At 69.5% G+C, this 57,671-nt stretch carries 44 protein-coding genes and 1 tRNA gene (1 of these 45 only partly in view); 14 read left to right on the forward strand and 31 right to left on the reverse strand.

Annotation, left to right across the window (positions count from 1 at the left end):
- The first annotated feature begins 46 nt into the window (after positions 1-46).
- Entirely contained in the window at positions 47-964 is a 918-nt protein-coding gene (locus RBS12_RS13165; protein WP_307966570.1) for a hypothetical protein, read from the forward strand.
- A gap of 70 nt (positions 965-1,034) precedes the next feature.
- Positions 1,035-1,604: an Rv3235 family protein gene (locus tag RBS12_RS13170; protein ID WP_307966571.1), complete on the forward strand. Its 570-nt coding sequence runs from the start codon at positions 1,035-1,037 to the stop codon at positions 1,602-1,604.
- A 45-nt stretch (positions 1,605-1,649) separates the two neighbouring features.
- Here the strand turns inward: RBS12_RS13170 and secA are convergent, their stop codons facing one another.
- From secA to mtrA, 7 genes are all read right to left on the reverse strand, one after another.
- Positions 1,650-4,379, reverse strand: coding sequence for a preprotein translocase subunit SecA (gene secA, locus RBS12_RS13175; RefSeq protein ID WP_307966572.1), 2,730 nt, complete (start codon positions 4,377-4,379; stop codon positions 1,650-1,652).
- Positions 4,380-4,489: 110 nt separating this feature from the next.
- Positions 4,490-5,734 carry a DNA glycosylase AlkZ-like family protein gene (locus RBS12_RS13180; protein ID WP_307966573.1) on the reverse strand — a complete coding sequence of 415 codons (1,245 nt, stop codon included), beginning with the start codon at positions 5,732-5,734 and terminating at the stop codon, positions 4,490-4,492.
- Positions 5,735-5,753: 19 nt separating this feature from the next.
- Positions 5,754-6,482 (reverse strand): ribosome hibernation-promoting factor, HPF/YfiA family, encoded by a 729-nt coding sequence (gene hpf / locus RBS12_RS13185; RefSeq protein WP_307966574.1) that lies wholly within the window; start codon positions 6,480-6,482, stop codon positions 5,754-5,756.
- Between the two features lie 167 nt (positions 6,483-6,649).
- Positions 6,650-7,534 (reverse strand): phosphoribosyltransferase family protein, encoded by an 885-nt coding sequence (locus RBS12_RS13190; protein WP_307966575.1) that lies wholly within the window; start codon positions 7,532-7,534, stop codon positions 6,650-6,652.
- Positions 7,535-7,653: 119 nt separating this feature from the next.
- Entirely contained in the window at positions 7,654-9,438 is a 1,785-nt protein-coding gene (locus tag RBS12_RS13195; RefSeq protein WP_307966576.1) for an LpqB family beta-propeller domain-containing protein, read from the reverse strand.
- Entirely contained in the window at positions 9,435-11,201 is a 1,767-nt protein-coding gene (mtrB, locus tag RBS12_RS13200) for an MtrAB system histidine kinase MtrB (protein ID WP_307966672.1), read from the reverse strand. Before mtrB ends, RBS12_RS13195 begins: the two co-directional genes overlap by 4 nt.
- Positions 11,202-11,321: 120 nt before the next feature.
- Positions 11,322-11,996, reverse strand: a complete 675-nt coding sequence (mtrA, locus tag RBS12_RS13205; RefSeq protein WP_307966577.1) for an MtrAB system response regulator MtrA — start codon at positions 11,994-11,996, stop codon at positions 11,322-11,324.
- Between the two features lie 169 nt (positions 11,997-12,165).
- On the opposite strand from mtrA, the gene RBS12_RS13210 reads away from it, so the two are divergent.
- The gene (locus RBS12_RS13210) at positions 12,166-13,053 is read left to right on the forward strand and encodes a cytochrome c oxidase assembly protein (RefSeq protein WP_307966578.1); all 888 of its coding nucleotides are present in this window, start codon (positions 12,166-12,168) and stop codon (positions 13,051-13,053) included.
- A gap of 2 nt (positions 13,054-13,055) precedes the next feature.
- On the opposite strand, the gene RBS12_RS13215 is transcribed toward RBS12_RS13210, so the two are convergent.
- Both RBS12_RS13215 and RBS12_RS13220 read right to left on the reverse strand, forming a co-directional pair.
- The gene (locus tag RBS12_RS13215) at positions 13,056-14,072 is read right to left on the reverse strand and encodes a hypothetical protein (RefSeq protein WP_307966579.1); all 1,017 of its coding nucleotides are present in this window, start codon (positions 14,070-14,072) and stop codon (positions 13,056-13,058) included.
- A 3-nt stretch (positions 14,073-14,075) separates the two neighbouring features.
- Positions 14,076-14,522: a chorismate mutase gene (locus tag RBS12_RS13220; RefSeq protein ID WP_307966580.1), complete on the reverse strand. Its 447-nt coding sequence runs from the start codon at positions 14,520-14,522 to the stop codon at positions 14,076-14,078.
- 98 nt (positions 14,523-14,620) lie between these two features.
- On the opposite strand from RBS12_RS13220, the gene RBS12_RS13225 reads away from it, so the two are divergent.
- Positions 14,621-15,280 carry an NAD(P)-binding domain-containing protein gene (locus RBS12_RS13225; RefSeq protein WP_307966581.1) on the forward strand — a complete coding sequence of 220 codons (660 nt, stop codon included), beginning with the start codon at positions 14,621-14,623 and terminating at the stop codon, positions 15,278-15,280.
- Between the two features lie 174 nt (positions 15,281-15,454).
- On the opposite strand, the gene RBS12_RS13230 is transcribed toward RBS12_RS13225, so the two are convergent.
- From RBS12_RS13230 to mnmA, 5 genes are all read right to left on the reverse strand, one after another.
- Positions 15,455-17,173: an ABC transporter ATP-binding protein gene (locus tag RBS12_RS13230; protein ID WP_307966582.1), complete on the reverse strand. Its 1,719-nt coding sequence runs from the start codon at positions 17,171-17,173 to the stop codon at positions 15,455-15,457.
- On the reverse strand, positions 17,170-18,201 hold the full coding sequence (locus RBS12_RS13235; RefSeq protein ID WP_307966583.1) for an ABC transporter permease: 1,032 nt from the start codon (positions 18,199-18,201) through the stop codon (positions 17,170-17,172). Before RBS12_RS13235 ends, RBS12_RS13230 begins: the two co-directional genes overlap by 4 nt.
- Positions 18,201-19,292, reverse strand: a complete 1,092-nt coding sequence (locus tag RBS12_RS13240; RefSeq protein WP_307966584.1) for an ABC transporter permease — start codon at positions 19,290-19,292, stop codon at positions 18,201-18,203. The genes RBS12_RS13235 and RBS12_RS13240 overlap by 1 nt, the downstream gene beginning before the upstream one ends.
- Positions 19,293-19,414: 122 nt before the next feature.
- Positions 19,415-21,049: an ABC transporter substrate-binding protein gene (locus RBS12_RS13245; protein ID WP_307966585.1), complete on the reverse strand. Its 1,635-nt coding sequence runs from the start codon at positions 21,047-21,049 to the stop codon at positions 19,415-19,417.
- 317 nt (positions 21,050-21,366) lie between these two features.
- Positions 21,367-22,518, reverse strand: coding sequence for a tRNA 2-thiouridine(34) synthase MnmA (gene mnmA / locus RBS12_RS13250; protein ID WP_307966586.1), 1,152 nt, complete (start codon positions 22,516-22,518; stop codon positions 21,367-21,369).
- An 82-nt stretch (positions 22,519-22,600) separates the two neighbouring features.
- On the opposite strand from mnmA, the gene RBS12_RS13255 reads away from it, so the two are divergent.
- Positions 22,601-23,857, forward strand: a complete 1,257-nt coding sequence (locus tag RBS12_RS13255) for an FAD-dependent oxidoreductase (RefSeq protein ID WP_307966587.1) — start codon at positions 22,601-22,603, stop codon at positions 23,855-23,857.
- Between the two features lie 87 nt (positions 23,858-23,944).
- Here the strand turns inward: RBS12_RS13255 and RBS12_RS13260 are convergent, their stop codons facing one another.
- Both RBS12_RS13260 and RBS12_RS13265 read right to left on the reverse strand, forming a co-directional pair.
- Positions 23,945-25,153: a cysteine desulfurase family protein gene (locus tag RBS12_RS13260; RefSeq protein WP_307966588.1), complete on the reverse strand. Its 1,209-nt coding sequence runs from the start codon at positions 25,151-25,153 to the stop codon at positions 23,945-23,947.
- A gap of 34 nt (positions 25,154-25,187) precedes the next feature.
- Complete coding sequence (locus RBS12_RS13265) at positions 25,188-25,865, reverse strand: transcriptional regulator (RefSeq protein WP_307966589.1); 678 nt, start codon at positions 25,863-25,865, stop codon at positions 25,188-25,190.
- Between the two features lie 93 nt (positions 25,866-25,958).
- On the opposite strand from RBS12_RS13265, the gene RBS12_RS13270 reads away from it, so the two are divergent.
- Entirely contained in the window at positions 25,959-26,390 is a 432-nt protein-coding gene (locus tag RBS12_RS13270; RefSeq protein ID WP_307966590.1) for a hypothetical protein, read from the forward strand.
- Here RBS12_RS13270 and RBS12_RS13275 read toward each other — a convergent pair.
- On the reverse strand, positions 26,362-27,219 hold the full coding sequence (locus RBS12_RS13275; protein ID WP_307966591.1) for a PIG-L family deacetylase: 858 nt from the start codon (positions 27,217-27,219) through the stop codon (positions 26,362-26,364). The two genes, RBS12_RS13270 and RBS12_RS13275, sit on opposite strands and share 29 nt — an antisense overlap.
- 18 nt (positions 27,220-27,237) lie before the next feature.
- Between RBS12_RS13275 and RBS12_RS13280 the strand changes: the two genes are divergently transcribed.
- From RBS12_RS13280 to RBS12_RS13290, 3 genes are all read left to right on the forward strand, one after another.
- Positions 27,238-28,377 carry a glycosyltransferase family 4 protein gene (locus tag RBS12_RS13280; protein ID WP_307966592.1) on the forward strand — a complete coding sequence of 380 codons (1,140 nt, stop codon included), beginning with the start codon at positions 27,238-27,240 and terminating at the stop codon, positions 28,375-28,377.
- Positions 28,378-28,441: 64 nt separating this feature from the next.
- Positions 28,442-29,422 carry a J domain-containing protein gene (locus tag RBS12_RS13285; RefSeq protein WP_307966593.1) on the forward strand — a complete coding sequence of 327 codons (981 nt, stop codon included), beginning with the start codon at positions 28,442-28,444 and terminating at the stop codon, positions 29,420-29,422.
- Positions 29,423-29,486: 64 nt separating this feature from the next.
- A complete protein-coding gene (locus RBS12_RS13290) occupies positions 29,487-29,954 on the forward strand; it encodes a tRNA (cytidine(34)-2'-O)-methyltransferase (RefSeq protein ID WP_307966594.1) in 468 nt (155 codons plus the stop codon).
- A 24-nt stretch (positions 29,955-29,978) separates the two neighbouring features.
- Here RBS12_RS13290 and RBS12_RS13295 read toward each other — a convergent pair whose 3' ends face one another.
- The 4 genes from RBS12_RS13295 to RBS12_RS13310 form a co-directional block, all read right to left on the reverse strand.
- Positions 29,979-30,758 (reverse strand): PIG-L deacetylase family protein, encoded by a 780-nt coding sequence (locus RBS12_RS13295; protein WP_307966595.1) that lies wholly within the window; start codon positions 30,756-30,758, stop codon positions 29,979-29,981.
- Entirely contained in the window at positions 30,758-31,729 is a 972-nt protein-coding gene (locus RBS12_RS13300) for an electron transfer flavoprotein subunit alpha/FixB family protein (RefSeq protein ID WP_307966596.1), read from the reverse strand. The genes RBS12_RS13295 and RBS12_RS13300 overlap by 1 nt, the downstream gene beginning before the upstream one ends.
- Before the next feature lie 14 nt (positions 31,730-31,743).
- Positions 31,744-32,544: an electron transfer flavoprotein subunit beta/FixA family protein gene (locus RBS12_RS13305; RefSeq protein ID WP_307966597.1), complete on the reverse strand. Its 801-nt coding sequence runs from the start codon at positions 32,542-32,544 to the stop codon at positions 31,744-31,746.
- Positions 32,545-32,833: 289 nt separating this feature from the next.
- The gene (locus RBS12_RS13310) at positions 32,834-34,549 is read right to left on the reverse strand and encodes a trypsin-like peptidase domain-containing protein (protein WP_307966598.1); all 1,716 of its coding nucleotides are present in this window, start codon (positions 34,547-34,549) and stop codon (positions 32,834-32,836) included.
- 322 nt (positions 34,550-34,871) lie between these two features.
- Between RBS12_RS13310 and RBS12_RS13315 the strand changes: the two genes are divergently transcribed.
- Complete coding sequence (locus RBS12_RS13315) at positions 34,872-36,923, forward strand: TPM domain-containing protein (protein ID WP_307966599.1); 2,052 nt, start codon at positions 34,872-34,874, stop codon at positions 36,921-36,923.
- Positions 36,924-36,988: 65 nt separating this feature from the next.
- A complete protein-coding gene (locus RBS12_RS13320; protein ID WP_307966600.1) occupies positions 36,989-37,798 on the forward strand; it encodes a PspA/IM30 family protein in 810 nt (269 codons plus the stop codon).
- Between the two features lie 137 nt (positions 37,799-37,935).
- On the opposite strand, the gene RBS12_RS13325 is transcribed toward RBS12_RS13320, so the two are convergent.
- Entirely contained in the window at positions 37,936-39,552 is a 1,617-nt protein-coding gene (locus RBS12_RS13325) for an amidohydrolase (RefSeq protein ID WP_307966601.1), read from the reverse strand.
- 129 nt (positions 39,553-39,681) lie between these two features.
- Between RBS12_RS13325 and RBS12_RS13330 the strand changes: the two genes are divergently transcribed.
- A complete protein-coding gene (locus tag RBS12_RS13330) occupies positions 39,682-40,644 on the forward strand; it encodes an Lrp/AsnC family transcriptional regulator (RefSeq protein WP_307966602.1) in 963 nt (320 codons plus the stop codon).
- A 245-nt stretch (positions 40,645-40,889) separates the two neighbouring features.
- Here the strand turns inward: RBS12_RS13330 and RBS12_RS13335 are convergent.
- The 3 genes from RBS12_RS13335 to RBS12_RS13345 all read right to left on the reverse strand — a co-directional run bounded on the left by RBS12_RS13335 (position 40,890) and on the right by RBS12_RS13345 (position 45,402).
- Positions 40,890-40,963, reverse strand: a tRNA-Met gene (locus RBS12_RS13335).
- 115 nt (positions 40,964-41,078) lie between these two features.
- Positions 41,079-44,084 carry a UPF0182 family protein gene (locus RBS12_RS13340; RefSeq protein ID WP_307966603.1) on the reverse strand — a complete coding sequence of 1,002 codons (3,006 nt, stop codon included), beginning with the start codon at positions 44,082-44,084 and terminating at the stop codon, positions 41,079-41,081.
- Between the two features lie 145 nt (positions 44,085-44,229).
- Positions 44,230-45,402: a S16 family serine protease gene (locus tag RBS12_RS13345; RefSeq protein ID WP_307966604.1), complete on the reverse strand. Its 1,173-nt coding sequence runs from the start codon at positions 45,400-45,402 to the stop codon at positions 44,230-44,232.
- 206 nt (positions 45,403-45,608) lie between these two features.
- Here RBS12_RS13345 and RBS12_RS13350 point away from each other — a divergent pair, with 206 nt between their 5' ends.
- Positions 45,609-47,069 (forward strand): zinc-dependent metalloprotease, encoded by a 1,461-nt coding sequence (locus tag RBS12_RS13350; protein WP_307966605.1) that lies wholly within the window; start codon positions 45,609-45,611, stop codon positions 47,067-47,069.
- An 86-nt stretch (positions 47,070-47,155) separates the two neighbouring features.
- On the opposite strand, the gene RBS12_RS13355 is transcribed toward RBS12_RS13350, so the two are convergent.
- From RBS12_RS13355 to nudC, 4 genes are read right to left on the reverse strand one after another with little or no spacing between them, the layout of a single operon-like run.
- Positions 47,156-47,353 carry a hypothetical protein gene (locus RBS12_RS13355; RefSeq protein WP_307966606.1) on the reverse strand — a complete coding sequence of 66 codons (198 nt, stop codon included), beginning with the start codon at positions 47,351-47,353 and terminating at the stop codon, positions 47,156-47,158.
- A gap of 9 nt (positions 47,354-47,362) precedes the next feature.
- Complete coding sequence (locus tag RBS12_RS13360; RefSeq protein ID WP_307966607.1) at positions 47,363-47,908, reverse strand: M48 family metallopeptidase; 546 nt, start codon at positions 47,906-47,908, stop codon at positions 47,363-47,365.
- The gene (locus tag RBS12_RS13365) at positions 47,898-50,009 is read right to left on the reverse strand and encodes an ATP-dependent DNA helicase UvrD2 (protein WP_307966608.1); all 2,112 of its coding nucleotides are present in this window, start codon (positions 50,007-50,009) and stop codon (positions 47,898-47,900) included. The genes RBS12_RS13360 and RBS12_RS13365 overlap by 11 nt, the downstream gene beginning before the upstream one ends.
- The gene (gene nudC / locus RBS12_RS13370) at positions 50,006-51,109 is read right to left on the reverse strand and encodes an NAD(+) diphosphatase (RefSeq protein WP_307966609.1); all 1,104 of its coding nucleotides are present in this window, start codon (positions 51,107-51,109) and stop codon (positions 50,006-50,008) included. The genes RBS12_RS13365 and nudC overlap by 4 nt, the downstream gene beginning before the upstream one ends.
- Positions 51,110-51,150: 41 nt before the next feature.
- On the opposite strand from nudC, the gene RBS12_RS13375 reads away from it, so the two are divergent.
- Entirely contained in the window at positions 51,151-52,509 is a 1,359-nt protein-coding gene (locus tag RBS12_RS13375) for a macrolide 2'-phosphotransferase (protein ID WP_373886521.1), read from the forward strand.
- Here RBS12_RS13375 and RBS12_RS13380 read toward each other — a convergent pair.
- Together RBS12_RS13380 and RBS12_RS13385 are read right to left on the reverse strand one after the other, a co-directional pair.
- Positions 52,487-55,930 carry an ATP-dependent DNA helicase gene (locus RBS12_RS13380; protein WP_307966610.1) on the reverse strand — a complete coding sequence of 1,148 codons (3,444 nt, stop codon included), beginning with the start codon at positions 55,928-55,930 and terminating at the stop codon, positions 52,487-52,489. The genes RBS12_RS13375 and RBS12_RS13380 overlap by 23 nt on opposite strands.
- Positions 55,927-57,671, reverse strand: partial view of an ATP-dependent DNA helicase gene (locus RBS12_RS13385; RefSeq protein WP_307966611.1) — the 3' portion only. The gene runs 1,531 nt beyond the window's last position; 1,745 of the gene's 3,276 nt are visible here — the last part of the coding sequence; its start codon lies beyond the right edge, outside the window; its stop codon occupies positions 55,927-55,929. Before RBS12_RS13385 ends, RBS12_RS13380 begins: the two co-directional genes overlap by 4 nt.

Below are 57,671 nucleotides of genomic sequence, written 5' to 3' on the forward strand. Positions count from 1 at the left end.
ATCGAGTACCGAAGGCCCTATCGGGCCCGACGTCTGGGGGAGATTCATGAACAGCAGATCGCAACAAGCTGTGGTCGACGCCATCACGGCAACCACCCTTCTGGGAGTCGGTGCCGTCCTCGTCGCGGCGGGCCGACTTCTCGTCGACGCGGCGTCGCCAGGAACCTGGGGCGACCCCGCATCGCTCTTCGCTGGAGCGGCCGACGGCAATGCCCACCTCGACGTGGCCTTGGGCCTCATGGCCTGCGCCGCGGGTCTCGCGGTCGTCTCGTGGTGGCTGGTGGCGATGACGTTCGCCGTGGCTGCGGCCCTGTTCACCGCCGCTGGTCACCATCGCCAGGCCGGGTGGGCCAGTGCGGTCTCCCCCGCGTTCATGCGACGCCTCGCGCTGACAGTTCTCGGCATGACCCTCATGACAGGGACCGCGGCGCACGCCGCACCGGATTCCCCGGACCCGGCTTGGTCTCCGACGGCCGTCAGCGCATCAACGGTCGGTTCTGAACAGGCCGGCCCGCTTGAGCCAATGCAGGAGACCGCCAGCTCCGTGGGTCCCGCTCAGACCGCGGCGTCGCAGGCGCCCCAGCCCGACGCAGCCCAAGCCGGGCCGACCTCGCCGACCTCGACTCCGTCCCCACTGGCACCCGACGCGCCGTCCAGCGATGCGCCGTCGTCCCCGACCACGCACCCGACCGAACCCGCATGGACACCGACGGCGTCTCCGCCCTCGGGCGGTCCGCTGCTTCGGACCGAGACGAGGCCCGTGGCCACCATCAACACGGCAGCGGTCGAGGTCCGACCGGGAGACTCGCTGTGGACCATCGTCGCCCGACAGCTCGGGCCGGGGGCGAGCGAGCTCGATGTCGCCGACGCGTGGCCGCGCTGGTTCGACGCCAATCGAGAGGTCATCGGCGGCAACCCCGACGTCATTCGGCCCGGGCAGCTCCTCTGCCCACCGAACCGATGAGCGCCGCGCCGACGAGCGCTCATCGCGAGCACCGTGCGACTGACCGCGAGAACCGACCGAAGGATTCCACATGAACGTCCCACGCTTGGTCTCGAGCCAAACGAATCGACGCCGGCTTGCGTCCATCGACCAGCCCGGCGACGAGACAGTCGTCCGCCTCCGCACGCACCGCCGAGGCACCATGGCACAGAAGCCGGAACGAGAGCCCAGCACCGATGGGAGCTCCGCCCTCGCGGTCCCATTTGCCGTCGCCGCCCCGCGTCACCTCCACGCCGTCGGATCGGCTGACGAACGGAAATGGGTCGCCCAGCTCGCTGCCCGCATCACCGGGGCCGCCATCGAAGTCCTCGCGGGACTGCGGCCCGTTCATCAGCTCGCGCACGTCGCCCATCGGGACGTTCTGGCCGCCCTCCAGCTGCGGGCATCGCTCAGCCGCAAAGACGCCCCGGGGGCTGCGCCCCAGCTTGCCCTCATCCATCGGGGTGCGACGGTCCTCTCGTCACGGGCAAGCGTGGTGCGGCCCGGGGTGTACGAGGCGAGCGCTGTCGTCTCCGACCGGCTGCGCTGCCGCGCCGTCGCCATGCGGCTCGAACAGATCCGCGACACCGGCTGGCGGGTAACGGCCCTGGAAATCGGCTGACCGGCCGACGCCCCCGGAGGAGCCGACCGGCCGGTCACCGCAGGGTCAGCGCCGGCGGCCCTTCGCGCGACGCGGCGCCTGCTGGCTGGATCCGCGGCTCGCGGGAGCGGTGCGGTCCCCACGGTTCGAGGAGCCGTTCTGCGAAGGCTTCGCCGGTCGGCTCTGCTCGACGTGGGTCTCCGTCGTCCCGTCCTCGGCGGGGGCAGAGTACTCAAGCCGCGCGGGGCGCTCGGGCGCCTCGATCCCGGATGCGGAGGCCTGCTGCCCCTCGTCCGTTGCCTCGACCTGCTGAACCTCGAGGTTGTAGAGGAATCCCACGGACTCCTCGCGGATGCCCTCCATCATGGTCTGGAACATCGAGTAGCCCTCGCGCTGATACTCGACGAGCGGATCACGCTGGGCCATCGCCCGGAGGCCGATGCCCTCCTTGAGGTAATCCATCTCGTAGAGGTGCTCTTGCCACTTGCGTCCGATGACCGAGAGGACGACGCGACGCTCGAGATCGCGCATCGTGTCGGAGCCGATCGTCTCCTCGCGCCGTTCGTAGACGAGCTTCGCGTCGGAGAGGACCTCCTCCTTGAGCATCTCGACCGTGACGCGCGACTTGGCGCCGGCCTCTTCGATGATGTCCTGGGGCGTGATGGTCGCGGGATACACGGTGCGGAGGTTGTTCCACAGACCGTGGAAGTCCCAGTCGTCGCCATTGCCCTCGGCTGTGGCGGACTCGATCATCGCGACGAGTGTGTCCTCGATGAAGAACTGGACCTTCTCGTGGAGATCGTCGCCCTCGAGGATGCGGCGGCGGTCGCCGTAGATTGCCTCGCGCTGGCGGTTGAGGACGTCGTCGTACTTGAGGACGTTCTTGCGCTGCTCGGCGTTGCGGCCCTCGACCTGCCCCTGAGCCGACTGAATGGCGCGCGAGACAAGCTTCGATTCGAGCGGGGTGTCGTCGGGAAGGCTGCTCGCCATGAGCCGCTCGGCGCCACCGGTGCCGAAGAGCCGCATGAGATCATCCGAGAGCGAAAGGTAGAAGCGGGACTCCCCCGGGTCACCCTGGCGACCGGAGCGACCACGGAGCTGGTTGTCGATGCGGCGCGACTCGTGCCGCTCGGTGCCCAGCACGTAGAGGCCGCCGAGGTCGAGAACCTCAAGGTGCTCGTCCTTGACGGCCCGCTGGGCCTCCTTGAGTGCCTCGGGCCACGCGGCCTCGTACGACTCGGAGTCGGCCTCGGGGTCCAAACCGCGCGACGCCAGCTCGGCCACGGCCATGAACTCGGCGTTGCCGCCGAGCATGATGTCGGTACCGCGGCCTGCCATGTTGGTCGCAACCGTCACGGCGGCCTTGCGGCCCGCCTGCGCGACGATCGCTGCCTCGCGCGCGTGGTTCTTCGCGTTGAGCACCTCATGGCGGATGCCCGCCTTCGCGAGGGCCTGCGAGAGGTATTCGCTCTTCTCGACGCTCGTCGTGCCGACGAGGACCGGCTGCCCCTTCGCATGGCGACGCGAGATGTCCTTCACGACAGCGTCGAACTTGGAAACCTCGTTCTTGTACACGAGGTCGGGCTGATCCATGCGGGCCATGGGCTTGTTCGTGGGGATCGGCACGACGCCGAGCTTGTACGTGCTCATGAACTCAGCGGCCTCGGTCTCAGCCGTGCCGGTCATGCCGGAGAGCTTCTCGTAGAGGCGGAAGTAGTTCTGCAGTGTGATCGTGGCGAGCGTCTGGTTCTCGGCCTTGATCTCGACGCCTTCCTTGGCCTCGATTGCCTGGTGCATCCCCTCGTTGTAGCGCCGGCCCGGCAGGATGCGCCCCGTGTGCTCGTCGACGATGAGCACTTCACCGTCGAGGACGACGTAGTCCTTGTCCCGCTTGAAGAGCTCCTTGGCCTTGATGGCGTTGTTGAGGAACCCGATGAGGGGCGTGTTCGCGGACTCGTACAGATTGTGGATGCCGAGGTAGTCCTCGACCTTCTCGATGCCAGGCTCAAGGACGCCGACCGTGCGCTTCTTCTCGTCGACCTCGTAGTCGCCATCGCCGAGGCGCAGCGAGATCTTCGCGAACTCCGAGTACCAGCGGTTCGCGTCGCCTTGCGCGGGGCCCGAGATGATGAGCGGCGTACGGGCCTCGTCGATGAGGATCGAGTCGACCTCGTCGACGATCGCGAAGTGATGGCCTCGCTGGACAAGTTCGTTCTGGTCCCACGCCATGTTGTCGCGCAGGTAGTCGAAGCCGAACTCGTTGTTCGTGCCATAGGTGATGTCGGCGTCGTACTGCTTCTTGCGCTGCGCCGGGTCCATCGTTGCAAGAATGCAGCCGCTCGAGACGCCGAGGAAGCGGTAGACGCGTCCCATGAGCTCGGACTGGTACTCGGCGAGGTAGTCGTTGACCGTGACGACATGGACGCCCTTGCCCGTGAGCGCGTTGAGGTAGGCCGGGGCCGTCGCGACGAGCGTCTTGCCCTCCCCGGTCTTCATCTCGGCGATGTTGCCGAGGTGCAGGGCCGCGCCACCCATGAGCTGAACATCGAAGTGCCGCATGCCGAGCGTGCGGCGCGAGGCCTCGCGGACGGCGGCAAAGGCTTCGGGCAGCAGATCGTCGAGCTGCTCGCCGTCTTCGTAACGGGCCTTGAGCCGGTCGGTCTCCTCGCGCACCTCGGCGTCGCTGAATCCCTCGAATTCTTCCTCGAGCGCGTTGATCGCGTCGGCGTAGACGCGCAGCTGCTTCAGGACCCGGCGGTCGCCGGACCGGAGGAGTGTCTCGAGAAGGTTTGCCACGTGGCTTTCGCTCCCTCGTCAATGGCCTGTGCGGCCTACATGGGTTCCTGCCGCGGCCTGCGTGCGCAGCGGGCGTGTTTCAGTCTACGGGAGACACGCGCGGCGGCGAATCAGGGTTCCCGGGTCTGCCGCTCGCCGAGGGAGCGGGCGACGGCGGCGGAGAGGCTTCCGTTGTCGGCGATCCGGACGTCGTCGAGGCCAAGCCAGTCGGCCAGCAGGCGCAGCTCGGCGGCGAGTTCGACGGCGGTCTCGGGAGGTGCGACTGCCTCTCCATGCACGGCGTGGACGAGGAGCGCACGGCCGGGCCTGTCTGCTTTGACGTCCACGCGCGCCGCCATCGTCTCGCCGAGGAGGAACGGCAGGACGTAGTAGCCGAAGCGGCGCCGGTGCGACGGGGTGTAGATCTCGATGCGGTAGTGGAAATCGAAAAGCTCCTCGAGCCGGCGCCGCTCGAAGACGAGCGAATCGAACGGGCTCAGGAGCGCGCGCCCCTTCGCTGACCGCGGAATGGCTGCCGCCGGATCCTTGTAGAGGCGGTTGCCCCAGCCGGCCACCGCGACCGGCTCGGCGTCGCCGGTGCGGACGAGGTCGCCGAGCGCCCGTTCCGTCGCCTTGACGGGAAGCCGGAAATAGTCGGCGATAGATCGCGGCGTTCCGATGCCGTGGGCGGCGAGCGCAGCTCGCGTGAGGACGAGCGCGGCCTCTTCACGGTCCAGCACTCGGCCGAACGCGTTGGCGGCGGATGCCCCGTTCGCCCGCGGAAGCACGGCGGACGTGAGCGCGTAGCGCCTCTCGAACGACGGCGTGCGCCCCGCCGAGCTCACGACGCCCTGCTCGAAGAGATCGCCCAGCACGCGCTTGACCGCGTTCCAGTTCCAGCCCCAGTTGTCGGTACGGCGCTCCTCGACGTGGCCGAGCCGTTCGGTGAGCTGCGCGGACGTGAGCGGCCTGCTTCGGGCGAGCGCCTCCAGGATCCGAGAGGCGAGATCGTCGCGGACTGCGGGGTCGAGGCTCGCCGCGCCGACCCACGAGCGCTTCTGCCAGAGCCGGAGCGCCTCGAAATGCTCCGGCTTGATGAAACTCGCCTCGTGGGCCCAGTATTCGACCATGCGTCGCGGGCTGCGGTCCCCGAGCCGGTCGAGCGCCTCGCGGTCGTAGGGCCCGAGGCGGGAGAAGAACGGCAGATAGTGGCTCCGGACCAGGACGTTGACCGAATCGATCTGGACGAGCTGGAGCCGATCGAACGTGCGGCCCACGGCCCTCGCTGTCGCGGGAGCCGTGGGCCGCCGGCCGATGAGTCCTTGTGCGGAGAGGGCGATGCGTCGCGCCTGCGAGAGGCTCAAGGCACCGCCCATGTGATCTCCCTTCCTGCCGTCAGAAGACGACTGCCCCCTCGTCGTCGGAGCGGTACGCGAGGATACGATCCTCGACGGCGCTCGCGCCCGGCTCGCAGGCCTGGTCGAGGCTGATGACGCCGTAGGTCCATCCGCGACGACGGTACACGACGGACGGCGTATTGGTCTCGGCGTCGATGAACAGGTAGAAGTCGTGTCCGATGAGCTCCATGTTGTCCACGGCGTCATCGAGCGAAAGGGTTGCCGCGGGGAAGACCTTGCGGCGGATCAGAACGGGCGAATCTCCGGCGGGGATGTCGTTGTCGATGTCGTACGGGGACGGAGCCGGCACGGACGAGTTGGCCGGCAGATCCATCGCGTGCTCGGCATAGATCGGTGTCCCGCCGCTGACGACCGGGAGCGAGGCCGTCGCGGTGTTCACGGCCACGGGAGTGTGCTTGCCGTGATGCACCTTTCTGCGGTCCTTGGCCCGCCTGAGCCGTTCAAGCAGTTTCCCGTACGCGAGATCGAAGGCAGCGAACTTGTCCGGCGCGGTCGCTTCTGCGCGAATCACCGGTCCGCGGCCCGTAACGGTCAGCTCGACGGTGAGCTGGTCGCCCCCCGACCTTGAGCTGGTCTGCTTGGAGCACTTGGCATCCACCCGCTGCACCTTGTCCGCGAGCTGCTCGATCTTCTCGAGCTTCTCAGTGGCGTACTCGCGGAATCGGTCCGACACAGTCAGGTTGCGCCCGCTGATCTTGAACTCCATGGTGCCCTCCAGAGTTTGCTTCGGTCAGCCCGACGACGGCTCTGAGGGCCACTGGTTGACAGTCGAGCCCCTTTCCGAGCCGCTATCGAGAGGTTCCCCTCAACCTGGAACCCATTACTGACGTTAGTTGATCGTCACCGATTGCACACCCCCTCTTGGCTTGTAATTCACTTCGTGTCCGCCAAACGCGTATCCGGGCGTGTCGTATCGGTCGGACGCGGCACGTGTGCGATGACAGCCGCGCCGAGGACGACGGCGCCCGCGGCTTCGAGCACCCGCGCGGCCTCCCGGATGGTGGCGCCGGTCGTGAGAACGTCGTCGACGATGATCACCCGGTGGCCGGCGGGCGGTGGTTGCCGGCCGAAGGGCAGGCCGCTTGACCGCGTCCTTGCAACGAAGGCGCCCGCAACGCGGCCGCGACGTTGCCCGCGCCTGAGGCCCTTCTGCCCTCCTTGCGCCCCGGAGAGCGCCCCGGGGAGGCCCCGCGCCGTTCGCGGGAGCCCGCGGGGACGCCTCGCGAGGGCGCGCACGCACACCGCTCCCGTCGGAAGCCGCCGGCTTCGTTGGAGATTGGACATCAGAAGGCCAACGGGGTCGAATCCGCGACGCACGTAGGCGCGCGTGCTCGTGGGGACGGGAACGAGCCAGACTGGGCTGCCCGCGCGTCGCTCGCCGACCGCCGCGCGGAGCGAGCGCGCGAGGGCGGAGGCGAGTTCGGCTTCGAGACGCGGCGTCCCATGGCGCTTGAACGCCAGGAGGCACTGCGCAAGCTCGGCACCGTACGGCCCCGCGGCGACCGCCGCGGTGAGGACCCCGCCGTCATACTCGACGAGCGCTGGCGCGTGCTCCTCGACGCGGCGAGGCCGGGCCGTCGCGGACCTCAGGCTGCGCGCGCACGCGGCACACAGCGCGACGTCTGGCGCGCCGCATCCTGCACATTCGACCGGAACCATGAGCGAGAGCAATCCGGCGCCCGCGGCGAGCACGGCGCCCGTGATGCGGCGCCACGGCGCCGCCGCCATCGCAGCGTGCCGCGCCAGCGATTCCCCCATGCCCCCAGCGTTGCAGAGCGACGGGCGCGGTCTGGGTGAGCGGCCGAACCATGTGGACGACCCGCCGGCACGAAGTCTGTGGACGCCGAGTGCCCCGCGAGAGGGTGAAGCGGTTCCGCTCAGCCCGCAAACGCGAGCTGCGACGCTCCCTTGCCCTGCTCCGTCCACGATGTGCGCATGAGGAGGAAGATCCCGTCGCGCGTCACGGCATAGATCGACTGGTCCCCGTTGCCAGCGGAGATCGACTGGATTCCGTTCAGCGGTGACAGCTGACGCGGATCGCCGCCCTGAAGGCTCACGAGCTCAGGCGCAACCGGATCCGCGGTCGAGGTGCCGGAAACGACGATCGTCACCTCGTCGACCCACAGCGCGAGTTCGGGGTTCTTGACCGTCACCGGCAGCGTGAGGGGACCGGTGAGGGCCTTCGGAGTGCCGTCCTGGGCCCTGACGACGCCGGCAACCTGGAGCTGCGACTGGCCATTCGCCTCGGACAGCACGAGGACCCGTACGCCATCGCGCGCGACGCGCAGCGATTTGACGACGCGTCCCGAAAGCCATGGTGCGGAGACGGTCGCGCGCGGAATGTCGGAGCCGGCCGGCGTCCCCACTGGCCGGAAGGCCACGACCTCGGTCGCACCGTTCGCGCCCGGCCCGGCGGTCCATACCCATTCGCTCGGGCTGACGGAGGGCGGGCTCAGATGCTGGCGCGAGTCGAGCAGCCGCGCGGATTGGCCCGGAAGCACGGAGTAGAGCGCCTTGCCGTCCGCGCCCAGGAACGCGTACAGGTGCTGGGAGGCGGCCGTCGCAGGATACTCCGGCCCGAAGGATCCGGCGGAGCCGAGCCCGTCGATCTTTGCGGTCTGCTTTGAGCCGTATTGGACGATCTGGCCGTCGGCAATGCCGACCTGCCACGAGGGAACCTTCGGATCCACGATCGGCTCCGGGGCCTTTCCGCTCGCGGGGTCCTCGATCGCCACCTCGGTCTGATTCGTGCGCAGCGCGACCCCGCCGACCGTCGGGAGTGCTGACAGGGTGCGCATGAGCTGGCTGTGCATGCGCTGCCGGTCGGTGAAGGATGTGTCACGGAGCTCCGCCGTGAGGTCGACCTGCGCGAGGTTCCCGACGATCGGCACCGATTCGCGCTCGAGCTTGATCCCCACGGGGAAGGCCGTCCCGACCGCGGTCTTGAGATACGGGGCCGGACCCCCGATGAGGGCGCTCACGAGGGATTTCGCGACCCCCGAATTGTCGATGAACCACCGCACGTCCGGAACGAGCACAGAGAAGTCCGTGTCGAAGAAGTAGACGGAGAACGGGCGGTAGAGGTTCTTGAAAGTCTCTTCGGGGATGACCGTTCCGTCCGGAAGCTTCGAGAGCCTCCATTGGCCGTCGACCTGGGCTGCCTCGACCTCGACGGACTGCTTCGTGCCGGGAGGGAACTGGGTCATGTTCCCGTCCTGGTCGACGGAGTAGGAGACGTCGAGCTCGTACCGGTAGGTGTTGGGGCGGTCGGACGGCACGACGCTCGCGCTCCCCCGGTACACGAGCGTCCGCTGGCTTGGCTTCCACGAGACCGCCGTCGCCGGCGCGAGGAACTGCCGCGCGACCGTGAAGTCGTTCTGATAGCCCGACCCGGCGTTGAAGAAGCCCTCGATGATCGCCTGCGGGCCCGCGCCGGGCAGCGGCCCCGGGGGAATGTACTGCGGGGCGTTGCCGATGACGGATCCGCCGTCCTTGCTCGTGCCCACCGCGCTCGCCGTCGGGATCTGGGCGCAGCCCGCCGTCGCGACGAGCCCGACGACCGCGACCAGCGCGGCAAGCACCGCAAGCACAGAGCGTGCGACGGCGGCGGGCCGGCCGCGTCTCGCGACTCGCCTCCGCGGGGTCCACGCGCCCGGCTTCACGCGCCGTCGTCCTCCGCGCTGCGAGCCGGTGCCGAGGCGAGCAGCGCAGACGTGCCCACGACGATGCCGCGCGTGACCCCGCTCGGAAGCGGAAGGGCGGCGCGCGCGGGTTCGAGAGCGACGGGCGATTCAGTGATCGTCCCGCCGGCGTGGAGCGGGAGGGTGAGCCGGAAGCACGATCCGTCGCGCGGGCGGCCCCACGCCTGGAGCCAGCCGCTGTGGAGCTTGACATCCTCGGTCGCGATCGAGAGCCCGAGACCCGAACCGCCCGTCTTGCGGGCTCTCGCCGGATCGGCGCGCCAGAAGCGGTCGAAGACGCGGGCCGCCTCGGACGGCGACATGCCGATGCCGTGATCGCGCACCGCGACGCCCACGGCATCGGCGTTCGCCGCGACGAAGACGTCGACGGGCTTCCCCTCGCCGTGTTCAAGCGCGTTGAGCAGGAGGTTCCGCAGGACGCGCTCGATGCGCCGCGCGTCCATGTCGACCACGATGGCCGCCGAGCGCGTGTAGAGGTGAACTTCGGAGCCGCACGCAGCGGCGATCGGCTCCGCGATGTCGACGACATTGCGGACGACGGCGACGATGTCCTGGGGCTCGACGTCGAGCCGTGCGACTCCGGCGTCGAAGCGGGAGATCTCGAGAAGGTCGTTGAGGAGGGCCTGGAAGCGCTCGACCTGGTTGTACAGGAGCTCAGCCGAGCGCTTGTTCACCGGGTCGAACTGTTCGCGCGCGTCGAAGAGGACCTCGGCGGCCATGCGGACGGTCGTGAGCGGCGTCCTGAGCTCGTGGGAGACGTCGGAGACGAAACGCTGCTGCATCTGCGAGAGCGCCGCGAGCTGGGTGATCTGCTCCTGGAGGCTCGTGGCCATGTGGTTGAACGACTTCGCGAGCCTCGCGACCTCGTCTTCGCCGTCGACCGCCATGCGCTCCTCGAGCTGCCCCGAAGCGAGCTTCTCGGACACGGAGGCCGCGTGGCTCACGGGACTCACGACGCTCCGGGTCACAATCCACACGATCGCCCCGATGAGCAGGATGAGGAAGACGCCGCCGAACCACAGGACGCCCTGCATCTCGTCGAGCGTGTCCTGAGCCGATTTGATGTCGTACAGGAGGTAGAGCTCGTACACCGTTCCGCCGAAGCTGACCCTGTTGCCCACGGCGATCGCGGGGTGCACCGTGTTGTCGACCGTGAGCGGAATCGACTCCCAGAACTGCTGGGGCTGCTGCGAGCCCTCGACGGCCTGGCGGAGCGACTGCGGGATGTCGTTCTCGGTCCGCAGGTACGACGCGCGGCTGTCGACCCACCGGTTGCGCGGCTGCTCCTGATTCGGCACGGCGAGGAACACGTATTGGCGCGGGGTTCCCGAATCCCGGGCCTCGAGGGTCGCGAGCGTGTCGTTGACGAGCTTGAGCACGCCCTGCTGATCGGTGACCTGCGCGCCGTCGAACGTCTCCTGGACCTGGCTCACGCTCTGGCGCGTCTGAAGCTCCGCCTGCGTGAGGCGCTCCTGGAAGAGGCTGTTCGCGATCTGGTTGGAGAGGTAGACGCCGACCCCGAGGATCGACACGCACGAGAGCACGAGCGTGATGAGCACCGTGCGGAACTGGAGCGAGCGCCGCCAGCGGCGCACGAACGCCCGGCGGACCCGCCCCGGGACACGGAGGAGGCCAGCCAGCGTCCGCACCCCGAACCGGCGAAGCCTCGCGAGGGCGATCCAAAGGCGCCGGGCCACGATGTGCCGCGGCCTCCACGCGAACATGCGACGCACCCGGCGAACGAGCCGCGCGGCCAGAATCCGGCGGCGGCGGGCCCGGAAGTATGCACCCGCGTCCTGGCGCGCCGTGCGCACGCCCTCCTCATGGTCCATCGATGCCTCGGTCTAGCTCCCGGCCTTGTATCCGACGCCGCGGACGGTCAGGACGATCTCGGGGGCCTCGGGATCGCGCTCGATCTTCGAGCGGAGACGCTGGACGTGCACGTTGACGAGGCGCGTATCCGCAGCGTGCCGGTAGCCCCACACCTGCTCGAGAAGGAGCTCTCGCGTGAACACCTGCCACGGCTTCCGCGCGAGCGCGACGAGGAGGTCGAATTCGAGCGGCGTGAGGGCGATGGGGGCCTCACCGCGCCTCACGGTGTGACCCGCGACGTCGATCGAGACATCGCCGATCCGCAGCGTCTCGGGCGTCTTGGCCTCGCCCGGACGGAGCCGAGCGCGCACGCGTGCCACGAGCTCGGCGGGCTTGAAGGGCTTGGGCACGTAGTCGTCGGCGCCCGATTCGAGGCCGCGCACGACATCGGACGTATCCGACTTGGCGGTGAGCATGACGATCGGGACGTCCGACTCGGAGCGGATCCTGCGGCACACCTCGATCCCGTCGAGTCCGGGCAGCATGAGGTCGAGGAGCACGAGGTCCGGCTTCTGCGAGCGGTACACGTCGAGGGCGTCGGCCCCGTCCGCGCAGAAAACGGGATCGAAGCCGTCATTGCGCAGGACGATGCCGATCATCTCGGCGAGCGCCTCGTCGTCGTCCACTACCAGAATGCGTGCCTTCATGCCTTCCACTCTCCCCCACGTCCGCCTGCCGGGTGCTGACGGCACGCCAGTCAATGCGTTGTTCCATTCTATTCGCCGCCTGTTGGGGGGCACCGATTGCCCGTCCGCCGAGCGCCGGACGGGACGGACGATTCAGCCGCCGCCCAGCCGCATAGCCTAAAATTCGTTCGTGCCACCCATCTCCACCGTCCTGGCCGCCGTCGTCGTCGATCCCGCCGCGCTCGCGCTCGCGCTCGGTGCCGCGATCGCCTACGGCTTCGGGCTGCGGGCGGCGCGGCGGAACGGCGAAACCTGGCCCGTGTGGCGGACGCTGTGCTTCTACGTCCTCGGCGTCCTTCCCTATCTCGTCCTCACCTGCGGCTTCACGGGCGCGTACGGCAGCCAGCTGCGCTGGGCCTTCACGCTCAAGCTCGCCCTGCTGTTCTTCGTCGTGCCCCTTCTTGCGGGGCTCGGTCGGCCGCTCGGCCTCGCGCGGGCCGCGCTCGGGGAAGGCGGACGACGTCGGCTCGACGGAATCATGGGCAGTCGCCCGATGCGGGTGCTCGGCAACGCGTTCGTGGCCCCCGTGATCGGCCTCGTCCTCTTCGCGACGTTCCTCACGCCGCTCCTGCACGTGTACCGCGCGAACCCCGTCGCGAGCGGGGCCCTGAGCATCCTCGTTCCGCTCATCGGCCTCCTTCTCGCCCTGCCGATCGTCGAGGCGGACGACTTCCACCGCTCGTCGAGCTTCATCCTGCTCGAGTTCGTCTACGTGTTCATCGAGCTGCTCGCCGACGCGATCCCCGGCATCGCGCTCCGGCTCAACGGGACCGTCCTGGACGGAGTGACCTCGTGGGCCGCCGGCTCGCCCTCGTGGTTCCCGTCGGCGCTGCGTGATCAGCAGCTCGCGGGGGACATCCTGTGGTTCATCGCGGAAATCGTCGACCTTCCGCTCATCATCCTCATGTTCGTGCGCTTCAGCCGGAACGACCGCCACGAGGCGCGGAGCTACGACGAGTTGAGCGACGAGGAGATGGAGGCGCTCGCGGAGGCCCACCTGCGGCAGCGCGGGGACTAGTTTCAGCCGAACGCGAGCTGATTGACGGCGTCGGCAAGCTTGACGAGACGGGTGAGCGCCGCCGTCGCCCGTTCCGGAGAGAGGCCGGCGAGGCTCCCGGCCGGGGTGATCCGGACGGCGCCGAGCGACGTGGCCGGGAGGCCGAGCTGGCGCCACGGCCGCAGGAGGCGTTCAGCGAGGTCGCCCGTCCGATCCACCGCCGAGGCCTCGAGCGGCAGGAGGCCGAGCCACACGCGGGCGCCGTCTTCGACGGCCCCTGCGATCGTCTCCCACTGCGGAACGCTCAGACCGCCGAGCGGGAGGGACACGCCGTCGGCCCCCGCCTCGAGAATCCCCTCAATGGGTGCCTCCCACGCGTCCACGTCGACGATCACGTGCTCGGCGCCGCCGCCACGCAGCGCGTCCAGGAGCTCTGACCACCCGACCTGTGCCTCTGCCGCGGGGAGCGAACGGATCGTGCGGTAGCCGCTTGCGGTCGGGATGAGGCCCGCGAGGACGCGTGCGGCGTCCGGCTCCGCGAGCTGGACGGTGAGGCTCGCGCCGGGAGCCGCGGCCCGGAGCCGCTCGAGGAAGCCGCCCACGCCTGCCGCGTACGACTGCACGATGTCCCGGCGGGCGCCGGCGTCCACGAGGGCCCGCTCGCCGTGGTGGAGGTAGAGGCCAGCCACGAGGCTCAGGGGCCCCAGCAGGCGGACCTGGAGGTCCTCGGGGTGCCGTTCTTCGGATCCGTAGACGTCGGCCAGCACATTGAGGTCCGTCGAAAGCGCCGAGGCGGCGCGGAGCGCGTCACGCCCCGGCCGCTCGACGACCCGCCAACCGTGGGGCTGGACATCGGCGTGCAGGTCGACAAGGAGGGCCGCGGCGCGGCCTACCGGGTCAGAGCCGACCCCTCGCCCCGGAAGCTCCGGGAGGAAGGGCAGATGGGGTGAGCCGAGCTCGCCCCGGACCGCCTTCTCAGCCTCGACGGGATCGGTGCCCGGCCACTCGGCGAGGGCCGTAGCGGTAACCTGATCCGCCACGTTCTACCCCTGGTTTGCGGTGGGAGCCTCGCGAGGCGCCTCAATCGATCCGTCGCCTTGGCGGGCCTGGTGGTCCTCGGAGATGGCCTGATGGTGGCGGATGACCTCGCTGATGATGAAGTTCAGGAACTTCTCCGCGAAGGCCGGATCAAGGTTCGCCTCCTCGGCGAGGCGGCGCAGCCGGGCGATCTGGGCCGCTTCGCGCGCCGGGTCGGCAGGCGGAAGCTGGTGCTTGGCCTTGAGCCAGCCGACACGCTGGGTGACCTTGAAGCGCTCGGCGAGCAGGTAGACGAGCGTCGCATCGAAGTTGTCGATGCTCGAACGGATCGAGAGAAGCTCCTCCATGACAGCCGGATCCACAGCGCCCTTGAGCGAGCTCGCGGTCGGATCGTACTCGTTCTCTTCCTCGAGGGCGGCGGGATCGGCGTCGGGGCGGTGCTGCTCGGTCATGGTGCAAGTCTATGGGCCACCCCGGGCGTTGACTTGCCCGCCCGGGCGCGATAGGCGTTGAGGTTGAAAGGCACATCGGGTCCTCGCAGGGAGCACACATGGAGATTGGAATCCTCGGAAGCGGAACCGTTGGACGGACCCTCGGAGCCAAGTTCCTCGAACTCGGGCATCGGGTCACGATCGGCTCCCGGGACGCGGCGAAGCCCGAGGCCATCGAATGGGCAGACGCGCACGGAGCCGACGCGACCGACTTCGCCGAGGCGGCCGAGGCGGGAGAGCTCCTCGTCAACGCGACCGCGGGCGCCGCGTCGCTCGACGTGCTCCTCTCCGTCGGCGCCGAAGCGCTCGGCGGCAAGGTGCTGATCGACGTCGCCAACCGCCTCGATTTCTCGGCGGGCTTCCCGCCGTTCGTCACAGTTTCCAACCACAGGAGCCTCGGCGAGGAGCTCCAGCACGCGTTCCCGTCGCTCCGCGTCGTCAAGGCCCTCAACACCGTGAACGCCGCGGTCATGATTGCCCCCGAGCGGATTGGCGGCGGCGTGCACGACGTGTTCGTGGCCGGTGACGACGCCGAGGCGAAGCGCGACGTCGTCGAACTCCTCGCGGCCTTCGGCTGGCGCCGGGACCGAATCCGAGACCTGGGCGGGATCAAGGCCGCGCGAGGGCTCGAGACGTATCTCCCGCTGTGGCTCGAGCTCATGGGCCTGCTCGGAACGGCGGAGTTCAACATCCGTATCGTCGGGACCGACGGGTCCTGACGCCTCAGAGTGTCCCTTCGTGTACGCGTTCGTCCCGTCCAGTACGCGTACTGCCCGGCCGCCGGCGTCGGAACCCCGGAATTTCCGCGGGATTTCCGACCGCCGGAACCCGGTTCCTTCCAGTACGCGTACTGGAAGGAACCGGGCCGCCCGGCTGCCGCAGCCCGACGGGGTTCAGCCGCCGAGGAGCGCCCGGTGGGCCTTGCGCCGCTCGGCCTGCTCGACGGGGTCCGGCACGGGCAGCGAGGCGATGAGCCGCTTCGTGTACTCGTCCTGCGGTGCGTTCATGACCCTGCTCCCGATGCCCTGCTCGACGAGCCGCCCCTTGTAGAGCACGCCCACCCAGTGGCTGAGCTGGTCCACGACGGCGAGGTCGTGGCTGATGAACAGGGCGGCGAAGCCGAGTTCGGCCTGGATCTCGCGGAACAGCTCGAGGACCTTGGCCTGGACCGAGACGTCGAGCGCGGAGGTCGGCTCGTCCGCGATGAGCAGGCGGGGCTCGAGGGCAAGCGCCCGCGCGAGCGACGCGCGCTGGCGCTGGCCGCCCGAGAGCTCGTGCGGGTAGCGCGACGCGTACGACGCCGGCAGCTGCACCGATTCGAGCAGCTCGCCGACGCGGCGGCGCAGCTGGGCCGGCTCGAGGTCGAGGTGCACCACGAGAGGCTCGGCCACACACTCGCCAATGGTCAGCTGCGGGTTGAATGACGCCGCCGGGTCCTGGAACACGAAGCCGATGTCCTTGCGGAGCGGCCGGAACGCCCGCTCGCTGAACCCGACCATCTCGTGTCCGAGGACGCTGAGGCTCCCGCCCGTGGCCCGGTTGAGCCCCGCGATCGCGCGGCCGATCGTCGTCTTGCCCGAACCGGATTCGCCCACGAGGCCGAACACCTCCCCCGCCGAGACGGTGAACGAGACGCCGTCGACCGCGCGGAAGGCCGGGGACCCCAGTCGGCCCGGGTACACGATCTCGAGCTCCTTCGCTTCGACGAGCACCTCGCCGCCCTGATGGAGCCGCTCGGTCGCGCCCTCCGACGCCGAATCGCGCCCCAGGTGGGGGACGGCGGCGAGCAGCCTGCGCGTGTAGTCGTCCCGCGGCTCGGCGAAGAGCGTCCGGACGGGCGCCTCCTCGACGACCTCGCCCTGGTACATGACGACGACGCGGTCCGCGAGGTCCGCGACGACGCCCATGTTGTGGGTGATGAGCACGATCGAGGTCCCGTAGAGATCCCGGAGGTCCCGCAGGAGCTCGAGGATCTCGGCCTGGACGGTGACGTCCAGGGCGGTCGTGGGCTCGTCGGCGACGATGAGCTCGGGGTCGAGCGCGAGGGCCGCAGCGATCACGACGCGCTGCTTCTGCCCGCCGGAGAACTGGTGCGGGTAGTAGTCCACACGCTTCTCGGGATCCGGGATGCCGACCTTGCGCAGCGCCTCGACGGCCCGCTCGCGTGCCTCCTTGCGGCCGACGCGCCTACCGCCCTTGCCCCCTCCCCCCCGCGCCCTATGCGCCCGGAGGCCCTCCATGATCTGCCAGCCCACCGTGAAGACGGGGTTGAGCGCCGTCGAGGGCTCTTGGAACACCATCGCAACGTCCCGTCCGCGCAGCTCGCGGAGCTTCGCGGGCGTGAGGGCGACGACGTTCTGGCCCTTGATCACGACGGCGCCCGAGCTCGTGGCCGTCTCGGGGAGGAGCCCGAGGATCGTCTTGGCAGTCACCGTCTTGCCCGAGCCGGATTCGCCGACGACGGCGACAACCTCGCCAGCGCGGACATCGAGGCTCACGCCGCGGACGGCGCGCACCTCCCCGGTGTCCGTCGCGAAGGAAACTTCGAGGTCGTCGATGTCGAGAACGGTCTCGGCCGGAGCCGAAGAACGCACATCAAGCTGCTCGCTCATGCCTTCCCTCCTTCCGATTCGGGCGAGGAGACCCCTTGCGGAGCCGCCGTTCGCGCGCCCTTGGCCCCCGCCGTCGTCGTCCGCTTCCGCCCGCGGGCCCGCAGCTTCGCATCGGAAAGGTCATTCATGCTCTCGCCCACGAGCGTGAGCCCGAGGACGGTGAGCACGATCGCGAGGCCCGGGAACACGCCGGTCCACCAGATTCCGGCCGTGACGTCGGAGATGGCCTTGTTGAGGTCGAAGCCCCACTCGGACGCGCTCGTGGGCTCGATGCCGAAGCCGAGGAAGCCGAGGCCCGCGAGCGTGAGGATCGCCTCCGAGGCGTTGAGCGTGAAGATGAGCGGGATGCTCCGGGTCGCGTTGCGGAAGATGTGCCGCGCCATGATGCGCCAGCTCGAGGCCCCGATGACCTTCGCGGATTCGACGAACGGCTCCGCCTTGAGACGGATCGCTTCGGCGCGGACGACGCGGAAGTACTGAGGGATGAACACGACCGTGATCGAGATCGCGGCCGCGAATATCCCGCCCCACAGGCTCGACTGCCCGTGGCTGATCACGATCGACATGACGATCGCGACGAGGAGCGACGGGAACGCATACACCGCGTCCGCGATGACGACGAGGATCCGGTCGAGCCAGCCACCGATGTAGCCGGACGCGAGGCCGAGGGCGACGCCCGCGAAGATCGACAGGGCGACGGCGACGACGATGACGAGGACCGCCGTCTGCGCGCCCCACACGACGCGGGAGAACACGTCGAAGCCGCCGACGGTCGTGCCCCAGAGGTGCTTGGCGCTCGGCGGATCCTGGGTCGGGAAGCCGCCGCTCGCATCGGCGATCTGGGAGTACCCGAAGGGCGCCATGAGCGGAGCGAAGACCGCGAGCACGAGGAAGATGCCCGTGAGGGACAGGCCGACGACGAGCATGACGCGCTGGACGCCGACGCTCATGCGGACGTGGGTCAGCACGGGGATGCGCGTCCACAGGGGTTCGCGCCGCTCGAGCTGGGGAACTGCTTGAGTCGCCATCAGTACCTCACCCTCGGGTCGATGAGCGCGGCCACGACGTCCACGATGAAGTTGGTCACCGCGACGATCACCGCGAGCAGGACGACGATGCCCTGGACCGCGACGAAGTCGCGCGCCGTGAGGTATTGGGCAAGCTGGAAGCCGAGTCCCTTCCACTCGAACGTCGTCTCGGTCAGGACGGCGCCGCCGAGCAGCAGCGCGATCTGGAGGCCCATGATCGTGATGATCGGGATGAGCGCGGGCTTGTACGCGTGCTTCGTCACGAGCCGGAACTCGCTCACGCCGCGCGAGCGCCCGGCCTCGACGTAGTCCTTGCCGAGCGTGCCGATGAGGTTGGTCCGCACGAGCCGCAGGAACACGCCCGCGGTGAGCAGGCCGAGGGCGAGGGCGGGAAGGACCGCGTGGCGCTCGACGTCCCAGAACGCCGTCAGATTGCCGCTTCGGAGCGCGTCGAGCCAATAGACTCCGGTGGGCGCGGCGAGGCTGCCGAGCGAGAGCTCGGTCGACGTCGAGGCCCGGCCGTCGACGGGAAGCCAGGCGAGCCACACGGAGAACACCAGCTTGAGCAGGAGCCCCGCGAAGAAGACGGGGGTCGCGTAGCTCAGGATCGCGAAGACCCGCAGGCCCGCGTCCGTGCCCTTGTCCCGGCGGTGCGCTGCGATCATGCCGAGCGGGATGCCGACGATGAACGCGACGATGAGGGCGTTGATCGCGAGCTCGAGCGTCGCGGTTCCGAAGGTCGTGAGCATCTCGGTCACCGCGCGGTTGTCCGAGATCGTGCGGCCGAAGTTGCCCGTGAAGACCTGGCCTAGGTACTCGAAATACTGCACGAGGAGCGGCCGGTCGTAGCCGGCCTCGTGGATCCTGATCTCGAGCTGGTCGGCGGGGAGACGGCCGCCGAGCGCGGCCGTGATCGGATCGCCCGTGATCCTCATGAGGAAGAACACGAGCGTCACGAGGATGAGGATGGTCGGGAAGATGAGCAGGAAGCGGATCACGAGGTAGGTCGCGAGCCCGCCGCCGCCCTTGCGCTTGGCGGTCGGGGTAGGAAGTCCGGCCGCCTCTGGGGGTGTCTCGGTCAGTGCAGTCATTGTGGATGTTTCCTTCGCGGGGTTTCCTCCGCAGTGCAGCGGCGGGACGCGATCGCATCCCGCCGCTGCACTATGGGCCTTTCCTTGTGGGTCGGTGCTACGGTGCGGTCAATCCGTTCCGGCTACTTGCTGATGACGCCGAGCCGGAACTTGAAGGCCGGATCGAGAGTGGTCTCGACGCCCTTCACGCCCGTCCCGACGACGGCGATCTGCGAGCCCTGGAGAAGCGGCAGGGTCGAGAGGTCCTTCGCGACCGCGTCCTGGACCTGGCCGATCTGCTTCTCACGGGCCGACTTGTCCGGGTTCGTCGCTTCCTTCGCGATGAGGTCCTGCACCGTCGGGTTGCTGTAGTGGTTCTTGAGGAAGTTGTTCGCGGTGAAGAACGGCGTGAGGTAGTTGTCCGGGTCCGAGAAGTCCGGGAACCAGCCGAGCTGGTACATCGGGTACACGTCCTTCGTGCGGTCCTTCGAGTACGTGACCCATTCCGTGGACTGGAGGTTCACCTTGAACAGGCCCGAGGACTCGAGCTGCTGCTTGACCATCGCGTACTCGTCGCCCGAGGACTTCCCGTAGTGATCCGGGTTGTACTGGAGGTTGATGGCGACCGGCGTCTGGACGCCTGCGTCGGAGAGGGCCTTCTTGGCCTTGTCGGCGCTCGGCTTGCCAGAGCCGTCTCCGTAGAGCGACTTGAGCGACGTCGTGGCGCCGGGGAAGCCGTCCGGGACGTAGGAGTAGAGCGGCGTGTACGTGCCCTTGTAGACCTGCGTCGCGATCGCGTCGCGGTCGACGAGGTCAGCCATCGCCTGGCGGACGGCGAGCGACTTCGCCGGATCTGCGTTGGCTGCCTTGGCGCCATAGGGCATCGTGTCGAAGTTGAACACGATGTAGCGCATCTCCCCGCCCGGCCCCTTGAGGACCTTGACCTTCGAGTCCTTCGCGAGGCTGTCCACGTCGGTCGCCGTCAGGGAGCGCCACGCGACGTCGATGTTGCCCTGCTGGACGTCGAGCTTGAGGTTGCTCGAATCGGCGTAGTACTTGACGTTGACGGTGTCAGTCGCCGGCTTGCCGAGGAGCCCCTGGTAGTCAGGGTTCGACTTGAACGAGACGAGCTGGTTCTTCTGGTACGTCGAGATCGTGTACGGTCCGGCGAAGGCCTTCTTGGAGATGATGTCGTCGTCGGCCAAGACCTTGTCGGCCGGGAAGACCTTGTGGTCCACGATCGGACCGACAGGACCCGTGAGGACCTGCGGGAAGGTCTGGTCGTTGCCCTGCTTGAGGTGGAACACGACGGTGGTCGGATCCGGGGCGTCGGTGCTCGCGAGGTTGTCGAGGAGGGACGCCGGGCCGTTCGGATCGTTGATCTTGAGCTGGCGGTCGAAGGAGAACTTGACGTCCGCCGAATCGAGGGTATCGCCGTTGGCCCATTTGAGCCCGCTCTTGAGCTTCACGGTGTACTCGGTCGGGGCCGTGAAGGACGCCGACGTCGCGATGTCCGGCTGGGGATCTGCGCTCCCGGGCTTCGAGTTCAGGAGGAACGGGTAGATCTGGTTCATGACCATGAACGACCCGTTGTCGTAGGAGCCCGCGGGGTCCAGGAACGTGACCTTGTCGGTCGTGCCGACGGTGATCGGACCGCCTCCCGCCGGGCTGCTCTGGCCGGCGCCGCCCCCGGACGGGCCGGTGCAGGCGGTGAGCGCCAGCGCGGAAAGGCCGAGGAGCGCGATGGCGCTCCGAACGGCCATGGTCGTCTTTGCCATGAGGGGTGACCTTCTGTCTCTGAAGAGTTCGAGGACATCTGATGCATGTGTGATGGATCACATGTCCCGTGCACTAAGCATTGAACCACGATTCGAGAGACATGAAAGCCTTGTTTGAGGGAATGGAACGAAACCTTGACATTTCCTCCCCAACGGGGGCACAGCGACGCGGAGAACGCACACTCAACTCCGCGCGGACTTGACGCCGCGCCTCGGGTTACTCCGCGAACGGGACGTTCTCCCAGCTCAGCACTGGGCTGCCCGCCGGGAAATCAGTTGCCCAACGACCAAGGGAAGGCTCCGGGGAGGGTCTGCGGTCAGAGGGCGGGACGCGCGAGCGACCGGGCGGCGTCGATCGTCGCCTGGCCGAGCACGCGGGTTCCCCGGTACAGCACGATGGTCTGCCCGGGGGCGACCCCACGGAGGGGAGCTTCGAGCGTCACGACGAGTTCGCCGTCGTCCGCCACGTGCCCATCGCTCGCCTGGCGACCGCCGACGACGACGCGCGCCCGCGCGGGAAGCGCATCCCCGTGCGCGCGAACCTGCGCGTGGCACTCGAACTGCTCGCCCGCGGCGGCCTCGGCGAGCGGCAGCCCGGCCCACGAAAGGCGGATGCCGCGGATCTCGTCGACCGCGAGGAGCTTCTCGGGACCGACAACAACCGTGTTGTCCTTGGGCCGCACCTCGAGGACGAAGCGCGGCTTGCCGTCCGGGGCGGGGCGCCCGAGCCGGAGGCCCCGGCGCTGCCCGACGGTGAACGCGTTCGCGCCCCCGTGCTGGCCGACCTTCTGCCCCGACTCGTCGACGATGTCCCCCGGCGTCATCTCGATCTTCTCGGCAAGCCAGCCGCGCGTGTCCCCGTCGGAGATGAAGCAGATGTCGTGGCTGTCCGGCTTTTTCGCGACCGAGAGCCCGCGGCGCTCGGCTTCGGCACGGACCTCGGCCTTCGACGGGGTGTCCGCGAGCGGAAACAGGCAGTGCTCGAGCTGCTCGGCGGTCAGCACGCCGAGGACGTACGACTGGTCCTTGGCCCAGTCGGCCGCGCGGTGCAGCTCTGCATTGCCGTCGGTGTCCCGGACGATCTTGGCGTAGTGCCCGGTGCACACCGCGTCGAAGCCGAGCGCAAGAGCCTTCTCGAGGAGGGCCGCGAACTTGATGCGCTCATTGCAGCGCATGCACGGGTTCGGCGTGCGCCCGGCCGCATATTCGGCGACAAAATCGTCGACGACGTCTGCCTTGAAGCGCTCGGAGAAGTCCCACACATAGAACGGGATGCCGAGCTTGTCGCATGCCCGCCACGCGTCGTTCGAGTCTTCGATCGTGCAGCAGCCGCGGCTTCCCGTGCGCAGCGTCCCCGGCATCCGGGACAGCGCGAGGTGGACGCCGACGACGTCGTGCCCGGCCTCGACGGCCCGGGCAGCGGCGACCGCGGAATCCACTCCTCCGCTCATGGCTGCCAGAACTCGCACCGGTCTATTCTAGCGGCGGAGCCAGCACAGCCGCGCGGCCCGGGGCCGGCCGCCGACAGGTCAAGCGACGATAGGGGCTGACGTGGACGAACAGGGCATGGTCATCGCGGGAGGCGGCCTCGCCGCGGGCAGCGCGGCGAAGACGCTGCGGGCCGAGGGCTGGGAGGGCCCCATCACGATCGTCGGGGCCGAGCACCGCGCGCCCTACCTGAGGCCTCCCCTGTCGAAGGAATTCCTGCTGGGCAAAGCGCCCGAAGAGGACCTCGAGGTCAACCCCGCGGGGTGGTACGCCGAGAACGACGTCGAACTCCGCCTCGGCGAGAACGTCGCCCAGATCGTGCCGGCCTCGCGCGTCGTGAGGCTTGAGAGCGGGCAGCTCCTCGCGTATCGGGCGCTGCTCCTCGCGACGGGCGCCCAGCCGCGGACCCTCGACCTGCCGGGGGCCCAGTACGAGGGCATCGTGACCCTGCGCCGCTTCGAAGATTCGCTCGCGCTCCGCTCGGAGCTCGAGGGCGGAGGGCGCCGCGTCGTGCTCATCGGCTCGGGGTGGATCGGGATGGAGGTCGCGGCTGCGGCTCGCACGTACGGCAACGAGGTCACGGTCGTGGGACGCGAGGCACAGCCCCTCGGGCAGCTCGAACCCGAGCTCGGCGACTACTTCCGGCGGCTCCACGAGTCCCATGGGGTGGAATTCCGCCTCGGCGAGCATCCGGTCGAGTTCAAGGCGTCCGACGACGACGGCGCCGTCTCGTGCGTCGTGACGAACACCGGCGAGCGCCTCGGCGCGGATCTCGTCGTCGTCGCGGTCGGGGTCACGCCCAACGTCGGGCTTGCCCGGGACGCCAAGCTCGTCGTCGGGAACGGCGTCGTCGTCGACGCGTCCCTTCGCACGTCCGCCGAGGGCATCTTCGCCGCGGGCGACGTCGCGAACTCGCTCCAGCCGTTCACGGGCGACCACGTGCGCAGCGAGCACTGGTCGAACGCGCTCAACGGCGGAAAGGTCGCCGCGAAGTCGATGCTCGGCGTCGGCGCGGCGCTCGACATCGCGCCATACTTCTACACCGACCAATTCGAGGTGAGCCTCGAGTACTCGGGCTACGGGCAGCGGGCGCGCGGGGCCCAGCTCGTCATGCGCGGATCGATCGACACGGTCGACGACGGGCTCGCGGGCTTCGTCGCGTTCTGGCTCCAGCACGGGCAGGTCGTCGCGGCGATGAACGTCAACGCGCCACGGTCGCAGAAGGCGCTCAAGGCGATCATCGCCTCGCGCGCCGTCGTCGATCCGGCTCGCCTTGCGGACCCGGCGGTACCGCTCGCGGAGCTCGTGCCGGCGGTCTAGGGTCTCCAAAGACACAATTCGGAGCTCCTGAGCGAAGAAAATCAGGCCATCAGCCTCTGACTTGTGGCGTTCCGAACCGACCCTGCGCTAGCGGCTCGAGGCGGTGCGGATCGAACTCTCGTGCCCGGCCATCCCGGCCTGGCGCGCCTGCTGGTAGGCGCGGCCGACGACGGCGAGGAAGGCGTCGACGTCGTCCTCTGTCGTCGTCCAGCCGAGGCTCAGGCGCTGCGCACCCCGCGCCTGGTCCTCCGTGAGGCCCGTCGCGAGGAGGACGTGCGACGGACGCGGGACGCCCGCCGTGCACGCCGAGCCCGTCGATGCTTCGACGCCCATCATGTCGAGGAGGAACAGCAGCGAATCGCCCTCGCAGCCGGGGAACGTGAAATGCGCGATCCCGGGAAGTCGCCGCGTGGGGTCGTGCGGCCCGCTCAGGCGCGCTTCGGGGACTTCCCGGAGCACGCCGTCGACCAGCCGATCACGCAGCGCGCCGACGCGTGCGGCCTCTTCGTCCAGGCCGACGACGGCGTCGCCCGCCGCTGCGGCGAACGCGGCGGCGGCCGCGGCGTCGAGAGTTCCCGAACGCAGGCCGCGCTGTTGGCCTCCGCCGTGCTGTACCGGGGTCACGACGGCGTCGCGGCGGACGACGAGAGCTCCGACGCCGACGGGCGCCCCGAGTTTGTGGCCGCTCACGGCCATCGTCGCGAGGCCGGACGCGGCGAAGTCGAGCGGCACGTGCCCGAAAGCCTGGACGGCATCGGAATGCGTGGGAATGCCATGTTTGCCTGCGAGCGCGGCGATCTCCGCGACCGGCTGGATCGCGCCGATCTCGTTGTTGGCCCACATGACGGCGACGAGGGCGATCGACTCCGGGTCGCGGTCGAGCTCGAGGCGGACCGCGTCGACGCTCGTGACGCCCTCCGCATCGCACGGAAGCCACACGACCTCGGCGCCCTCCTGCTGCCCGAGCCATTCGACCGTGTCCATGACGGCGTGGTGCTCGACGCTCGAGCACAGGATGCGCGTGCGCCGGGGATCGGCGGCTCGGCGCGCCCAGAAGAGGCCCTTGACCGCGAGATTGTCGGCCTCGGTCCCGCCCGACGTGAAGATCAGCTCCGAGGGATGGGCGCCGAGAAGGCCCGCAAGAGACTCTCGGGCGTCCTCAAGGGCACGCCGGGCCCGCTGGCCCGCGGCGTGGAGCGACGAGGGGTTGCCGCCGAGCGCGGCCTGCTCGGTGAAGACGCTCAGGGCGTGGGGCCGGACGGAGGTCGTCGCGGCGTGGTCGAGATACACGGGCACGATTCCACTGTAGGACGGGATCAGACGCTGGGTCTCACCCTTTCCGGAGCATGATCCTCGCGCAGCACTCCCCCGCGCCGTGGCCGGGCTCGATCGGCTCGAGGCTCCGCCGGGCATCGCCGCAGCCTTCGAGCGCGCCCTCGAGGAGCGCCGCGCTCAGCGCGCACACGACGGCGCGATGTCCCTGCGCGAGCCGATGGAACGGGCAGTTGGCGAGTTCGATCGTTCCCTCGGGGACCCGCGCGACCGGCGAGTACCCGGCCGCCTCGAGGACCGCCTCGATGCTTCCGTGCTCGCGTCCGAGCGCGTTCCCGGTCTCTCGCCCGACGGCGTCAAGGCACTCCTCGATCGGCACCGATTGGGTCATCGACCGTTCGGCGGCCTCGGCCATGAGTTCTCCCGCGAGCTCGTAGTTCCGTTCGGGGACCGAGGCCACGACCTCACGGACAGCAAGGGCGTAGAACTTCGAGGGTCGCCCCGTGCCGGGCCCCCCTGCCCCCGGCTTCACGAACGTGACGGCGAGGATCCCGTCTGACGCGAGGCGATCGAGCTGTGCGGCGGCCGCCCCTCGCGTCATCCCGAGGGCATCTGCCGCCTCGTCCCGACCCACTGGCCTCGCAGCGGCGCGGACGTAATCGAAGATCGCGCGTCGGCTCCTGTCTCCGAGCGACGAGACCGCCTGGACGCGCCGTGACCACGGGCTTTCAGCCATGTGCTCCAGTGTAAGTCCAAAAAGCACAATCGTTGTTTTAGATGCCCTTTGAGGTCTAAAATCGCAATCACTAGTTTTGGAAAGGAGCACCACATGTCTTCCACCTCAACCCATGGAGAAGCGCGTTTCCCGGCAAAGCGGGCCAAGGCCGCCGCCGCAGCATCCGGCGCCGATCAGGCATTCGCCATGCTCAGGACGATCTACACCGTCGCGCCGATCCTCTTCGGGCTCGACAAGTTCTTCAACATCCTCACCAATTGGCCCGCCTATCTCGCCCCTGCGGCCACGCAGGTCGTCCCGGTCACCCCATCGGCGTTCATGTACGGCGTGGGCGTCGTCGAAATCGTCGCGGGCCTCATCGTTGCGTGGAAGCCTCGCTGGGGATCGCTCATCGTCGCACTGTGGCTCCTGGGGATCATCGTGAATCTCCTGATCCTCGGACACTTCTACGACGTCGCGCTGCGCGACTTTGGGCTCCTGGTCGGCGCCCTCGCGCTCAACCGCCTCGCGACGAGGCGCGCGTGAGGAGCCAGAAGCGCTCGCGCGCGGGCAGGTGCGCGGGGCCGATGAGCCGGCCGGCGGGATCCAGCGGTCCGAGCTGGCTCGCGTAGGACGCCAGGGCTTCGGCCTTGCGCGCCGTGTCGACCGGACGCTCGGCGGCGAGGGCCTCGGCGCCCAGGCGCCTCGACACGGCGAGCACCGCGCGGTCGGCGGGCTGCGACCACAGGTACGGCAGCTCCTCGTACAGCGCCACGTCGGCCCGCCCGCTGCCCCAGAGCACGTCGAGGGCGAGATTCCGGGCGGCGCGGTGGTCGCTATGGCTCAGGAGGCCCGTCGCGCGGAGGCTCGCGGTGCGCCGCAGGTAGAGGCGGTGCTTGAGCGAGCGCGCCCAGGCGAGACCGTCTCCGCCGCGGCCCTTCGGCTTCCCCGGGGCCGCGGCCGGATCGGCGGCGTTGAGGCCGGCCCCGGCTGGCAGGAGGACGAGGAGCCGTGACCGGTCTGCGTGCGCCTCGACCCAGCCCGTGAGGCAGTCGCGGAGGATGGCCCTGCGTTCCCCGCTGCCCTCGCCGCCCGAGTAGGCGGCCTCGAGGATCGGCAGGCAGCGGAAGCTCCCGACCCTGCCCGCGAGGGCCCGCGCTTCCTCGTTGCGCCGCGCCGCCGCCGCTTCGCCCCCGGACGAGAATCCGCAGGTATCGTCCCAGTCGCTCAATCCGTCGTCGGGCGCGCCCCCGCACATCGTCACGACGTCGACGGCCTCGCCGAAGTCCTGGATCACCGACCAGCACGAGAGGACGGCGTCGTCGAAATGAGGCGAGAGAACCAGGATTCGCTCGTACGAGGACAGCGGAAGCATGCAGGTAACATACCCGGCATGCGAATTCTGGGGGGACGCATCGCCATGGCGGCGATCGGCAACGCGGCTGATCCCGGACTCTGGTCCGGGACGCCCAGCAATCTGTTCAGGGGACTCGAAAGGCTCGGCGCGGACGTTGTCGCGCTCGACGTCACGCCGCCGGCCCGCCGCGCGATCGTTGACGCGGTCGCGGCACCGTGGGTGCTCGCGCGGATTCCGCGCCTCGGCCTCCGATCTGCGGTCGATCGCAGCCGGCGCGCTGCGCTTCAGTCCATGGCGTATTCCGCCGCATGTTCGGCGCGAGCCAAGCAGCTTTTGTCCCAGCTCGGCCCCTTCGACGCCGTCATCCAGATCGGGACCGGCTATCGGATCGACCATCCGCGGGTGGTCTCCTACGAGGACATGACCATCAGGCAGGCGCTCCGCTGGCCCGAGACCTGCTGGGGCGACGTTCCGCGCTGGACGGTCACGAGACGCCTCCGCTTCCAGAGCGAGCGCTACAGAGCGAACGCGGCAGCCGCCTTCGCCACGCCGTGGGCGGCGGCCTCTGCCGTCGCGGACTTGGGCTGCCCTCCTGAGAAGGCCCACGCGGTCGGCATCGGCGCGAACCACGCCGTCGCCCGCGAGACGCCGCGGCGCTGGACCACGCCCCGGTTCCTGTTCCCCGCGCGGGCCTGGGAGGCCAAGGGAGGTCCCGACGTCGTCGAGGCCTTCGCCCGGGTCCGGGAGGCCCACCCCGAGGCCGAGCTCCACCTCGCGGGCGTCCATCCTCCCGTCGCGGAGCCCGGCGTCGTCAGCCACGGCAACCTCGACCTTCGCAGTCCGGCGGATCGGCAGCGCATGGCGGACCTCTGGGCCATGGCGACGTGCTGCGTGGTCCCTTCGCGCTACGAGGCGGCGGGCATCGTCTACGTCGAGGCCCTGCACGCGGGAGTCCCGAGCGTCGGCACGACCGAGGGCGGTGCCGGATGCGTCATCGGCGACGGCGGGATCGTCGTCCGGCCGGGTCGAGTGGACGAGCTGACGTCCGCCATGCTGCGGTTCGCCGATCCGGCCACGGCCCAGGCTGTCGGGCGCCTCGGCAGAAGGCGCGCGCCCGAATTCACGTGGGCCTCCGTGTGCACAAAGCTCGCCGAGATCATCGACGGCGCCCCGTAAGAGCGCGTCGCCGTCGGGCGCCGTCGCGCGGCGACCGCCCAGCCCGCGCACCTAGGATTGATCCATGACGTCGCGCCTCCCCTCTCATTACGAGGTCCTGGGCGTCCCCGTCACGGCCAGCGCCCAAGAGGTCAAGGCCGCCTACCGCCGCGCGGCGCGAGTCCATCATCCCGATCACGGCGGGGACCCGGCCGAGTTCCGCCGGGTGACGCTCGCGTACGAGGTCCTCTCCGATCCCAAGCGCCGTGAGGCCTACGATCGCAGCTACTTCACGTCCTCCCCGCAGCGGGAGCCCGCCGGGACGCCGTGGGGCCCGGCCGCCGGCACAACGGACGACGGCGGCACTCGCCCGCCGTCGTCGGGGCCCCACGGCGACGACCGCGGGTTCGCGGCGCGGCGCGCCCCGGGCGCAGGGCCGCAGCGCAATCCCGCGGGCGAGCCGGCCGTCTACGAGCCTCCGTTCGCCGACGTCGCCGTGCCCCTCATTCCGCCCCAGACCGCGGCCCGACGCGAGTACGGAGAGCCGCGGCGTCGCGGCATCTTCGGCGCCGCGGCCCGCATCGAGCGCGAGCAGCGGACGGCAGCCCTCATCCGCAAGTACGTTCTGTCCGAGATCCCTTCGGCGCGCCTCGTCAGCGGCCTCCACTCCCCCGCGGGCGGCGCGTACGTCGCGCACGCCGTGCTCGCGGGCTACCGGCTCGCCCTTGTCGATTCGATGCTCGTACCCGTGGGCAACTACGCGTGGGACGGCGCGCACCTCCTCCAGGGCGGCCGGGCGGCGGCTCCGCCGCTCCTCGCGAACCACGTCCGCATGTTCCAAGAGGTGTTCCCGGAGCTCAACGTGCAGGGATTCGTCCTCGTGCAGACGCCGGACTCGAGCCTGCATCAGCCCGTGATCGACGTCCATCGCAGCGTCATGGGCGGCATCGAGCCCCTCAACGCTTCCAAGTTCGTGCGCGAGCTCAAGTTCTTCCTCGCGTCGGGCCCCCAGCCGAACACCGTGTACGTCCCGGCCCTCGCGCGGCTGCTGACGGGCCTCCACTGACCGGTTCCGCACCGTCCGGGAGCTTCGCCGAGCCGGCCCGGTGAGGCGCCTTAGGATGGAGGGCGTGTTCCGCATCCTCTTCTACACGCCGGAAATCCCGGGCAACACCGGCAATGCCATCCGGCTCGCGGCCGTGACCGGGTCCGAACTGCACCTCGTCGAGCCCCTCGGATTCGACTTCGAGGATTCCAAGCTGCGGCGCGCGGGGCTCGACTACCACGACCTCGCCGTCGTGACGGTGCACAAGACGCTAGAGGATGCGTTCGCGGCGCTGCTCCCCGCCCGGGTCTTCGCGTTCACGTCGCACGGCGAGTCGAGCTTCGCCGATATCGCGTATGCGCCGGGCGACGTCCTGTTCTTCGGCCCGGAATCGGTCGGGCTGCCCGAGGCTGTCCTCGCGGACCCGCGTGTGACGGCGCGCGTGAGGCTCCCGATGCTCCCCGCGCGTCGTTCGCTCAACCTCGCGAATTCGGCGTCGATCGCCGTCTACGAGGCGTGGCGCCAGAACGGCTACGCGGGCGCGCAGGCCTGACGGCGGGCCATCCCCGCCGGAGCCTCAGAAGCCTGCGATCGTGTCCTTCGCGTTCACGGCGACGACGTGGAACCCCTCCCCTGAGGCGCCCTCCGCGAACCCGGCCGACGCCGCCGTCGCGAGGAGCCTCGCGCGGACGTAGCGCTCCGTCGCCTCGAAGTCGGAGTGCTGGCTCAGGTGCACGCGGATGGCCTCGAGCTTCGCTTCGACATGGGCCGTGACGTCGACAGTGTGGTTGATCCGCCCCTCGGGGGCCCCATAGAGCCAGAGCCACGGAACGCGGTACGCTCCGAGCCCACCATCCGCGAGCTCGGGATACGCGAAGGGATTCTCTGCCGCGGGGTACACGGCCCGCGTGACGGCCTCACCGCATGCGAGATGGTCTGGATGGGACATATGGAGGCTCGCCCAGTTCCGCTCGGGATGCATCGAGAGGACGACGTCGGGCCGCACCGTGCGGATGAGCCGGACGACGTCACGGCGCACTTCGTGCGACGGCTCGAGGTACCCGTCGCGGTACCCGAGGAAATGGACCTCGCGCGCGCCGACGCGCGCCGCGGCCGAGCGCTGCTCATCGCGGCGCGTGGCCACGATCTCATCCCTTTGGTCCGGATCGAAGCCGCCCGCGTCGCCGTCGGTCATGATGCCGTAATGGATCTCGGCCCCGGCCGCTGCCCACGCTGCGATCGTTCCGGCGGCGCCGAAGTCGAGATCGTCGGGATGGGCGCCGAAGGCGAGGACCCGGCGCACCACGGCCCCATCGGGCGTGCGCGCCGAGTCCGGAATCTGCTGAACGTCGGCCACTAGCCGCGACGCCTCTTGATCTCCTCCGCGGCCTGCGGGAGCACCTTGAAGAGGTCTCCGACCACGCCGAAGTCCGCGATCTCGAAGACGGGCGATTCCGGGTCCGAGTTGATCGCGACGATCACCTTGGAGGTCTGCATGCCGGCCTTCTGCTGGATCGCGCCCGAGATGCCCGCCGAGATGTACAGCTGCGGCGAGACGGTCTTGCCCGTCTGGCCGACCTGGAAGTCATGGCCGATCCAGCCCGCATCGGTCGCGGCACGCGACGCGCCGACGGCCGCCCCGAGCACGTCCGCAAGCTCCTCAATCGGACCGAAGTCGCCGTCTGTCCCACGCCCGCCGGCGACGACGATGCTCGCCTCGGTGAGCTCGGGGCGGCCGGTCTTGGGCCGTTCGACGCGCGCCGTGACGCGGGCCGCGTTCGCGAGCGCATCCGCGGGAACGTCGACGGCGCGAAGGTCCGCGGCGCCGCGCACCGGCTCGGGGGCACCTTCGGCGGCGTTGCCCTTGATGGCAAGCACCGCCGTCGCGCTCGTCGCCTTCGCGCGCACCTCGTACGAGCCCGCCAGGACGGACTTGTGGGCAGTCCCGTCCGCTTCGAGGGCGACGACGTCCGTGATGACGCCCGCATTGAGGCGCACGCCGACCCGCGCCGCAATCTCCTTGCCCCCTGCCGAGTTGTCGACGACGACGGCGGACGGCGCCGTTCCCGCCTCGGCGGCGGCCCCGGCCACCGCAGCCAGCCACGCGGCCGTGGGAGCGACGAGATAGCCCGAGAGGTCGGCGGGGCCCGTGTACACGGTCTCAACGCCGCTCTCGGCGAGCTGGGCGAGGGCCGCCTCGCTCGGCGTGCCCGTCACGGCGGCGGAAACCGGGCCGAGGATGCGCCCCGCGGCGAGCAGCTCCCGCTGGGCCTTGCGCAGGCCATCGGCGTGGACGGCGTCGAGGTAGACGAGGACAGATGCAGTCATGGTCTTCGCTTCCGCTAGATGAGCTTCTGGGCGGCCAGGAAATCGACAAGCTTGACGCCGGCGTCGCCCTCGTCCGTGATGATCGTGCCCGCGGAGCGGGCCGGGCGGGGATCGGCCTGCTCGACGCGCGTGAGCGAGCCCGCGGCGCCGACCTGGCCCGCCTCGAGGCCGAGGTCCGCGAGGCCGAGCGTCGCGATCTTCTTCTTCTTCGCGGCGAGGATGCCTTTGAAGTTCGGGTAGCGGGGCTCGTTGATCTGGTCCGTGACGGAGACGACGGCCGGGAGGCTGGCCTCGACAGTGTCCGAGGTCGAGTCGCCATCGCGGCGGATCAGCGCGGTGCGCCCCGTGACCTCGAGATCCGAGGCGAACGTGAGCTGGGGGACCCCGAGGCGCTCCGAGAGCTGGGCCGGGACGATCGACGTCTCGCCGTCCGTCGAGGACATGCCCGCGAGGACGAGGTCGACGTCGCCGAGGCTGCGCACCGCCGCGGCGAGGACGAGGGACGTCACCGAGGCGTCGGAGCCGGCGAGCGAGCCGTCCGTGATGTGGACGCCGCTCGAAGCGCCGATCTGAAGGGCCTTCTTGAGGGCGTTGGCGGCGTCGGGGGTGCCCATCGTGACGGCGATGACCTGGTTGCCGGCCTTCTCGCCGCCGCGCGCCTCGCTCAGCTGGAGGGCCGCCTCGAGGGCGTATTCGTCGAGCTCGGACAGGATGCTCTCCGAGCGCTCGAGCGTTCGGTCGGGGCCGATGTGCCGGTCGAACTGCGCGTCCGGGACGTGCTTGACCAGCACGACGATCTTGAGGGTGTCTCCCACGGTTGAGGGCCTTCCGTAGTCTGTGCGTTGCGCCTATCGCGTCCGTCGCTGGCGGCGGGCCTGAACCGCACGCGCATGCCGCCGCGAACTTTAGCTAACCATACGCGGCCCCTGGCGCGTTCGAGGCCCGGCAAAAGGGGCCCGAGCGCCGCTTCGCGTCACGGAACGCCACGAAAAGTCATGAATCTTCGCGATTCGCCGGCGAGCTCGGGGCGGAAGAGCGGCAGACAGTTCCGCCCGCGGCCCGTGGGGGTCGCGGGCGGAACTGCGCGCTGGCGGACTGAGGCCGTCAGGAGGCCGAGCCGACGGTCACGTCAACGCTCGTGCTCTGGCCGTTGCGCAGGAGGGTCACCTTGACGGTCGTCCCAGGCGCCTGCTGGCGCACGGCCGCGGTGAGCTCGCTCGCGTCGCCGATAGCAAAGTCGCCGAAGTGGGTGATGACGTCGCCCTTCTTGATGCCTGCCTTGTCCGCGGGAGATCCGCTCGTGACGTCGGCCACCTGGGCGCCGACCGAGAACGCCGAGTTCGAGCTGCCGCTCGGCGCCGCGGGCTGGACCGACACGCCGAGCTGGCCGTGCGTCGCCTTGCCCTTTGAGATGAGCTCCTGCGCGATCCGGTGGGCGTAGTTCGCCGGGATGCTGAAGCCCACGCCGATGTTGCCGCTCTGGCCCGACGAGCTCGAGCCGCTGCCCGTCGACGCGATCGCGACGTTGATCCCCACGAGCTCGCCCTTGGCGTTCACGAGCGCGCCTCCCGAGTTGCCGGGGTTGATCGCCGCGTCCGTCTGGATCACGTCGAGGCTCACGGTGCTCTGCGCCTGCGAGCGCTGGGACTGGCCGTTCGGCGGGGCGAACTGGAAGCCCTGGCCCCCGCCGCCCTGCTGCTGGTCGCCGCCCTGGGGCGCGGCGGACGACGCGACCGAGATGGTCCGGTTGAGCGTCGAGACGATGCCTTCCGTGACCGTGCTGTCGAGCCCGAGCGGCGCGCCGATCGCGATGGCGGTGTCGCCGACGTTGAGCTTGCCCGAGTCGCCGAACGTAATCGGAGTGAGATTGGCGCCCTTGACCTGGACGACGGCGAGGTCGGACAGCGGGTCGGTGCCGACCACGGTCGCCGAGTACACGCTGCCGTCGCTTGTACGGACCTGGATCGTCGGGCTGGCGACCGAGCCGTCGAGCGTGACGACGTGCGTGTTGGTCAGGATGTGCCCGCTGTCGTCGAGGACGACGCCGGACCCGGTCCCCGACGAGTTCCCCGAGGTGACGCCGATCGTCACGACACTCGGCGAGGCCTTCGCCGCGGCGGCCGTCACCGCGTTGACGCTCTCCTGGTTGTTGACGATCACGGGGCTGTTCTGCGCGGTCCCGACGGCCGACGTGCGCGGGCTCAGGAGCGAATAGCCGCCGACGGCCACCCCGCCGCCGATGAGGCCCGCGACGAGCATGCCGCCGACGACGACTCCCGTGCCCCAGCGCTTGGGATCGCGCGGCCGGGCAGAGGTCGGCGGCGCGAACGAGGTGCCGGCCTGAGGGTGCTGGCTGTACGGGTATTGCTGGCCCGGAACGTGCTGGCCATAGGAACCCGGCTGGCCGTACTGCGGAGCGCTCTGGCCATATTGCTGCGCGTTCTGGCCGTACTGCGGCGCCTGGCCGTACTGCGGCGGCCGCTGCGGCTGGCTGGGCTGGGCGTACTGGCCGTAGCGGGGCTGCTGCTGAGTCTGAGGCTGCGTCTGGGGCTGTGTCGGCGGAGTCTGCCCCTGAGCCTGAGCTTGGGGCTGCGCCTGCGTCTGGGCCTCGGGTTCGGACTGCGACGGGGACGACGGCGACGCGGCCTGCGCGGGCCCCTGGATCGGCGCCGTGGGCGTCGCGTCGACGGTGGCTGAGCTCGGGGTGGGCTGCGTGGGTGTCGGTTCGACGCGCGGAGCGACGGTCGGCCGCTCGGGGCTGTTCGCACCCTCGTGGGCCTGGCCGCGGTCCGGGGCCGGGCTCTCTGGGGTTTCGCTCATGGCTCCTCTTTCCGTCCTTCTCTGCTCTTCTTTGCTTTTCTCTGCACTCAACTATGGACCGCGATCCTGTGCACGGCTCCTTTGTTTCCTGAGAGGTTTCTGGAAGCCAGCCGAACGTCGGGGTGCCGCCATATCGCCCAACGGACGGGCGCCGTCGTCCGTTCTCTGTGTTCGCTGGGGGCGCACAGGCTCCGGTGGACCCCCGCTCGGACCGGCCCCTAGAATCAAAACGACATGCCACAGCGTCCCGCGGCAGTGGCTGCCATTTGGGGGGTTGGGGCGTTCCGGGGAAATGCCCCGGAGCCGAGCGAAGGGCTGTGAAGTGCGATCCACGCTGAAGACTCTCCTGACGGCTGTCGGTGCCCTCGGGCTGGCGCTGCTCCCCGCGGCCTCACCCGCGTGGGCCACTGATCCCGTGAACATCCAGTCCGGGACGAATATCGTCGACCCGACCAACGCTCTCGGCGGCCGGAAGGGCGACGTCCAGAAGGCCATCGGCGACCTCCTGAACGAGCGTCGGGAAAACCTCTACGTCGTGATCGTCGACAGCTTCACGAACCCGCCCGACGCGAAGGGGTGGGCATCGGCAGTAGCGACGAAGAAGAACATCGGTCCGACGGACGTCCTGCTCACGATCTCGACCTCGAATGGGCAGTACTACCTCGGCACGAAGTCCGGGAACGCGAAGGTCTACCCCAAGATCGACAACATCATCAAGAACGCGATCACCCCCAACCTCGCGGGCGGCAAGCAGGACTACGCCCAGGCAGCGATCGACACGGCCAAGGCCGTCGGCGACGCCGCGGGCGGCGGGAACGGCGACGTCTCGACGTTCAACCCGGCCCCGCTCCTCGTGGGCGGAGGAGTCGTCGTTGCGGCCGGCGCGGCCGGTGCCTACGTGCTGTCGCGGCGGCGCAGGAACCGCGTCATCACGCAGGCCGTCAGCGCAGACGGCACCCCGGATCCGCTCGCTGGGCTCAGCATCGACGAGCTCCGCAAGCGCGCGGGCGGGCTCCTCGTCCAGGCCGACGACGCAATCAAGTCGAGCGAACAGGAGCTTGGCTTCGCCGAGGCCTCCTACGGAACTGAGGCGGTGGGCAATTTCTCGAAGGCCCTCGCCGACGCGAAGGCACAGCTGAGCGAGTCCTTCAAACTCCAGCAGCAGCTCGACGACCACATCCCGGACACGCCCGCACAGCAGCGGGCTTGGCTCACCGAGATCATCCAGCGCACGGACGGCGCAATCCGCTCCCTCGCGGACCAGAAGACCGACTTCGACGCGCTCCGCGAGCTCGAGCGCAACGCGCCCGCGGCGCTCGACAACGTCGCGGCCGGTGTCGGAAGCGCGACGGCGCGGCTCACCGGGGCGGAACAGACTCTCGCTGCGCTCGGGGCCGAGTACGCGCCGTCGGCCGTCAAGCACGTCGCCGACAACATCACCCAGGCCAAGGATCGGCTCACGTTCGTCGAGTCCGCGTCGGGTCAGGCCCGTCAGCAGCTCGGCGCGGGAGAGACCGGGGCGGCCGCGGTGTCGGTCCGCGCGGCCGAAGAGGCCCTCCACCAGAGCGTCGTGCTGCTCGACGCGATCGACAAGGCGTCGGCGTCGATCAGCTCGGCCCGCACGAACCTCGACTCCGCCCTCGCCGACACCGAGAGCGATCTCGCCCAGGCCAAGGCCATGGTCCAGGGCGGGCAGAACGCCGAGCTCGCGGGCCCGATCGCCGGGGTCGAATCGGTGCTCGCGCAGGCCAGGCAAGAGCTAGCGGGAGGCAAGATCGATCCGGTGGCCCTGCTCTCGCGCATCGAGAAGTCCCATCAGCAGCTCGACGACGTCCTCGCCGGCGTGCGCGACAAGGAACAGCAGGCCAAGCGCGCCGCCGCATCGCTCCAGCAGGCGATCCGCACGGCGCAGGACGCGATCAGCGCGACGAACGACTACATCGCGGCGCGGCGCGGCGGCGTCGGCACTGAAGCCCGCACGCGTCTCGCCGAGGCGCAGCGAAACCTCGACTACGCCCTCTCCATCGCCCAGAGCGACCCAACCTCGGCCCTCGCCTATGCCGAGCAGGCCAACTCACTCGCCCAGCAGGCTGCCCAGCTCGCCGAGCAGGACGTCAACCAGTTCGCAGGCTTCGGCGGCTTCGGCATGGGCGGCGGCCGGAACTACGGCGGCGGACTCGGCGGGGCGATCCTCGGCGGGATCCTGATCGACAACATCCTCAACGCCGGGCATCACCGCGACGATTCGTGGGGCGGCGGAGGCTGGGGTGGCGGCGGAGGCTGGGGCGACGGCGGTGGCGGATTCGGCGGCGACGGCGGCGGATTTGGCGGTGGCGACGGCGGCGGATTCGGCGGCGACGGCGGAAGCTTCTGACCCCGAAAAGTACAGACCAATCAGCGCCTCGGCCTGTGGCCGGGCACAGAAGGGAGCACCACACCATGGCAAAGCAGTCGATCTTCGGGCGCATCGGACAGCTGGCGAAGGCCAACATCAACGCGCTGCTCGACCAGGCGGAGGACCCCCAGAAGATGCTGGACCAGATGGTCCGGGACTACAGCAACAACATCGCGGAGGCAGAGTCGGCTATCGCGCAGACGATCGGCAATCTGCGCATGCTCCAAGACGACCATGCCGAGGACGTCAAGGCCGCCCAGGACTGGGGCAACAAGGCTCTCGCGGCCTCGCGCAAGGCCGACGAGTTCCGCTCGGGCGGCAATGCGATCGACGCCCAGAAGTTCGACAACCTGGCCAAGGTCGCCCTGCAGCGCCAGATCTCCGCGGAGAACGAGGCCAAGGCCGCCGAGCCCACGATCGCGTCCCAGAGCGAGGTCGTTGACCGGCTCAAGACCGGCCTCGACCAGATGAAGGGCAAGCTCAACGAGCTCACGTCCAAGCGCAACGAGCTCGTGGCCCGGAGCCGCACGGCCGCCGCCCAGAGCCAGGTTAACGACGCGCTCAAGAGCATCGACATCATGGACCCCACGAGCGACGTGAGCCGCTTCGAGCAAAAGGTCCGCCGCGAGGAGGCGAAGGTCCGCGGGCAGCAGGAGCTCGCCGCGAGCAGCCTCGACGCCCAGTTCAACCAGCTCGAGGACCTCGGCGAGCAGACCGAGGTCGAAGCCCGGCTCGCCGCGCTCAAGCAGGGCTCGGCGCCCGCCGCCCTGTCGGCGGGCAAGGGCCAGGGAGCCGGCGCGTCGTCGGCCCCCGAGCTCCCCATCGTCGACGAGGCAGACTTCGACAAGCTCTGACCCGCGCGCCCGCCGGCAGACCGCGGCGAGCACGCGCGAGGCCCCGGATCCGATGGATCCGGGGCCTCGTCGTTTCGTTGCGGGGACACAACCGGCCTGCGGACCAGAGAACCGACCACCGGTGTTTCGATCGCCGCTTAATTCTCCGCTGTGTGTACGACGACGCCACCAACCACTGTGTGTGTGGGCATGAGGTCGCGCAATAGTTCGGGTGGGCAGAGGGCGGGGTCACGATCCCAGATGGTGAGGTCGGCGAGTCGCCCGATTGCGAGTGTCCCTCGTACGTCCTCTTCGTCGGTGAGACGGGCGGCGTTTGTCGTGTGCAGCGCGACGGCTTCGTCGTAGCTGATGGCATGTTCGGGGCCCTTGATGCCGATGACGGTCTCGCGGGTTGTCATGCCCCAAACGGACCGCATGGCGCCGAACTGGCCGACCGGGAAGTCCGAGCCGGCACTGACCTGTGCGCCGCGGTCGATCCAGCCGCGTGCGGGGAAGAGCCGGGCGACCCGTTCCGGGCCCCAGTAGTACTCCTCTACCTCGGCAGTGTCGTGCAGCAGCGGCTGCTGGATGGTCACCGGCACCCCTAGCGCGACGGCTCGCGCCTGCTGTTCGGGGCTGGCGAGTCCTCCGTGTTCCATCACCAGGGTGCCTGCGGGTAGACCGGGGTTGCCAGTGAGGATCCGCTCGTAGATATCGAGGAGGGTGCGCACTGCGCGGTCGCCGTAGGCATGGGTGCCAACGCGCCATCCGCGGCGTACGACCGCCTCGATCTGGGCGGCTAGCGTGTCGGGGTCGGCGATGATGGCTCCGGAGAAGCTGTGATCGCAGGCGTATGGATCTTCGGTGGCTCCTGCCTCCAGGCCGCCGTCAAGGCCGAACTTGACGCCCCAGACCGACAGCCACGGATCGTTTGCTCCGCGCCATTCCTCCATCTGGTCGAGGAGGTCCTCGACCTGGTCGACGGTCGTGAGAGCGAGTGCAGCGATCATTGCTCGCACACGGACTTTGAGGGCGCCTGCCTCGCGGGCCGATCGCAGGACCGCGAACTCTGCGGGGAAGACGGCCGCGTCTCGGACGGTGCCGATGCCGGTGGCGGCGTAGTCCTGGCTGGCCAGTCGCAGCCCGTCAATCCGCTCGGCACCTTCCGGGGTCGGGACCAGGCGCTCGACGAGGTACATGGCGGAGTCGATAAGGCGTCCATCGAGGGTGCCGTCGGCGTTTCGTCCGATGGTGCCCCCTGGCGGCACGGGGGTGTCTGCGGTGATGCCGGCGAGGCGGAGGGCATAGGTGTTGACGACGTCGTTGTGGCCACCGCGCTTGACCAATACCGGGTGCCGATCGGTGGCCGTGTCGAGCTCTGCCGCGGTCGGCATGCGTCGTTCGACGAGGTTGAGTTCCTGCCAGTTCGTGGTGGTCCGGATCCACTCGCCGTTGGGGGTGATGGCGGCGCGTTGGCGGATCAGTTGCAGGAACTCGGGGATGTCCTTGGCGAGGTGTACCGGGACGTCATGCGCGCCGAGCCCCGCGAAGATCAGATGAGTATGGGTGTCGTCGAAGGCAGGCAAGACCGTGCTGTCCGGAAGATCGAGCACCTGGGTCTTCGGGCCGATCAGATGATCGAGGTCGTGGGCTCCAGGCGCCGACGCGATGATCCGGTCGCCGCGCACCGCAAGTACCTGCTGGGGCGCTTGATCCGGCACGAGCGTGTGGGCCGCTCCAGCCCGGATCAGTGAGTCTGCGAAGTGGTTGGACATTGGCTCTCTCCTTGATCTTCTAGGGGTGTACCTGATGCATGTATCTCTATCTGTGTTCCGCTGGTAGCACGTCAGAGTTCGCGCAAATTCGCATGATCACTGTCGAATCGAGGAGTAAATTTTCTGAATATGCGACATTCACTCGATGAAAAAGATCGTCGGATCGCGGCCGCCCTGGTCGCGTCCCCGCGGATCTCCTGGCGTGAGTTGGGGCGGGTTCTGGATCTATCGGAGCGGACCGTTATTCGCCGCGCGACGACGCTGTACGCCGATGGGACCCTGCGGGCCACCGCCGTACGTAACCCAGCCCTGGTCGCTGGCATGGTCCCGATCGCGCTTCGGATCGGTTGCCGTCCCACCAAGATCCGTCAGATCGCGCAGGCACTGTCCCAAAGAGGTGACACGGTCTGGGTTGACATCCTGGCCAGCGGCAACGAGATCTCCGCCGTCTTCTTCCTCGACAATCCTGAGTCGCGCAACAACCTGCTTCTGCGCGACCTCCCCGCCACCGAGGCGGTCGAGTCGTGGACCGTCCACACACTGCTGCGGGTGTTTCCGACCGCCTTCCGTTGGACCGCAGGATTGTTGACAGCCCACGAGTACGCCGAACTCGTGCCCGTGCACCCGGCCACTGAGCCTGCGGCCTACCGGGCGCACAGCCTGGACATGGCCTTGACCGACGAGCTCGTGGCCGACGGACGCGCCTCGTACGTCGAACTCGCCGACCGCGTCGGCACCACGCCTCTCACAGTCCGGCGCCGGTTGGAAGCCATGCTCGATGCCCAGATACTGCGCCTGGCGACCGAAGTCGACTTGGCGCTGCTGGGTGCTCAGGCAGAAGCGCTGCTCTGGATCGCAATGCCGCCCGCGACATTGAACCCCGTGGCCGAGCAACTCAGCGGCCATCCCTTGGTCCGGTTCTGTGCCGCGACCACCGGCCCGGCGAACCTCCTGGTCGCCGTAGCCACGGCCGATCTCGACGCTCTCTACACCTTCCTCACCGACACTGCAGGGCCGCTGGAGTCGGCACGCTCGATCGACATCACTCCACTCTTGGCGTCGGTGAAGAGGACCGGACTCATCCGCCACTGACCCTGGCCCGACATCCCAGGTGTCAATCGCGAGGCGCCGGTGCGCTGGGCCATGGCGTGCTGGGCAGGCGGCGGGATCATCCGATCGTCGGTGGCGATCAAGTACCAGCTGGGCTTGGTGCGCCACGCAGGTTCGCTGATGGTGCCGTTGAGCGCTTCGACTCCCCAGGGCCGGTTTCTGCCAGTCGTATCAAATCTCAAAAACGTTCAGGCTCGGAGATCCACGATCTCCGAGCCTGAACTTTGTTGCGGGGACAGGATTTGAACCTGCGACCTCTGGGTTATGAGCCCAGCGAGCTACCGAACTGCTCCACCCCGCGGCGCACTCAAGAGGTTACCAACGAGTGAACGCGGAGCCAAATCGGCCAGCGCCCGGCCGCACTCCCCCGAGCACGGCCGGGCCCTCGCGCAGCGCTTCTCCCTGCCTTCTGGTGACTACTTGCTCGGCGACGGCGACGGGGTGGCGGACGAGCTCGGCGACGGCGTCGACGATCCGGACGACGCGCCGCCCTGCCCCTGCTGCGCCGCTGCAATCTTCGCCTCGGCGTCGAGGGCGCGCGTCACCGCGTCGGAGAGCCGCTTCTGCGCCGCGCCGTACGCCGCGAAGTCTCCGCTCGTCAGGGCGGACTGGCTGTCCTTGAGCGCCTGCTGGGCGTCCTTGAGGGCCTGGTTGAGCTGATCCGTGGCGCCGCTCGCGGCCGGCGGTGGTGTCTGCTGCGGCGGGTTCTGCGGGTTGGTGCCCGCATCGCCCGCGGACGCGCCCGAGTTTCCGCCGAAGAGGCTCTTGAGGGCATCGTCGAGCGTGGGGGCGAATCCGACCTTGTCGCCGAACGCGACGAGGACCCGCTGCAGCGTCGGGTATGAGGTCGAGCCCGTCGACTGGACGTAGACCGGCTCGACGTACAGGAGCCCGCCGCCCACGGGAAGGGTGAGCAGGTTGCCGTTCTGGACCTTCGACGCGCCCTGGCGGAGCAGGTTGAGCGATGTCGAGACAGAAGGATCCGAGTCGAAGCGCGACTGCACCTGGCCGGGGCCCGGCACGGTCGTATCGGTGGGAAGCCTCAGGAGCCTCAGCTTGCCGTACTCGGGGCCCTTGACCCCCGTCTTGCTGCCGGCGTCGGAATCCGCCGCGAGGAAGCCGTACATGACCTCACGCGACTTGCCCGGCTCGACCGTCTGGGGAATGTAGCTCGACGTGAGCTGGAACGCCGGCGTCTTCTGGTCCGGCATCTGAAGAGACATGTAGTACGGCGGCTGCTTGCTGCTCGACTTGTCTGGCGCCGGGTCGTTCGGGACGCTCCACACGTCGTCGTTCTGGTAGAAGCTCGCGGGATCCGTCACGTGGTAGCGGGCCAAGAGCTCGCGCTGGACCTTGAAGAGGTCCTCGGGGTAGCGCACGTGGCTCATGAGGGAACCGGACATCTCGGAGAGGGGCTTGACCGTGGAGGGGAAGACCTTCTCCCAGGTCTTGAGCACGGGGTCCTGGTCGTCCCACGCGTACAGCGTCACGGAACCGTCGAACGCATCGACAGTCGCCTTGACCGAGTTGCGGATGTAGTTGACCGACGAGGGCGGAAGCGCCGTGTTCCGGCCAGCGCCGGTCTGCGAATCAGTCGTGACCTGCTGGAGCTGCTGCTGCTGCGAGTAGGGGAAGTACTGGCTCGTCGTGTAGCCGTCCACGATCCACTTGACCTTGCCGTCCACGATCGCGGGGTACACCGTGCCGTCGAGTGTGAGGTACGGCGCGACCTTCTGCACGCGGTCACGCGGTTCCCGGTTGTAGAGGATCTGCGACTTGTCGTTCACGCCGTCGGAGAACAGGAGGTCCGTGCTCTGGAACTTGAGGGCGTAGATGAGGCGGTTGAAGAGATTGCCGACGTTGGGACCGCCGTTGCCCGTGTACGTGTACAGGGTGTCGCCCTGGCTGCCCTGCGGCTTGTCCTGCTCGCGCGGCTGCGCGCCGGACGACGCACCGACGACCGAGTAGTCGGGCGAATACTGGCCGAAGTAGATGCGGGGCTGGTACGTGTCCTCGGAGCCGAGGACACCGGTCGTGGGGATGCCGGACTGAAGGAACTGCGGCTTTCCATCGGCGGTCGCCTTGTTGCCGTACGCCGCGACCACTCCGTAGCCGTGCGTGTAGACGATGTGCGTGTTGTACCACGACTGCTGGTTCGGGCTCAGGCCGCTCAGGTTGAGCTCGCGCACGGCGATCACGGTGTCCTGGTTCGCGTTGTTCACGCTGTAGCGGTCCACGTTGAGCATCGGCGAGAACTGGTAGTACGGGCGATACTGCTCAAGCTGCTGGAACGTCGACGAGATGAGCGTCGGGTCGAGAAGCCGGATGTTCTGCGTTGTCTGCGCGTCCGGCTGGAGCGCCCCGGGTGCCGCCGTCGTGGTCGCGTTGTACGCGCTGACTTCGACGCTGTCGAGGCCGTAGGCCTCGCGCGTGAGCTTGATGGTCCGGTCGATATACGGCGCTTCGAGGGTCTTCTCCGACGGCGTCACCTGGAACTGCTGGATGACCCAGGGGTAGACCCCGCCCGCGAAGATCCCCGTGATGACGAGCATCGCGGTGCCGATGAGCGGCAGCCGCCACCGCCCGATGACCGCGGCGACGATGAACAGGATCGCGACGATGCCTGCCGCGATCGCGAGGATCGCCTTGGTCGGGATGACCGCGTTGACATCCGTGTACATCGCGCCGGCCCAGCGCGTGTACGAGTTCTGAAGCGTTCCGTACCTGTCGAGCCAGAAGTTCACGGCGATGAGGAGGACCAGCAGGGCGCCGCTCACAGCAAGGTGCAGCTGGGCCACGCGCGCCGTGTAGATACCGCGTTCGCTGATGCGGATCGAACCGTACAGGTAGTGGGTCAGGAGCCCCGCGATCCCGGAAATGACGACGACGCCAAGCAGATAGCCGACGAGCGTGCCGAGGAACGGCAGGGTGAAGAGATAGAAGCTCAGATCCAGCCCGAACTGGGGATCCGTCTGACCGAACGGGACCTGGCTGAAGAAGAGCGCGGCCTTCTGCCACTGGCTCGCCGCGGCGGCGCCCGCGAAGAGCCCGAAGACGATCGGAACCCCCGCCATGACGATCCGGCGGATCGGCTCGAGCTGCGCCTGGTAGCGGCTCAGCGCGTCCGGCGGGCCCCCGTTCGGGGCGTAGACCGGGCGCGCACGGTACGCGAGCTTGATCGACGCATAGATGGCCAGACCCATCCCGAGCGCCCCGACGAGGAACACGGCGCCGCGGGCGAGGTTCTGCGTCACGAAGACCTGGATGAAGCCGAGCTGCTGGTACCACAGCACGTCGGACCACACTTGGGCGAAGAAGACGAAGCCGACCACGAGCACGATCGCAATGACGATCGTCGGAAGAAGGGGCCCGCGCCTCTTCCTCAGGGGGCGTGGACTGGTGCCTTCGGGACGGGATGTCACGGCTACCTCTTCACTCGGATCTTGAATTCATCAGGTGTGCGCGATGGCGCGGGGCGCTCCCCGCGCTCCGCCTAAGTCAAGCACGGTCCGCTCGCATCGGGAGTTCCCTCGTCAAGCTCCGCTCCCGGTAACGATTCGGAGACGGTCAGCCCTTGGTACATTGCGGGAGGCTTGCCGGATCCGCACCGTGCGCATACGAATCGACGGCTCGGCGCGCACCGTCGAGTGTGTCGACCCGGACGACGGCGAGCCCGTCGGGGATGCGCCCGACCACCTCGCCGCAGTTGCCGGCCGGAGCGAGGAAGAGCGTCGCCCCCTCGCGCCGGGCTCCGTTCATCTTTTGGACGATCCCCCCGATCTCGCCGACCGAGCCGGTCGGATCGATAGTCCCCGTGCCCGCGATCTGCTTGCCGCCCGTGAGGTCCCCGGGCGTGAGCTTGTCGATGATCCCGAGGGCGAACATCATGCCGGCGCTTGGGCCGCCGACCTTGTCGAGGGCGAAGTCGACCGTGAAGGGGAACGTGAATGCGTAGGTCACCGTGAAGCCGAGCAGGTACTTCCCCTGGCCCGCATCCCGCGGCGTGATCGAGACCGTGTGCTGGGTGCCGTCGCGCTCGAAGCCGACGTCGAGGGGCTTGCCCTGGGACGCCGCGACGAGCTTCTGGATCGTGCTGAGCGAATCGACGGTCTGCCCTGCGACCGTCACGATCGTATCGTGGGGCTCGAGCTTGCCTGCCGAGGCCGAGTTGGTGACGAGCCCCGCCACCTTGATCCGCTGCGTGAACGGGATGGCGAGCTCCTTGAGCGCCGCCGCGACTGCATTGTCCTGAGAACTCTGCATTTCGACGGTGTTCTCCTGGGCGACCTGCTGGCGCGTGACGCCCTTCGGATAGAGCGTGTCGACGGGAGTGATGGACTCGGTGGGATCGAAGGCCGCCCGCACGAGCCCGAGAAGGCTGACGTCTGAGTTGGGTCCGCCCTCGACGTAGACGGTCGTGAGATCGAGGGCCCCGTGCGCGGGGTACGTCTCGTGGCCCTGGATGGAGATGACGTCCTTGCCGCCCGCGGACCCCAGCGTGTTGTACACCGGCCCGGGACGCTCGACGACGTACGGAACCGGCATGGCCCACACCACGGCGACCAGCGCAAGCGCGACCGTCCCCGAGACGATGGCGACCACTCCACGCCCCGTGGAGGGCCCCCTCCGCGCACGCCGAAGCCGCGGGAGCCCGCCGTCGTCCGCTGGTTCTCCCCCGCCCAGGCCCTCCAAAGGCAGGCTCTCGGGGGCGCGCTCGGGAGGGGTGACGCTGCTGCTCACGCGGCGCCTTTCCGCGGCGGAGGCCGCTCGTGCTCGACATAGGTGGCTCGCATCCAGCGTAGTCTCCACGGGCACCTCCGGCGCCCCGGCACCCGCCCGCGCCGAGGGCGATGTGCCGACAGCGAAAGGGGCAGGCGCCGCCGAGACAGCCACGCGCCGCCGAGGTACCGTGAGGTTGACTGTTCCATCCAGTGATCGGCGGCATCATGACCACTCCGGACAAGCCCCAAGGCCACGGCGAGGAACCCCAGGATCCCCTCGCCGAGCTCTTCGCCAAGCTCATGGGCGGGGAAGGACTCGAGGGCGTCGACCCAGCCGAGATCGCGAAGGCGGCCGGGCTTCCGGACGACCCCGCGCTCCTCCAGCAGATGTTCGAACAGGTCCAGTCGATGATGGCGTCGTCTGCCGGAGACGGCCCCGTCAACTGGCAGCTCGCCCACGAGCATGCGCGCCGGACCGCGGCATCGACGTCCGACCCGTCCGTCTCGGCCGTCCAGAACCGTGGCGTCGACGAGGCGCTGCGCCTCGCCGAGCTGTGGCTCGACAACGTGACCGACTTCCCGTCCACAGGCCTCATCGGCCGCGGCTGGTCTCGCGCGGAATGGATCGAGGCGACCATGGGCACGTGGCGGCGCCTCACCGAACCCGTCGCCAACAGCGTGGCGTCCGCCCTCTCGACGGCGATCACCGAGCAGCTGCCCGAGGAGATGAAGGGCATGCTCGGCGGCGCGACGTCGATGCTGCAGAACATGGGCGGCGCGATCTTCGGCATGCAGCTCGGCGCCGCGATCGGCGCCCTCTCGGGCGAAGTCGTGAGCGCGTCCGACGTCGGCGTGCCCCTCGTCGACCTCGAGATGGCGCTCCTGCCCGCGAACGTCGCGAAGTTCGGCGAGGGCCTCGGCCTCCCCGAGGGAGACGTGCGTCTGTACCTCGCCGTCCGCGAGGCCGCGCACGCGCGCCTCTTCATGCACGTGCCGTGGCTGCGCGGCCACCTCCTCGGCGCCGTCGAGGATTACGCGCGCGGCATCCACATCGACGTCTCACGCATCGAGGAAGTCGCCCGCGAGGTCGACCCCCGGAACCCCGAGTCGATCCAGGAAGCACTCCAGGGCGGCGTCTTCATGCCCGAGCGGACGCCCCAGCAGGACGCCGCACTCGCCAAGCTCGAGACGGCGCTCGCGCTCGTCGAGGGCTGGGTCGACGAACTCACCGCAGCGGCGACGAGCGGCGTCCTCCCCTCGGCGCCGGCACTCCGCGAAGCCGTGAGGCGGCGGCGAGCGACGGGCGGCCCCGCCGAGCATGCGTTCGCCTCGCTCGTCGGGCTTGAGCTGCGCCCCCGCAGGCTCCGCGACGCGGCCGAGCTGTGGGCCTCCCTCCAGGACGAACGCGGGATCAGCGGCCGGGACGCCATCTGGCGGCACCCCGATCTCCTCCCCACCGCCGATGACCTCGATGATCCGGCCGGTTTCAGCGCGCGACGCAAGGCCGCGGAGGCACAGGAAACCGAGGTGGACGCGGCCCTCGAGAAGCTCCTCTCGGGCGGTTTCGACGCGCCGTCCGATGGTGCTGCCGGCGAGGCCGGGCCCGAGGAAACCGGCGAAGGTCCGGCGCCCGGCACGGGACCGAAGACCGACGACGGCGGCGACGAGCCGACGGCGGGACACTAGCCCGCCGTCGCGCCTTTCTGGGACGGAACCGCCCCGGTGCCCGCTGCGAGCGGGCGCCGGGGCGGTTCCGTCAGACGACAGTTCCGTCAGTCGATGTCTTCGATGATCTGGCCATACGGTATGTGCTCGTCGAGATGCGCCTGCAGGACGTGCGGGTCGATGACGACGCGCACGCCCATTTCGGCCTCGGCGGCGGACTGGAGCAGAACGGGCCGGATCGTCTCGACGAACGACTCGTCGCGGCCTTCGAGGTACTTCTTGTAACTGGCAGGAAGCTCGCTCATGGCGAGATTCTAGGCCGGAGCCGTCCCGCCGGTAAGGCCCCGCGACGTAGCGAAGGACACCCCGGCGAGGAACGCCTTCGCCTCGGCGCTTCGGGGATAGCCGTCGACGAGCGCCCAGAAGTCCGCGGTGTGCCCGTGGACGAGGAGATGCGCAAGCTCGTGGACGAGGACGTAGTCGATGACCCACTGCGGCATCTCCTGAAGCTCGTGGGAGAGCCTGATGCTGCGTTCCGCCGGCGTGCACGAGCCCCACCGCGAATTCTGGTTCGTGACCCACCTGACCGTCGCGGGCTGGGCTCGGCCCGCGAGATAGCGCGCCGACAGCTCAGCGGCCTTGGCCATGAGCTCGGTGTCAGTCCGTTGCCCCGAGCGGCGCGCGGCATCCTTCTCGAGCCGCTCCACCATGCGCCGCACCCAGTGTTCCTCTTCGCTCTTGCTGAATCGTGCGGGGATCGCGACGACGGCGGTGCCGCCCTCCCAGAACGCGCTCACGGTCTTCCGGCGCCGGGCAGAGCGGCGGACTTCGATGGGCGGGCCAGACCCCTCACGCGCCACGGAGCAGCTCCAGGACCGCGTCGCCGTAGCGCTCGAGCTTGGCCTTGCCGACGCCAGCGACCTTGGCGAGATCCGCGAGGCTCTCGGGCTTCGCTTCCGCGATCGCCGTGAGGGTCGCGTCCGTGAAGACGACGAAGGCCGGGACGTCCGCCTCCCTCGCCCGCTCGAGCCGCCAGGCACGAAGGGATTCGAACGTCGACTCGTCGTAGGTCGGCGGGCAGTTGGCGCATCGGCCGAGCTTCCGCTCGGCTCCGGTGTCAAGCACCGTCCCGCACACGCGGCACGTCGCGGGACCCTGGTATTCGCGACGGCGCCGCGTTGATGCGCCGCCCCCGGGCGCCGTCGTCGTCCGCATTGTCCCCGGACGCAGGCCGTCAAGGAACCGCGACGGGCGCCGGTGCGCGCGGCCTCCCGGCGTCCGCGAGAGCGACCATGAGAGGTGCAGGAAATGCCGCGCGCGCGTGATGCCGACGTAGAGGAGGCGACGCTCTTCGTCGACGGTCGCCGGGGTGTCCGCGAACGAAATCGGCACGAGCCCTTCACTGAGGCCGACGAGGAACACGGCGTCCCATTCGAGGCCCTTCGCCGCGTGGAGCGACGCGAGGGTCACGCCCTGGACGGCGGGGGCGTGCTGCGCCGTCGACCGCTCGTGGAGCTCGAGCACGAACTCGGGCATCCCGAAGTCATCGCCGCGGCTCCCCGAGAGCTCGTCGGCGAGGGAGACGAGGGCGGAGAGCGATTCCCAGCGTTCGCGTGTCGCACCGCTCCCGCTCGGGGCCGCATCCGAATAGCCGAGCGAGGAGAGGACATCCCGCACCGACTGGCCGAGCGGCACGCCCGCGGGCTGGGCGCGCGCCGCCGACCGCAACGTCAGGAGCGCGTCACGGACCTCGCGGCGGTTGAAGAAGCGTTCGCCGCCCCGGAGCTGGTACCCGATGCCGGCAGCGGAAAGTGCTTGTTCGAACGCCTCCGATTGCCCGTTCGTGCGGAACAGGACCGCGACGTCCTTCGGCTCCGTGCCCGAGGCGATGAGCTCCGCGATCCGGCGGGCGACCGTCGTGGCCTCCGCCTCGTCGTCGCCGCATTCGACGAACTCCGGTTCGGGTCCGCCGGGGCGCTGCGCGACAAGGCTGAGCGGTTCGGCCCACAGTCGGTCGGCGGCCGGCCCCGCGCTCCGCCGGGCCGCGAGCAGCCGGTTGGCGAGCGCGACGACCTCGGGCGTCGAGCGGTAGTCCCGCACGAGCTTCACGACCGTCGCGGCCGGGTGGTGCTTGGCGAAGTCCAGGAGATGCGCCGACGTCGCCCCCGTGAAGGAGTAGATCGTCTGGCTCGCGTCGCCCACGACGCACAGCTCCTCGCGGCCGCCAAGCCAGAGCGCGAGAAGCCGCTGCTGGAGCGGCGAGACGTCCTGGTACTCGTCCACGACGAAATGCCGATACTGCTCCCGCACGTCGGCAGCGACCTTTGGGTCTTCTTGGAGGATGCCGACCGTGATGAGCAGGACGTCCTCGAAGTCGATGAGGTTCCGATCGATCTTGACGTCCTCGTAGGCCTGGAACAGGCGCACGACCGTCGCGGGCTGAAGGCCTCCGGGCTCGCCGCGACCCGTTGCGCCCTCGAGATAGGTCGAGGGCGTGAGCATCGAGACCTTGGCCCATTCGAGCTCCGACGCGAGATCACGGATGGCGGCGCGGTCAACGGTGATGCGCAGTCGCCGGGCCGCCTCGGCGATGGCCTGGGCCTTGTGCTCGAGGAGGCCGGGAAGCTGTCCCCCGACCGCTTGGGGCCAGAAGTACTGGAGCTGCCGGAGCGCCGCGGCGTGGAACGTGCGCGCCTGGACGCCGCCCGCCCCGAGATCGCGGAGGCGGCTGCGCATCTCGGCCGCCGCGCGAGACGTGAAGGTCACGGCGAGGAGCCGCTGGGGCTGGTACACGCCCGTGTGGACCCCATAGGCGATGCGGTGCGTGATGGCCCGGGTCTTGCCCGTTCCGGCGCCGGCGAGGACGCACAGCGGGCCCTGCAGCGTCGTCGCGACGGCGCGCTGCTCGTCGTCGAGCCCGCCGAGGAGCCGGTCTTCGAGCGAAAGGGTGTCCCCGGTCATGCGCGCACCGAGTCCCCGGCCGGCTCCACGATGGGCCCGCCGTTCCAGTGCTCGATGAGGGCACGCGAAATCGAAGCCTGGCTCGGGAGGCTGATCTCGCCCGAGGAGACGGCGGCCGCGAGTTCTGCCCGGTCGAACCAGCGCGCGTCCAGGACTTCCTCGCCATCCGGCCGCGCCTCGGCGTCCTCGGTGCGCGCCGTGAACCCGAGCATGAGAGACGCGGGGAACGGCCACGGCTGGGAGCCGAGGTACTGGCACTCGGTCACGCGCACGCCGACCTCCTCGGCGATCTCGCGGATGACTGCCTGTTCGAGGGACTCCCCCGGTTCGACGAAGCCCGCGAGGGTCGAGTACATCGTTGGACGCATCCGCGCGCCGTGGCCGAGAAGCACGCGGCCGTCGGGGCCGACGACCGTGACGATGATCGCCGGATCGGTCCGAGGGAAGTGCTCGGAGCCGTCCCGCGGGCACCGGCGGACCCAGCCGCCCATCACGACATCGGTCGGTGTCCCGCAGCGCGGGCACAGGGGGTGTGATTCGTGCCAGTTCGCAATCGCGTTCGCTTCGAGGACGATGCCCGCTTCGAACGGGTGCATCGCGCCACCGACCTCGCGGAAGCCGGACCAATGCGTTCCGTCGGGCAGAAGCTCAGCGCCGGGGTCCGCAGGCTCCGACATCACGCCCGCGATGGGCTCTACCGGCTCAGGCAGCACGACGAGCACGACGTCGGCGCCCGCGGAGCGTTCGAAGCCCGACTCGTGGGGGACGCGGCCGAGGTAGACGACGAGGCCTGCGAGCCATGCGTCCGGGAGACCCTTCACGGGGAGCAGGACGAGCCGATCGCCGTGCATCGCCGCACGCCGCTGGGCCATCAGGACCGCGACCGTCCGCTCGCCGCGGAGCACCCCGGGAAGGAACGACTCGTCGGCGCGCGCCTCGCTGCGACGGTCGAGGGCCGCTGGCAGCACTGGCAAAAGGGTGGGCGCGAGGGCGCCTGCCACCGGATGGGTGCCGTTGCCGGCCGCGTAGCCCACGGTCGCGATGCCCTGGGCGGCAGCGTCGTGGGAGGCGGCTGGAAGAGAGTCGGGGGCTGACGTCATAGTCCTACCGTACTGAGCCGCACCGACAGTCGCATGCGCGCGTGAGCGATCCTGTGGACATCGCGACGGGGACACGCCGCGCAGAGCCCGTGATCCGCCCGCCCGGGCGGGCTACCGTGGACAGGGTGAGACGTACCCCCATGGAGCTTGCAGCCCTCGCGACCGCCGCCGTTCCCGGGCTCTACCCCGTGGCTTTCGGTCCGTCGCCGGACGACGCGACGGACTTCGACTCGGCTCTCCTCGAGGGCACCGACGGTCGGCGGTGGCGCGTCCGATCCCCTCGGGGCCGCGAAGCAAGCGCACGGCTCGAGACGGAGATGCTCGTGCTCCGCGCGTTCGGCCCCGGTGTTCGTGCCGAACTCCCCTTCCAGCTTCCCGCGGTGGCGGGCACCGTGCGGCACGGGAACCTCACGACCTGCGTCTACACTCACCTTGCCGGCACCGTGTGGGAGCTCGACGGGCTCGCACATGGCGGCACGCGTCTCGTGCGGGACATCGGCGGTGCTCTCGCCGCAATCCACTCGCTCCCCCACTCGCTCGTCGACCGAGCCGACCTCCCGGCATATTCCGCGAACGAATTCCGCCAGCGCCGCCTCAACGAGCTCGATCAGGCCGCGACGACGGGCAAGATCCCGCCCATCCTCCTGCGTCGCTGGGAGAACGCGCTCGAGGACGTCAGCATGTGGCGGTTCAGCCCGACCGTCGTCCACGGGGACCTGCACGAGGACAACCTGCTTGTCGACGACGGACGAGTCACCGCCGTGACCGGGTGGACCGATCTGCGGGTCGGTGATCCCGCGGACGACCTCGCGTGGCTCGTCGCGTCGAACGAGCCGGAGTTCATCGATGCCGTCGTGTCCGCCTATCACGAAGCCCGGCACGAGCCCGTGGACCCTCATCTGCTCCGCCGCGCGGCCCTGGCAGCCGAGTTCGCGCTCGCCCAGTACCTCGTCAAGGCGCTCACCCTCGGCGACGCCGAGGCAGCCGCGGACGGCGAGGACATGCTCGCGCAGCTTGCCGCCGACATCGAGGCGGAGGATGCGGCGCACGCGGCGGAGGACGCCGAGCAAGCCCATGACGCGGAGCGCATGGACGACGGCGGGGCCTCGCCAGCCGTGGCCGTCCCGCCAGCCGTGGCGGCCTCGCCAGCCGTGGCCGTCCCGCCAGCCGTGGCGGGCTCGCCAGCCGTGGCCGTCCCGCCAGCTGTGACAGTCACACCGATCGACGACAGCGAGACGTCCGAGCCTGAAGCGCACGACGAGGGAACGGACGAGGACGACGCACGCGATTCCCTAGCCGACCTGCCGCTCCACAGCGGTATCCCCGCGGCCCACGCGGAGCCCGCTACGGACGCGATCCCCCTCGTCGACGGGCACATCAGCCAAGGACCGACGCGATGAGCTCCTCGAGCTCGGCCTCGCCCGCGAGGCGGTCTGGGCGAACGATCCTCCCGTCCGCGAGATAGAAGAACGCGGCCGTCACGCGATCTAGCGGGACGTCGTGAAGGCGCGACCACGCAAGCCGGTACACCGCGAGCTGCACGGCGCGCGCCTCGGCGTCTCGGCCGCTCGGGGCGCGGCCGGTCTTCCAATCCACGAGGTCCCACGTTCCGTCGGCGTCGCGGAACACCGCATCGATCCGACCACGGACGACGACGGGTCCCACCCGGGTCTCGATCGGCACCTCGACGAAGGCCGGGCTGCGATGCGCCCACTCCGAGGACTTGAACACGTCCACGAACGACTGAAGGTCATAAGCCTCATCGACGAAATCGTCGGCATGGTCGAGGCCCTCGAGGTCGAGCATCGCGCTCTGGGCGAAATACTCCTCGACCCACGCGTGGAACGCCGTCCCGCGTCGCGCCGACATGCCCGGACGCCGGGGCACCGGGCGCCGCAGCTGACGGACGACCGCCTGGGCGTCCTGTCCCAGGGCGACGACGGCCGAGGCCGAAATGTGCTCCGGCAGGCGAACTCCCATGCCGTCGTCGGCACGGCCGTGCTCTGTGAGGAGGAGCTCGGCCTCTCGAACCCATCCGAGCGCCCTCGGCGAGTGCCGCGCCGTCGCCCGCAATCCTGCCGCGCCCGGCACGCCGACCCCCTCTGGAAGATCGCTCGTGCCGGGCTCTGAGAGCTGCGCTCTGACGGCGCCCGCCGCGTGCTCAAGTGGAGCCCTCCGGCCCGGCGCGAGGCTCAGGCGGTGCCCCGACGCCGCGTCGAGCGGTCCCTCGAGCGGATCGTAGGGCCAGGCAGCGGAGTCAGGCTCGGCGTGGAGCGGATTGTCCTCGGGAAGCTCGGCATCATCGACCCACTCGATGACCGTGAAGCCGCGCTCGGCCGCCGCGTCCCGGAGCTCGACAAGGAAGGGGGAGGGCTGCATGGGCTTGGCCCGCGTAGCTGACCAGGCGCTGCACGTAGCGAGCAGGAGGTCCTTGGCCCGTGTGAAGGCGACGTAGGCGAGCCGCCGCTCTTCGCGCTCGGCGTGCTCGGTCGCGTCCTCGGCGAAGGCCTTCTCGGCGTCGACCCAGCCCTTCTGGTCGGGCTGCTCCGTATCCCATTCCGGCAGTTCCCGCACGTCGCCCCGCAGAGGCCATGGGAGCGCCGCTGGTCCGCTCGTCCATCGGTCATTCCCCCCGCTCGGGAAGGCGCCAAGGTTGAGTCCGGCGACGACGACGGCGTCCCATTCGAGTCCCTTCGACGCGTGCACGGTGAGGAGCTGGACGGCACCCGGCGTCGGCTCGTGGGGGGCGATGTCTAGCCCCGATTCCTCCTCGGCGGCGGCGTCGAGCCACGAGAGGAACGCAAGCAGCTCGGACGACGTGGACTGGGCGAGGAACGACGCCGCCGCTTCCTGGAACGCGTCGAGGTTGCGCCGAGCGTGATGCACGGACGCTCCCGGGCGGGCCGCGAGCTCGATGTCGAGGAGCAGCGAACGCTCGACGTGCGCGATGAGCGTTCCGAGATCGTCCGAACTCAGGGTCCGGAGCGTTCGGAGCTCGTCGCGGAGGCGCACGAGACGCGCAGAGGCCCCATCGCTCACGGTACGGCCGGCGCCGGATACCCACCCCGGCCGAGGAAGCCGGTCGATCGCCTCGACGAGGCTCGCGACATCCGCGAGATCTCCTTCGACGAGCGTTTCGTCCGCCGCGCCTGGAGCGTCGAGGTCCTGCTCAGCGGGCCGGGCGGCCTGGGCTCTGCGCGCGGCGAGGTGCCGCGACCAATCCGCGAGCGCCATGAGGTCCGCTGGGCCGATGCGCCAGCGTGCCCCTGCCATGAGCCGCATGAGCGCGTCCGACCGCCCCGGATCCGCGATGACGCGCAGCGTGCTCACGACGTCGATGATCTCCGGCGTGTCGAGGAGCCCGCCGAGTCCCACCACCTCGTAAGGGATTGCCCGCCGCTCGAACTCGCGCCGGATCGGCTCGAACTGCGCGCGCTTGCGGCACAAGACTGCAAGCGTGGGAAGGCCAGGCCTTCGGTCGCGGACGAAGGCCTCCAGCTCGATCGCGACCGCGGCGGCCTCGCGGGACTCATCCGCGAAGCGTCCGACGAGCACGCGTCCGTCGGTCGCGAAGGGACTGGCCTCGAGCGTCCGGACCTCGACCGTCCGCGAGTCCCGCGCATACGACGCCGGGCGGCCGAGTGGATGCGAGACCGTGTTGGCGGTCGCGAGGACGGTGACGCTGTTGCGCCACGCGGTCGTCAGATGGCTCACTGCCGCGCGCGACCTCGTCCCATCGGAGCGGATCTCGGGGAACGTCTCGGGGAACGTCGAAAGCTGGCCGGCCGATGCCCCGCGGAAGCCATAGATCGATTGGTTGGGGTCACCGACCGCCATGACGGGATGTCCGTCGCCGAAGAGCTTCGAGAAGAGCACGGTCTGGGCAAAGGACGTGTCCTGGAACTCATCGAGGAGGACTGTTCGGTATTGCGATCGCACGAGCTGCCCGGCTTCCGGGACGTCGCGCGCGATCCGCGCCGCGAGCGCGACGAGATCGCCGTAATCGAGAGCGCCGCGCCGGGCTTTGGCCTCCGCGAAACGGGCGACGAGGCCAGCCACCGCAGCCCGAGAGCGAAGGGTTGCCGAAAGCTTCGCAGCCGCGGCCGAAGGACCCCGGCCCCGTTCGGCCACAAGGGGAAGCTCAGTGAATCGCCCGAATTCGCCGAGAAGCCATTCTTCGACGTTGCCCGGGTCTTGGAGGTGCTCCGTGCATTCGGCGGCCAGCGTCATGACAGCGCCCACGAGCGTGCTCTTGGCAGGGAAGCCCTCCCAAATGTCGCCGTCGTATGCTTCGACGACCGTGGCCGCAAGCTGCCAGGACTGTGCCGCGCCGAGCAGCACGGCGTCTCGCTCGATGCCGATCCTCAGACCGTGATCCTGGACCACCGTATTCGCGAACGAATGGTAGGTCGAAACGCTCGGATCCAGCGCCTCGGGGTCGATCGCCTCGGGGGCCACGTCGATGCCGCGTTTCCTTGCCGCGCGGGCGAGTTTGGCGAGCTGCGAGCGGATGCGGGCCGAGAGCTCCCCCGCGGCCTTGCGGGTAAACGTCACGCCGAGGATCTCGTCGGGGCGAACCCATCCGTTGGCCACGAGCCACACGACCCGATCGGCCATGGTGGCCGTCTTCCCGGACCCCGCGCCCGCCACCACGAGCCTCGGCGCGAGCGGGGAGGAGATGATCTCCGATTGCTGGGCCGTTGGCTGATGCTGCCCGAGGAGCTCCGCGAGTTCTTCGGGGGTGAATCTCGGTTCAGGTAACTCGGCCTGGACTGACGGGTCCTTGCCGCGCTGCTCTCGGGACTCACCAGCCGAGGTCATTCGGTCACCTGCCGACCCCGCGCGCACAGCGGGCAGATGTCTGGAAGCCGACATCCGCCCGCAAAGCCGGAGCCCGGCTCATGCCTGGCGACGAACTCTGAACCCGCCATGGTCTCGGCCGCCTGTTCCACCAGCTCAACCGCCCAGCCTGACGCGTCGAGTGGCGGCTGCTGTTGGATCGCCACCGATTTCGCCGTGTCGCCGAGCTGCACAAGCTCGGCACCGCCCGGGCGGGCCTGTCCCGTGGGCCGCTCGCCGCCGTCGTCCTCGAACGCACCCGCGGTGACTGCCACCTGGTACGCGGCAAGCTGGGCGTGCCGCGGAACGTCCGCGGCCCGAGGCTTGCTCTTGCCGGTCTTGAGGTCGACGACGACGAGGCGCCCCTCGTCGTCCCGCTCGAGCCGGTCGACCTGACCGCGGATCACGGTCCGCTTGGAGATCTCGGCTGCGCCCACCCCATCGAGCGCGGCCTCGAAATTCAGCTCGACGCCGACGAGTTCCCGTTCCGAACCCCGCACGTACTCGGCAAGTTTGAGCAGCATCGCGCCGGCACGCTCGTACTCGCGCCGCCCCTCCCACGAATCCGGGTGCCCCAGGCTTGGCCATCTGCGCTTGAGTTCGGCGTGGAACTCCACGGCCGTTCCGCGCGGCAGGTCCTGGGCGATCGCGTGCACAAGGGTTCCGAGGCTGCGCGCGAAGTCGGTCGCAGCCTCGCCCCCCGCCGCCGAGACGAACCAGTCGAGAGGGTTCCTCGCGGCGGTCTCGACCTTCGAAGGCGAGACGAACACCGTCTGGCCCTCGGGAACGACGGGCCCTGTGCTCGACAGGGGCGCAAGCCCGTACCAGTCGTCGGGGTGCGACCCAGGTGCTCCGGCGCGCGCGAGCCGCGCGAGCAGGGCGACAGCGTCGGCCGCATCTCGGCCGCCTTCCTCGGCCGATTGCCGCAGCTCGCCGACGAGGGACCGCAGCCCGAGCATGCGTGGGACATCGGTGTACGGGCGAACGGCTCTTCCGTCGGGCAAGGGGTCGATGAGGTCGAGGAACGACGAGGGAACCTCGTCCTCCGAGCGCACGCCCGTGCAGACCAGGCGTTCCGTGGCCCGGGACACGACCGCCGAAAACATGCGCAATTCGTCGTACCGGATGTCGCGAAGGCGCGAGCGTGAGGTCACCAGCATCGCCTCGACAGGACCGAGTTCGAGGCAGTCCGTGAACATCGTGCTGCCCAAGAGCTCCCCTCGAAGGCGATTGTTGGGCCACACCCCGTCTTGGAGTCCGATGACGAACACAAGGCGCCACTCGCGTCCCACCGCGCTCGCCGGGGTGAGGAGTTCGACGGCGTCGTCGGCCTGGGCGCGCGGCGCGAGGGTGTCCATGGGGATCTCCTGGTCGAGGAGATAGTCGAGGAACTGCCCGGGCGAGGCCCCCGGGAGGCGGTCCACATAGCGCTCGGCCGTGTGGAAGAGGGCCATGAGGGCGTCGAGATCGCGGTCGGCTCGCAGGCCGACGGGCCCGCCGCCGATGGCGAGCGAATACCATCGCCGCCAGAGGGCCGCCGCGTCCCAGAGGCCCCACAGAACGGTCTCGGCCGTCGCCCCTGGCTCTGCTGCGGCCGCTCTCCCCCGCTCGAGCATCCGCGCGACCCTCCGCGCGGCCTGGCCCTCGACGCCGAGCTCGTCCAGCACACCGGGAGCCTCGACCGCTTCGATGAGGAGGGCATCGCTCGCCCGCCCGCCGCCCG

Source organism: Sinomonas sp. ASV322, assembly GCF_030908245.1.
Lineage (GTDB): Bacteria > Actinomycetota > Actinomycetes > Actinomycetales > Micrococcaceae > Sinomonas.

Excerpts from the sequence above, each read along its gene's own strand:
- RBS12_RS13165 (WP_307966570.1), top strand. The coding sequence starts at position 47 with ATGAACAGCAGATCGCAACAAGCTGTGGTCGACGCCATCACGGCAACC.
- RBS12_RS13170 (WP_307966571.1), top strand. The coding sequence starts at position 1,035 with ATGAACGTCCCACGCTTGGTCTCGAGCCAAACGAATCGACGCCGGCTT.
- RBS12_RS13180 (WP_307966573.1), bottom strand. The coding sequence starts at position 5,734 with ATGGGCGGTGCCTTGAGCCTCTCGCAGGCGCGACGCATCGCCCTCTCC.
- hpf (WP_307966574.1), bottom strand. The coding sequence starts at position 6,482 with ATGGAGTTCAAGATCAGCGGGCGCAACCTGACTGTGTCGGACCGATTC.
- RBS12_RS13190 (WP_307966575.1), bottom strand. The coding sequence starts at position 7,534 with ATGGGGGAATCGCTGGCGCGGCACGCTGCGATGGCGGCGGCGCCGTGG.
- mtrB (WP_307966672.1), bottom strand. The coding sequence starts at position 11,201 with ATGTTCGCGTGGAGGCCGCGGCACATCGTGGCCCGGCGCCTTTGGATC.
- mtrA (WP_307966577.1), bottom strand. The coding sequence starts at position 11,996 with ATGAAGGCACGCATTCTGGTAGTGGACGACGACGAGGCGCTCGCCGAG.
- RBS12_RS13220 (WP_307966580.1), bottom strand. The coding sequence starts at position 14,522 with ATGACCGAGCAGCACCGCCCCGACGCCGATCCCGCCGCCCTCGAGGAA.
- RBS12_RS13225 (WP_307966581.1), top strand. The coding sequence starts at position 14,621 with ATGGAGATTGGAATCCTCGGAAGCGGAACCGTTGGACGGACCCTCGGA.
- RBS12_RS13230 (WP_307966582.1), bottom strand. The coding sequence starts at position 17,173 with ATGAGCGAGCAGCTTGATGTGCGTTCTTCGGCTCCGGCCGAGACCGTT.
- RBS12_RS13235 (WP_307966583.1), bottom strand. The coding sequence starts at position 18,201 with ATGGCGACTCAAGCAGTTCCCCAGCTCGAGCGGCGCGAACCCCTGTGG.
- RBS12_RS13240 (WP_307966584.1), bottom strand. The coding sequence starts at position 19,292 with ATGACTGCACTGACCGAGACACCCCCAGAGGCGGCCGGACTTCCTACC.
- RBS12_RS13245 (WP_307966585.1), bottom strand. The coding sequence starts at position 21,049 with ATGGCAAAGACGACCATGGCCGTTCGGAGCGCCATCGCGCTCCTCGGC.
- RBS12_RS13265 (WP_307966589.1), bottom strand. The coding sequence starts at position 25,865 with ATGGCTGAAAGCCCGTGGTCACGGCGCGTCCAGGCGGTCTCGTCGCTC.
- RBS12_RS13270 (WP_307966590.1), top strand. The coding sequence starts at position 25,959 with ATGTCTTCCACCTCAACCCATGGAGAAGCGCGTTTCCCGGCAAAGCGG.
- RBS12_RS13275 (WP_307966591.1), bottom strand. The coding sequence starts at position 27,219 with ATGCTTCCGCTGTCCTCGTACGAGCGAATCCTGGTTCTCTCGCCTCAT.
- RBS12_RS13280 (WP_307966592.1), top strand. The coding sequence starts at position 27,238 with ATGCGAATTCTGGGGGGACGCATCGCCATGGCGGCGATCGGCAACGCG.
- RBS12_RS13285 (WP_307966593.1), top strand. The coding sequence starts at position 28,442 with ATGACGTCGCGCCTCCCCTCTCATTACGAGGTCCTGGGCGTCCCCGTC.
- RBS12_RS13300 (WP_307966596.1), bottom strand. The coding sequence starts at position 31,729 with ATGACTGCATCTGTCCTCGTCTACCTCGACGCCGTCCACGCCGATGGC.
- RBS12_RS13310 (WP_307966598.1), bottom strand. The coding sequence starts at position 34,549 with ATGAGCGAAACCCCAGAGAGCCCGGCCCCGGACCGCGGCCAGGCCCAC.
- RBS12_RS13320 (WP_307966600.1), top strand. The coding sequence starts at position 36,989 with ATGGCAAAGCAGTCGATCTTCGGGCGCATCGGACAGCTGGCGAAGGCC.
- RBS12_RS13325 (WP_307966601.1), bottom strand. The coding sequence starts at position 39,552 with ATGTCCAACCACTTCGCAGACTCACTGATCCGGGCTGGAGCGGCCCAC.
- RBS12_RS13330 (WP_307966602.1), top strand. The coding sequence starts at position 39,682 with ATGCGACATTCACTCGATGAAAAAGATCGTCGGATCGCGGCCGCCCTG.
- RBS12_RS13350 (WP_307966605.1), top strand. The coding sequence starts at position 45,609 with ATGACCACTCCGGACAAGCCCCAAGGCCACGGCGAGGAACCCCAGGAT.
- RBS12_RS13355 (WP_307966606.1), bottom strand. The coding sequence starts at position 47,353 with ATGAGCGAGCTTCCTGCCAGTTACAAGAAGTACCTCGAAGGCCGCGAC.
- RBS12_RS13365 (WP_307966608.1), bottom strand. The coding sequence starts at position 50,009 with ATGACCGGGGACACCCTTTCGCTCGAAGACCGGCTCCTCGGCGGGCTC.
- nudC (WP_307966609.1), bottom strand. The coding sequence starts at position 51,109 with ATGACGTCAGCCCCCGACTCTCTTCCAGCCGCCTCCCACGACGCTGCC.
- RBS12_RS13380 (WP_307966610.1), bottom strand. The coding sequence starts at position 55,930 with ATGACCTCGGCTGGTGAGTCCCGAGAGCAGCGCGGCAAGGACCCGTCA.